Source organism: Shewanella submarina (genome assembly GCF_042646185.1).
In the GTDB taxonomy this organism is placed as follows: domain Bacteria; phylum Pseudomonadota; class Gammaproteobacteria; order Enterobacterales; family Shewanellaceae; genus Shewanella; species Shewanella corallii.
Map to the genome: position 1 here is coordinate 230687 of NZ_JBHRTD010000015.1, position 57671 is coordinate 288357.

General features: G+C 51.8%; 54 protein-coding genes (2 of these 54 running past the window's edge). 34 read left to right on the top strand and 20 right to left on the bottom strand.

The features are described 5' to 3' along the window. Both ACFOE0_RS12850 and ACFOE0_RS12855 read right to left on the bottom strand, forming a co-directional pair. A protein-coding gene (locus ACFOE0_RS12850; protein ID WP_380712106.1) for a sensor histidine kinase crosses the window boundary here: on the bottom strand, positions 1-2072 show its 5' portion. The gene continues 85 nt to the left of window position 1, outside the view; only the first 2072 of its 2157 coding nucleotides appear in the window; its start codon is at positions 2070-2072; its stop codon lies beyond the left edge, outside the window. A 3-nt stretch (positions 2073-2075) separates the two neighbouring features. Next, positions 2076-3470, bottom strand: a complete 1395-nt coding sequence (locus ACFOE0_RS12855) for a sigma-54-dependent transcriptional regulator (protein ID WP_380712108.1) — start codon at positions 3468-3470, stop codon at positions 2076-2078. Between the two features lie 233 nt (positions 3471-3703). Between ACFOE0_RS12855 and ACFOE0_RS12860 the strand changes: the two genes are divergently transcribed. The 8 genes from ACFOE0_RS12860 (at position 3704) to mutM (ending at position 10697) form a co-directional block, all read left to right on the top strand. Continuing rightward, positions 3704-4531, top strand: a complete 828-nt coding sequence (locus tag ACFOE0_RS12860; protein WP_248936837.1) for a substrate-binding domain-containing protein — start codon at positions 3704-3706, stop codon at positions 4529-4531. Continuing rightward, a complete protein-coding gene (locus tag ACFOE0_RS12865; RefSeq protein ID WP_248936836.1) occupies positions 4532-5239 on the top strand; it encodes an ABC transporter permease in 708 nt (235 codons plus the stop codon). A gap of 11 nt (positions 5240-5250) precedes the next feature. Beyond that, complete coding sequence (locus tag ACFOE0_RS12870) at positions 5251-5958, top strand: ABC transporter ATP-binding protein (RefSeq protein ID WP_248936835.1); 708 nt, start codon at positions 5251-5253, stop codon at positions 5956-5958. Beyond that, a complete protein-coding gene (mobA, locus tag ACFOE0_RS12875) occupies positions 5942-6529 on the top strand; it encodes a molybdenum cofactor guanylyltransferase MobA (protein WP_248936834.1) in 588 nt (195 codons plus the stop codon). Before ACFOE0_RS12870 ends, mobA begins: the two co-directional genes overlap by 17 nt. 7 nt (positions 6530-6536) lie before the next feature. After that, positions 6537-8327, top strand: coding sequence for a bifunctional molybdopterin-guanine dinucleotide biosynthesis adaptor protein MobB/molybdopterin molybdotransferase MoeA (locus ACFOE0_RS12880; protein WP_248936833.1), 1791 nt, complete (start codon positions 6537-6539; stop codon positions 8325-8327). 9 nt (positions 8328-8336) lie between these two features. Next, positions 8337-9320, top strand: coding sequence for a GTP 3',8-cyclase MoaA (moaA, locus tag ACFOE0_RS12885; protein ID WP_248936832.1), 984 nt, complete (start codon positions 8337-8339; stop codon positions 9318-9320). A gap of 70 nt (positions 9321-9390) precedes the next feature. Then, positions 9391-9840, top strand: coding sequence for a hypothetical protein (locus tag ACFOE0_RS12890; protein WP_248936831.1), 450 nt, complete (start codon positions 9391-9393; stop codon positions 9838-9840). 41 nt (positions 9841-9881) lie between these two features. Then, a complete protein-coding gene (gene mutM, locus ACFOE0_RS12895) occupies positions 9882-10697 on the top strand; it encodes a bifunctional DNA-formamidopyrimidine glycosylase/DNA-(apurinic or apyrimidinic site) lyase (protein WP_248936830.1) in 816 nt (271 codons plus the stop codon). Between the two features lie 66 nt (positions 10698-10763). On the opposite strand, the gene ACFOE0_RS12900 is transcribed toward mutM, so the two are convergent. Further along, positions 10764-12236, bottom strand: a complete 1473-nt coding sequence (locus ACFOE0_RS12900; RefSeq protein WP_248937029.1) for a capsule assembly Wzi family protein — start codon at positions 12234-12236, stop codon at positions 10764-10766. A gap of 58 nt (positions 12237-12294) precedes the next feature. Next, entirely contained in the window at positions 12295-12777 is a 483-nt protein-coding gene (coaD, locus tag ACFOE0_RS12905) for a pantetheine-phosphate adenylyltransferase (RefSeq protein ID WP_115136543.1), read from the bottom strand. Between the two features lie 479 nt (positions 12778-13256). Here coaD and ACFOE0_RS12910 point away from each other — a divergent pair, with 479 nt between their 5' ends. The 6 genes from ACFOE0_RS12910 to ACFOE0_RS12935 all read left to right on the top strand — a co-directional run bounded on the left by ACFOE0_RS12910 (position 13257) and on the right by ACFOE0_RS12935 (position 19182). After that, complete coding sequence (locus ACFOE0_RS12910; protein WP_248936829.1) at positions 13257-14348, top strand: glycosyltransferase family 4 protein; 1092 nt, start codon at positions 13257-13259, stop codon at positions 14346-14348. A 29-nt stretch (positions 14349-14377) separates the two neighbouring features. Next, positions 14378-14758 carry an HAD hydrolase family protein gene (locus tag ACFOE0_RS12915; protein ID WP_248936828.1) on the top strand — a complete coding sequence of 127 codons (381 nt, stop codon included), beginning with the start codon at positions 14378-14380 and terminating at the stop codon, positions 14756-14758. Continuing rightward, the gene (locus tag ACFOE0_RS12920; RefSeq protein ID WP_248936827.1) at positions 14749-16329 is read left to right on the top strand and encodes a capsular biosynthesis protein; all 1581 of its coding nucleotides are present in this window, start codon (positions 14749-14751) and stop codon (positions 16327-16329) included. Before ACFOE0_RS12915 ends, ACFOE0_RS12920 begins: the two co-directional genes overlap by 10 nt. Beyond that, positions 16329-17054, top strand: a complete 726-nt coding sequence (locus tag ACFOE0_RS12925) for a glycosyltransferase family 2 protein (protein WP_248936826.1) — start codon at positions 16329-16331, stop codon at positions 17052-17054. The genes ACFOE0_RS12920 and ACFOE0_RS12925 overlap by 1 nt, the downstream gene beginning before the upstream one ends. A 4-nt stretch (positions 17055-17058) precedes the next feature. Next, complete coding sequence (locus tag ACFOE0_RS12930; RefSeq protein ID WP_248936825.1) at positions 17059-18039, top strand: WavE lipopolysaccharide synthesis family protein; 981 nt, start codon at positions 17059-17061, stop codon at positions 18037-18039. Positions 18040-18210: 171 nt separating this feature from the next. Further along, a complete protein-coding gene (locus ACFOE0_RS12935; RefSeq protein WP_248936824.1) occupies positions 18211-19182 on the top strand; it encodes a WavE lipopolysaccharide synthesis family protein in 972 nt (323 codons plus the stop codon). 47 nt (positions 19183-19229) lie between these two features. Here the strand turns inward: ACFOE0_RS12935 and ACFOE0_RS12940 are convergent, their stop codons facing one another. From ACFOE0_RS12940 to ACFOE0_RS12950, 3 genes are all read right to left on the bottom strand, one after another. Further along, positions 19230-20321, bottom strand: coding sequence for a glycosyltransferase (locus tag ACFOE0_RS12940; protein ID WP_346347865.1), 1092 nt, complete (start codon positions 20319-20321; stop codon positions 19230-19232). After that, positions 20318-21325, bottom strand: a complete 1008-nt coding sequence (locus ACFOE0_RS12945; protein WP_248936823.1) for a hypothetical protein — start codon at positions 21323-21325, stop codon at positions 20318-20320. The genes ACFOE0_RS12940 and ACFOE0_RS12945 overlap by 4 nt, the downstream gene beginning before the upstream one ends. A gap of 85 nt (positions 21326-21410) precedes the next feature. Beyond that, positions 21411-22457 carry a glycosyltransferase family 9 protein gene (locus ACFOE0_RS12950; protein ID WP_248936822.1) on the bottom strand — a complete coding sequence of 349 codons (1047 nt, stop codon included), beginning with the start codon at positions 22455-22457 and terminating at the stop codon, positions 21411-21413. A gap of 91 nt (positions 22458-22548) precedes the next feature. Between ACFOE0_RS12950 and ACFOE0_RS12955 the strand changes: the two genes are divergently transcribed. Then, entirely contained in the window at positions 22549-23337 is a 789-nt protein-coding gene (locus ACFOE0_RS12955; RefSeq protein ID WP_248936821.1) for a 3-deoxy-D-manno-octulosonic acid kinase, read from the top strand. Positions 23338-23417: 80 nt separating this feature from the next. On the opposite strand, the gene waaA is transcribed toward ACFOE0_RS12955, so the two are convergent. Beyond that, a complete protein-coding gene (gene waaA / locus ACFOE0_RS12960) occupies positions 23418-24695 on the bottom strand; it encodes a lipid IV(A) 3-deoxy-D-manno-octulosonic acid transferase (protein ID WP_248936820.1) in 1278 nt (425 codons plus the stop codon). Positions 24696-24833: 138 nt separating this feature from the next. On the opposite strand from waaA, the gene ACFOE0_RS12965 reads away from it, so the two are divergent. The 5 genes from ACFOE0_RS12965 to glpG all read left to right on the top strand — a co-directional run bounded on the left by ACFOE0_RS12965 (position 24834) and on the right by glpG (position 29294). Then, entirely contained in the window at positions 24834-25475 is a 642-nt protein-coding gene (locus ACFOE0_RS12965; protein ID WP_248936819.1) for a TetR/AcrR family transcriptional regulator, read from the top strand. A gap of 309 nt (positions 25476-25784) precedes the next feature. Continuing rightward, the gene (locus tag ACFOE0_RS12970) at positions 25785-26984 is read left to right on the top strand and encodes a glycine C-acetyltransferase (protein ID WP_248936818.1); all 1200 of its coding nucleotides are present in this window, start codon (positions 25785-25787) and stop codon (positions 26982-26984) included. Between the two features lie 3 nt (positions 26985-26987). Further along, a complete protein-coding gene (gene tdh / locus ACFOE0_RS12975) occupies positions 26988-28016 on the top strand; it encodes an L-threonine 3-dehydrogenase (protein ID WP_248936817.1) in 1029 nt (342 codons plus the stop codon). 95 nt (positions 28017-28111) lie between these two features. After that, positions 28112-28417: a thiosulfate sulfurtransferase GlpE gene (gene glpE, locus ACFOE0_RS12980; protein ID WP_248936816.1), complete on the top strand. Its 306-nt coding sequence runs from the start codon at positions 28112-28114 to the stop codon at positions 28415-28417. Between the two features lie 43 nt (positions 28418-28460). Next, positions 28461-29294 (top strand): rhomboid family intramembrane serine protease GlpG, encoded by an 834-nt coding sequence (gene glpG, locus ACFOE0_RS12985; RefSeq protein WP_248936815.1) that lies wholly within the window; start codon positions 28461-28463, stop codon positions 29292-29294. 136 nt (positions 29295-29430) lie between these two features. Here glpG and elbB read toward each other — a convergent pair whose 3' ends face one another. Further along, positions 29431-30084: an isoprenoid biosynthesis glyoxalase ElbB gene (elbB, locus tag ACFOE0_RS12990; protein WP_248936814.1), complete on the bottom strand. Its 654-nt coding sequence runs from the start codon at positions 30082-30084 to the stop codon at positions 29431-29433. 387 nt (positions 30085-30471) lie between these two features. On the opposite strand from elbB, the gene polA reads away from it, so the two are divergent. Next, complete coding sequence (gene polA / locus ACFOE0_RS12995) at positions 30472-33228, top strand: DNA polymerase I (protein ID WP_248936813.1); 2757 nt, start codon at positions 30472-30474, stop codon at positions 33226-33228. Positions 33229-33889: 661 nt separating this feature from the next. Here the strand turns inward: polA and yihA are convergent. Continuing rightward, positions 33890-34540, bottom strand: a complete 651-nt coding sequence (yihA, locus tag ACFOE0_RS13000) for a ribosome biogenesis GTP-binding protein YihA/YsxC (RefSeq protein WP_248936812.1) — start codon at positions 34538-34540, stop codon at positions 33890-33892. 167 nt (positions 34541-34707) lie between these two features. Here yihA and ACFOE0_RS13005 point away from each other — a divergent pair, with 167 nt between their 5' ends. The 4 genes from ACFOE0_RS13005 to ACFOE0_RS13020 all read left to right on the top strand — a co-directional run bounded on the left by ACFOE0_RS13005 (position 34708) and on the right by ACFOE0_RS13020 (position 37889). Then, entirely contained in the window at positions 34708-35331 is a 624-nt protein-coding gene (locus ACFOE0_RS13005; protein WP_248936811.1) for a c-type cytochrome, read from the top strand. A gap of 785 nt (positions 35332-36116) precedes the next feature. Beyond that, positions 36117-36776, top strand: coding sequence for a methyltransferase domain-containing protein (locus tag ACFOE0_RS13010; RefSeq protein WP_248936810.1), 660 nt, complete (start codon positions 36117-36119; stop codon positions 36774-36776). A 68-nt stretch (positions 36777-36844) separates the two neighbouring features. Further along, positions 36845-37393, top strand: coding sequence for a Der GTPase-activating protein YihI (gene yihI / locus ACFOE0_RS13015; RefSeq protein ID WP_248936809.1), 549 nt, complete (start codon positions 36845-36847; stop codon positions 37391-37393). Between the two features lie 28 nt (positions 37394-37421). After that, positions 37422-37889 carry a DUF2489 domain-containing protein gene (locus tag ACFOE0_RS13020; protein WP_248936808.1) on the top strand — a complete coding sequence of 156 codons (468 nt, stop codon included), beginning with the start codon at positions 37422-37424 and terminating at the stop codon, positions 37887-37889. Positions 37890-37959: 70 nt separating this feature from the next. Here ACFOE0_RS13020 and ACFOE0_RS13025 read toward each other — a convergent pair whose 3' ends face one another. Then, complete coding sequence (locus ACFOE0_RS13025) at positions 37960-39237, bottom strand: metal-dependent hydrolase family protein (protein ID WP_248936807.1); 1278 nt, start codon at positions 39235-39237, stop codon at positions 37960-37962. Between the two features lie 174 nt (positions 39238-39411). Between ACFOE0_RS13025 and hemN the strand changes: the two genes are divergently transcribed. Continuing rightward, positions 39412-40788 carry an oxygen-independent coproporphyrinogen III oxidase gene (hemN, locus tag ACFOE0_RS13030; RefSeq protein WP_283106500.1) on the top strand — a complete coding sequence of 459 codons (1377 nt, stop codon included), beginning with the start codon at positions 39412-39414 and terminating at the stop codon, positions 40786-40788. Between the two features lie 73 nt (positions 40789-40861). On the opposite strand, the gene add is transcribed toward hemN, so the two are convergent. Further along, positions 40862-41869 carry an adenosine deaminase gene (add, locus tag ACFOE0_RS13035; protein ID WP_248936805.1) on the bottom strand — a complete coding sequence of 336 codons (1008 nt, stop codon included), beginning with the start codon at positions 41867-41869 and terminating at the stop codon, positions 40862-40864. A 302-nt stretch (positions 41870-42171) separates the two neighbouring features. On the opposite strand from add, the gene ACFOE0_RS13040 reads away from it, so the two are divergent. Together ACFOE0_RS13040 and ACFOE0_RS13045 are read left to right on the top strand one after the other, a co-directional pair. Further along, on the top strand, positions 42172-43971 hold the full coding sequence (locus ACFOE0_RS13040) for a DUF885 domain-containing protein (protein WP_248936804.1): 1800 nt from the start codon (positions 42172-42174) through the stop codon (positions 43969-43971). Between the two features lie 96 nt (positions 43972-44067). Next, positions 44068-45030 carry an alpha/beta fold hydrolase gene (locus ACFOE0_RS13045; RefSeq protein ID WP_248936803.1) on the top strand — a complete coding sequence of 321 codons (963 nt, stop codon included), beginning with the start codon at positions 44068-44070 and terminating at the stop codon, positions 45028-45030. A gap of 62 nt (positions 45031-45092) precedes the next feature. Here the strand turns inward: ACFOE0_RS13045 and ACFOE0_RS13050 are convergent, their stop codons facing one another. Further along, the gene (locus ACFOE0_RS13050) at positions 45093-45917 is read right to left on the bottom strand and encodes a LysR family transcriptional regulator (protein ID WP_248936802.1); all 825 of its coding nucleotides are present in this window, start codon (positions 45915-45917) and stop codon (positions 45093-45095) included. Between the two features lie 116 nt (positions 45918-46033). Here ACFOE0_RS13050 and ACFOE0_RS13055 point away from each other — a divergent pair, with 116 nt between their 5' ends. Beyond that, on the top strand, positions 46034-46405 hold the full coding sequence (locus ACFOE0_RS13055; protein WP_248936801.1) for a YybH family protein: 372 nt from the start codon (positions 46034-46036) through the stop codon (positions 46403-46405). A gap of 116 nt (positions 46406-46521) precedes the next feature. Here ACFOE0_RS13055 and flhA read toward each other — a convergent pair whose 3' ends face one another. The 7 genes from flhA to ACFOE0_RS13090 are packed head-to-tail and all read right to left on the bottom strand — an operon-like array spanning position 46522 to position 52748. Continuing rightward, entirely contained in the window at positions 46522-48603 is a 2082-nt protein-coding gene (gene flhA / locus ACFOE0_RS13060; RefSeq protein ID WP_248936800.1) for a flagellar biosynthesis protein FlhA, read from the bottom strand. Positions 48604-48617: 14 nt separating this feature from the next. Then, positions 48618-49748: a flagellar biosynthesis protein FlhB gene (gene flhB, locus ACFOE0_RS13065; protein ID WP_248936799.1), complete on the bottom strand. Its 1131-nt coding sequence runs from the start codon at positions 49746-49748 to the stop codon at positions 48618-48620. Then, positions 49745-50524: a flagellar biosynthetic protein FliR gene (fliR, locus tag ACFOE0_RS13070; protein ID WP_248936798.1), complete on the bottom strand. Its 780-nt coding sequence runs from the start codon at positions 50522-50524 to the stop codon at positions 49745-49747. Before fliR ends, flhB begins: the two co-directional genes overlap by 4 nt. A gap of 1 nt (position 50525) precedes the next feature. Then, positions 50526-50795, bottom strand: a complete 270-nt coding sequence (locus tag ACFOE0_RS13075; protein WP_115136574.1) for a flagellar biosynthetic protein FliQ — start codon at positions 50793-50795, stop codon at positions 50526-50528. Between the two features lie 4 nt (positions 50796-50799). Further along, positions 50800-51582 (bottom strand): flagellar type III secretion system pore protein FliP, encoded by a 783-nt coding sequence (gene fliP / locus ACFOE0_RS13080; RefSeq protein WP_248937027.1) that lies wholly within the window; start codon positions 51580-51582, stop codon positions 50800-50802. Continuing rightward, a complete protein-coding gene (fliN, locus tag ACFOE0_RS13085) occupies positions 51527-51874 on the bottom strand; it encodes a flagellar motor switch protein FliN (RefSeq protein WP_115136576.1) in 348 nt (115 codons plus the stop codon). Before fliN ends, fliP begins: the two co-directional genes overlap by 56 nt. After that, positions 51867-52748 (bottom strand): FliM/FliN family flagellar motor switch protein, encoded by an 882-nt coding sequence (locus ACFOE0_RS13090; RefSeq protein WP_248936797.1) that lies wholly within the window; start codon positions 52746-52748, stop codon positions 51867-51869. The genes fliN and ACFOE0_RS13090 overlap by 8 nt, the downstream gene beginning before the upstream one ends. Positions 52749-53257: 509 nt before the next feature. Here ACFOE0_RS13090 and ACFOE0_RS13095 point away from each other — a divergent pair. The 5 genes in view from ACFOE0_RS13095 to ACFOE0_RS13115 are tightly spaced (at most 23 nt apart) and all read left to right on the top strand, a layout consistent with a single transcriptional unit that may run on beyond the window. Then, complete coding sequence (locus tag ACFOE0_RS13095; RefSeq protein WP_248936796.1) at positions 53258-54091, top strand: OmpA family protein; 834 nt, start codon at positions 53258-53260, stop codon at positions 54089-54091. Next, positions 54088-55395 carry a sigma-54 interaction domain-containing protein gene (locus tag ACFOE0_RS13100; protein ID WP_283106499.1) on the top strand — a complete coding sequence of 436 codons (1308 nt, stop codon included), beginning with the start codon at positions 54088-54090 and terminating at the stop codon, positions 55393-55395. Before ACFOE0_RS13095 ends, ACFOE0_RS13100 begins: the two co-directional genes overlap by 4 nt. A 23-nt stretch (positions 55396-55418) precedes the next feature. Further along, positions 55419-55754, top strand: a complete 336-nt coding sequence (gene fliE, locus ACFOE0_RS13105) for a flagellar hook-basal body complex protein FliE (RefSeq protein WP_115136580.1) — start codon at positions 55419-55421, stop codon at positions 55752-55754. A 9-nt stretch (positions 55755-55763) separates the two neighbouring features. After that, positions 55764-57437, top strand: coding sequence for a flagellar basal-body MS-ring/collar protein FliF (gene fliF / locus ACFOE0_RS13110; protein ID WP_248936795.1), 1674 nt, complete (start codon positions 55764-55766; stop codon positions 57435-57437). 19 nt (positions 57438-57456) lie between these two features. Next, on the top strand, positions 57457-57671 hold the 5' end (the start) of the coding sequence (locus ACFOE0_RS13115) for a flagellar motor switch protein FliG (RefSeq protein WP_248937026.1). 772 nt of this gene lie beyond the right edge of the window; 215 of the gene's 987 nt are visible here — the first part of the coding sequence; the start codon lies at positions 57457-57459; the stop codon falls past the right edge of the window.

Below are 57671 nucleotides of genomic sequence, written 5' to 3' on the forward strand. Positions count from 1 at the left end.
TGACGGTACAAACCTATGGTAAACAGAGTACCTTTGCCGACAGTTGAGTCCACTTCAATAGTGCCACCGATACGTTTGATAATGCCGTAACTCAGAGACAGGCCAAGTCCGGTACCATCCTTGCGCGTCGTGTAGAAGGGGTCGAAAATACGGCTCAGTAACTCAGGCGGGATCCCCTGACCTTCATCTTCCACCTCAATTTGCACACCCAACAGCTCATCTTGCGGATCATCGTTACGATACCAGTTACGACTGCGGATCCAGATCTGGCCTTTTCCTTCCATTGCGTGAGCGGCGTTGATCACCAGATTGATCAGCACCTGCAGCAATTGAGGCTGATTCACCTCCACCGAACAGTTGGCTTCCAACTGGGTGTTGAGTACCACCTCCTGCTGCTTGATGGAGTGACGCACCAGTACCATCATCTCTTCGATGATAGGTGTCAGCTCATGCATCTCCAACGGCGCGTTAAACTCGCCCGGACGACTGTACTGCAGCAAACTGCGGATAATGGTGCTGATACGCCCCACCTGCTGAATAATCAGTTCGATCTCTTCAGAGACGGTTTCCGCCCCTTCTCCCAACTCATACTTGAGCAACTCCATATTGCCCAGAATGACAGCGGTTGGGTTATTGATCTCATGGGCGATACCCGCGGTGAGTTCACCCAAAGCGGTAAGCTTCTCGTTAACCACCATCTGCTGCCGGGTTTCATTCAACAGACGCACGTTTTGCTGCAACTCTCTGGTCTTTTGCTGCAGACTGCGGGTGCGCTCCTCAACCTTCATCTCCAGCTGCTCGGCGGCCGCCTGAATCTGGGTATTACGCTGTTGCAGCAGATCCAACATAAGGTCGAACTGCGCCGCCAGGTTGGACAGTTCATTTTCCCGCTCCAGCCCCAATGGGCCAATCCGCACATTACGTCCCGCCTGCACCGCGTTGACCACGTGATGAATGCGCTCAATCGGCTGCAGCAAACTGTAGGCACCGCGATAAACCAACAAGCCGGAGACAAACAGCACCAACATCAGAATGGTGCCCAGCTCAATAATATTCAGCAGATAGTTGTGGACGAACGGAGATTCAGAGAAGCCGGTATAAATCATGCCGATACGTTGATTGCGGATATCGGTCAGAGGTGCATAGGCGGAAATAAACCAGTCGTCGAACACAAATGCCCGGTTAACCCAATTTTTCCCCTCCTGCAGGACAGTAGAGCGCACCTCTTCAGATACCAGACTGCCCAGCGCCCGGCCACGCTCTTCGCCCTGGCGGGGGAAAAAGTGCAATGGCACGTTGGTACTGATACGGACATTATCGAGGAAGATGGTCACTGTGCCGATGGAACGCTCCGGCAAAGTCCCCTTTTCGTAAACCAGATCCCGTATGGTATCGACTATCTTGGTATTACGGTTAAACAGTATGCCGCCGTCCAGATACCAGAACACATCACCGTCAGCATTGGGCACTGGCAACAGGGTGCGGCTCAGCAAACCATTGGTTTCATATCTTTTGCTAGGCATTTCTGCCTTTTGGGTGGGTACCAACTCGATACGGGCCTGCTCGGCAAGTTTCGGGCTCAGGCGCGCCAGACGCTGCTCATTGAGCACCATCAGGCCTGAATAGGGATTACCCTCACTGGTGTAAGCCAGCATCAGACGCAGATCAGGGTCCGCCTGGGCATCCGCTACACTCACCAGGCGTAAGAAGTCGAGATTCAGTTCCTTGCGCTGGATTTCCAAATCTTCAGCTATGGTCGCCAGCCGGCTTTCATCATCGCGACACAGGCTGTTGAACTCCTCCTGGAAACTGAAGGACTCCTCAACACCTTCCAAAGCCTGTTGCTGTTGCTTTTGGGTCGCCTTAAGCATGCTGTTGGCAACGGCTAAATCGGCCTTTACCTTCATAAACAGCTGGGTGCCTGTGTAACTGATATTCCAGTAGATGGTGATAAATACCAGGCTGACCAAAGTCAGCAGGATAGGTAGCAAGGTCAGGATCAGAATGCGATATCTGACCTTGGCTTTCATCTGTTGATAGCTGACGCCAAAAAACTTTTGGAAGATCCCCACCCGTTACTCTCCGTCCACGCTCTCGCCGTCGAACCACTCTTTATATTTGCGGTCCAGAGTCTTGCGGGAAACACCAAGATCACGGGCTGCGGCCGACTTGTTACCACCATGGGCGTCTACCACCTTCATCACATGACTCTTTTCCACTTCCTTCAATGGCCACTCCAGAGGGTAACCGCCTTCGGCAACCACTTCCTGGCGGACAGGTTGCTTCCAGTACTCTGCAGGAGGCTTACCCAGCAGAATGCAGCGCTCAATCATATTGCGCAGCTCACGGATATTGCCGGGCCAGTCATACTGCTGCAGTTTTTGCAGATCTTCATGACTCCAAACCACCTCCCGCACGCCCAGCTCTGAAGAAAGCTGCAGAGTGAAGTAGTGGGTCAGCTCAACGATATCTTCCGCTCTGTCACGCAAAGGTGGAATAGTGATATCCAGCACGTTGAGGCGATAGTAGAGATCCTGACGGAAGTTACCCGCTTCGACCTCTTCAGCCAGATTACGGTTGGATGCCGCCACCACACGCACATCAATGGCCACCTCTTTCTCACCGCCCACAGGGCGTATGGCACGTTGCTCCAACACCCGCAACAAGGCGGTTTGCATCTTCAGCGGCATTTCGCCGATCTCATCCAGGAAGATGGTACCGCCGGAGGCAAAGCTGAACAGGCCTTCACGACTGCCCTTGGCACCGGTAAAAGCACCGGCCGTATGGCCAAAGAGTTCGCTTTCCAGCAATTCAGGCGCAATGGCACCACAGTTCACCGGTACAAAAGGTCCCTGGCGGCCACTGAGCTGATGCAGCTGACGGGCCACCAGCTCTTTACCTGTGCCCGACTCGCCCTGGATAAGCACGACGGCATTGGTTGGCGCAACCCGCTCAATCACCCGCTTCACTTCCATCATAGGTTCACTGTTACCGATAATGGTGCTGGCGTAGCCGATAGCCACATCACGGCGAAGCATCAGGTTTTCACGCTTGAGCAGACGGCGTTCAATACAACGATCAACCGCCTTCATCATCTGCTCCAGATGGAAAGGTTTCATGATGAAGTCCGAGGCGCCTGCGCGCAGTGCGGCGATGGCCACTTCAATGTCGGCATAACCTGTCATAAAGATGATATCGGAACGGCGTTCCTGATCATCCAGCGCTTCATGCCATTCAATACCACTGCGGCCAGGCAGACGAATATCCACTATCAAGAGGTCGAAATGGCAACGACTGCGCAATTGCTCAGCTTCTTCAACGCTGGATGCGGTCTCTACCAGGGCAAATTTCTTGGACAGGGCCTTGCTCAGGAAGCTGCGCATGCCGGGCTCATCGTCGACAATCAACACAGAAACAGCAGAAGGCAAAGGCTTTATCAGGTTTTCACTCGGACTCATGGTATTGGACATTCTGACTCAATTTTCAGCTAGTCTAACACTTCCCACTCAGCCAGGGTCACTATGAACCATAGAAACTGCAGGCTGAGACAATTTGTCCGGAGAACTTTCGACAACTACGGGACACAGGTCACAGTTTCGGCCTAATTTCCTGCCGAACATGGTACTTTTCAGTTTGGCACTCAATTTGCTATTGCTCGGCCCACAAGGATTATTCCCGCTTTTTTTATTCCCAAGGAGCAAACATGTTCACTCTAAAGCGTCTTTTCAGTCTGGTTGCCACCGCAGGCCTGGCCGTTTCCATGGCAACTGTTCTGCCAGCCAAAGCCGACGATCAGGTTGTTAAGCTGGCCACCACTACAAGCACCGAAAACTCAGGTCTGCTGGGTTACCTGCTGCCAAAGTTTGAGCAGGAAACCGGTTACCAGGTACAGGTTATTGCCACAGGTACAGGTAAAGCACTGAAACTGGGCCGTCAAGGCGACGTAGATGTAGTGATGACCCACGCTCCGGCTGCTGAAGCCAAGTTTGTTGAAGAAGGTTATGGCATCCAGCCACGCGGCATCATGGAAAACGACTTTGTGGTTCTGGGCCCTAAGAATGACCCAGCCAAGATTCGTGACAGCAAGACTGCTGAAGAAGCCTTCGCCAAGATTGCCAAAACCAACCAGACCTTTATCTCCCGTGGTGACAACTCAGGTACCCATATGAAAGAGCTGGCTGTTTGGAAAAACGCCGGTATCACCCCTGACTTTAAAGGCTACACCTCTGTTGGCCAGGGCATGGGCAAGACGCTGCAGATGACCAACGAACTGCAGGGCTACACTCTGTCTGACCGTGGTACTTACGTCGCTTACAAAAACAAGGTAAACCTGGGTGTGGACTTTGACGGCGGCAAGGCGCTGGCGAATCCTTATCAAATCATTCTGATCAACCCTAAGAAATACCCTGATCTGAATCACAAAGGTGCAGAAGCCCTGAGCAATTGGTTGATCTCTAATGAAGCACAGCAGATGATCAATGGCTACCGTGTTAACGGTGAGCAATTGTTTAAGGCCACTTACGGAAAATAAATGACAGAAAGCTGGTTTTCCCTGATACAGCAGGCCTTTGGTCTGCTGTTTTCGCTTGACCCCAACACCTGGTCGATTATCGGGGTGTCGTTCAATGTGTCATTGGCAGCCCTGCTGATCACTCTTATCCCCTCGCTGATATTGGGTTTTGTATTGGCTTTTGCCCGTTTCCCGGGACGCTGGACCGTCATCAACCTGGTGCAAACACTGCAATCTATTCCCACGGTTGTTATCGGTTTGCTTGCTTATCTGCTGCTGACCCGCATGGGACCTTTGGGGGATTTGCGCTGGCTGTTTACCCAAAAAGGTATGATTCTTGGTCAGATGATGATCTGTGCCCCTGTGCTGATCGCCATGAGCCAGGCCGCCTTTACCAGTGTTGACCGCCGGGCCTGGGAAACCTCACGTACCCTGGGCGCCTCCTGGATTGCGTCAGTTTGGGTTCTTTGCCGTGAGCTGAAAGCACCGCTGCTGATGGCTATCGTGATGGCTTTCAGCCGTATCGTCACTGAAGTTGGCTGCTCTATGATGGTGGGCGGCAATATCATGTTCGTTACCCGTAACATCCCCACAGCTATCGCGCTGGAGACCAGCAAGGGCGATTTCGCCCAGGCCATCGCTCTGGGTCTGGTGTTACTTATCCTGTCACTGCTGCTGAACTTTGCCCTGGGAACACTCAGAGGCAGGTCTGAGCCAAGAAGTCACTGACGGAGGCGGTCATGGTTCAACTCAAGATCAACAAGCTGTGCATGCAATTCGGTGACCGTCTGCTGTTCAAGGCTGACGCCCTGCAATTTGCCAAAGGCGATACCATATTCCTTCAGGGTGATAACGGCACAGGCAAGACCACGCTGATGAAGGTGTTGGCTGGTCTTATTCCCGCCACCAGCGGTGAGCTGGTATGGCAGGGACAAACCCACACCAAATGGTGGCAGAAATCGCCGCAGCTGGGAAAATTGGTTTACCTGCATCAACATCCCTATCTTTATGAGGGAAGTGTGAAATATAACCTCAGCTTTGCCGGGCGCCACCAAAAAATGTCCGGTAAACTACTGGCTCAGCGGGTTGAAGCCGCGGCCCAAATGGCTGGCCTGGAACACCTGCTGGATGCCAATGCGTCCAACCTGTCCGGTGGTGAGCGTCAGCGTCTGGCGATCGCCCGGGCCTGGGTTATTCAGCCCGACCTGCTGATGCTGGACGAGCCGGTATCCAATATGGACAAAGAGTCACGACGCCTGGTGCTGGAGATGGTGCACACCCTCAAGCGTCAGGGCACGGGGCTGCTGGTGAGCAGCCACCAGACCTGTGGTATCACAGCGCTATGCCGCCAAACGTGGCAGATAGAAAATCAACGCATTACTTCTGGTCCCTTCAACACTGAACAGGGATCGGTACAAGAGGAGTCCTTGCATGTCATCACAAGTTGAGGCCGTTATTCTGGCCGGTGGCCGCGCCCGCAGAATGGGAGGCGAAGACAAGGGTCTGGTTGAGCTGAAAGGCCAGCCGATGATCCGCTATGCCATCGACCGGCTGCAACCCCAAACCGCAGACCTGATGATTAATGCCAACCGCAATCAGCAAGCCTACGAAGCATTTGGCTTCCCGGTTTTCTGTGATGAACAGGAAGGATTCCATGGCCCACTGTCCGGTATGGTCAGTGCCCTGAAACGTACTAAAGGCGATTACTTGCTGACGGCTCCCTGCGACTGTCCTTTGCTGCCTACAGATCTGGCCAGCCGCATGGTCGCCGAGTTGGAATCTCAGGGCGCAGACATGGCGGTTGCCAGTGATGGCGAACGTCACCAACCAGTGGTGCTACTGCTAAAACCTGAGCTGCTTGATTCCATGCAGGCATTCCTCGACGCCGGCGACAGAAAAATTGACCTTTGGTATGCCCAGCATAAAGTTGCCGTGGTGAGTTTTGCCGATCAGCCCATGGCCTTTGTTAACGTCAACACCCCGGAACAGATTCAGCAGCTGGCCGACAGTCTGGCATGAGGTAAATATGAGTATTCCATTCACTAATCCACTACCAGTGCCAGTATTGGGCTTTTGTGCCTACTCAGGTACAGGCAAAACAACTCTGCTCACCCAGCTGATCCCTGAACTGAATCGTCGCGGTGTCAAACTGGCTGTGATTAAACATGCTCACCACAACTTTGATGTGGATATTCCGGGCAAAGACAGTTACGAGATGCGCAAGGCTGGCGCTCGCCAGATGTTGGTTGCCTCCCATGTACGCTGGGCATTGATGACAGAAGATGCCGTGGAAGGCGATCCCGAGCTGCCACACCTGCTCAGCCAGATTGAAGCCGACAAGGTGGATATGGTTCTGGTGGAAGGTTTTAAAAAGCTGGAGCTGCCCAAGATTGAGCTGCACCGCGCAGCCCACGGCAAGCCGTTTATTCATACCCATGACGATAATATCCTTGCCGTTGCCTGCTGCGATGACACTGAGCTTCCGGCTGAAATGACCCGACTGGATCTGAACAATGTTGCGCAAATCGCAGACTTTGTTCAGCAGTACGCCGCAAACTGGCAGCCTAAAGCTGTCGAGATGCCAATCGTTCCCGCCTGTGAGCTGAATGCAGACAACACCTCTTCTGTCGCTCAGGGCATTGGCCATATCCTCAGTTGTGTCTCGCCGCTGACTGACAGCGAGACTGTCTCTCTGGATGAGATGGACAACCGGGTACTGGCGAAAGACGCCATCTCTCCGGTTGATGTTCCCCAGCAAACCAACTCAGCAATGGACGGCTACGCCTTCGCGCTGGCGGCACCAAACACTGAGTACAAACTGGTAGGCGAAGTGCTTGCCGGTCATGGCTATGCCGGTACCCTGCAGCCGGGTGAAGTGGTCCGTATTATGACAGGCGCTCCCCTGCCTGCCGGTGCTGATACAGTGCAGCCAAGAGAACTGGCCACCGAAGCCGGTGACACTGTGACCTTCAGCGGCGAACTGGAACAAGGTCAGCATATCCGACTGGCCGGTGAAGATATCGCCAAAGGTGCCACGGCGCTGGCTACCGGCACCCGTCTGGGCGCGGCCGAAATTGGTCTGCTGGCCTCTTTGGGGACAGCTCAGGCAACTGTGGTTCGCAAGCCTGTGATTGCCGTGTTCTCCACTGGAGATGAGGTCTCCCAACCCGGTGAAGCACTGGCTGAGCACTGCATTTATGACTCCAACCGTTACACCATCAAATCCATGGCCCGTCGTCTGGGCTGTGAGGTGGTCGATCTGGGGATTATTGAAGATTCTGATGAAGCGCTGGAAGCCGCACTGACTGACGCCTCGACCAAAGCTGATGTGATTATCAGCTCAGGTGGAGTGTCTGTGGGCAACGCCGACTTTATCAAAACCGTACTGGCCCGTATCGGCAAGATTAACTTCTGGCGTATTAATATGCGTCCGGGACGTCCATTGGCTTTCGGTCAGATAGGTGATGCTCTGTTCTTCGGTCTGCCGGGCAACCCTGTAGCTGTAATGGTCTCCTTCCTGCAGTTTGTGCAGCCTGCACTGCGTAAGCTGGCCGGTGAAGCCCAATGGCAAAATCAATTTATCCCGGCCATTACCGATGTGAAACTGCGCAGTCGTACCGGCCGTACCGAGTTCCTGCGTGGTATCTATCATATGGGAGCCGATGGTCAGCTGCATGTGGTCACCACAGGTGCTCAGGGCTCTGGCATGCTCAGCTCTATGGTCAACGGCAATTGTTTGATCATTGTCGGTGAAGAGGCTGACTCAGTGGCACCGGGTGAGCGGGTGTTTATTCAACCTTTTGCCAATCTGCTGTAAGGATTCAGTGTGAGCCAGTTGGTCGACCGCTTCGGAAGGCGGGTTGAGTATCTGCGCCTGTCTGTTACCGACAGGTGCGATTTCCGATGTGTATATTGCATGGGAGAAGACCCCTGCTTTCTGCCAAAAGAGCAGGTGCTGAGTCTGGAAGAGCTGGCCTGGGTCGCTCAGGCCTTTACCGAGCTTGGCGTACAGAAGATTCGCCTCACCGGTGGTGAACCTTTGGTGCGCAGTGACTGTGTGCAACTGGTCAGCATGATCTCCAGCCTGCCCGGCCTGAAAGAGCTGTCGATGACCACCAATGGCTCCCGCCTGACCAGGCTGGCTAAACCACTGCGGGAAGCTGGCCTCAACCGCCTCAATATCAGCCTGGATACTCTGGATGCAGAGCGTTTTTCAGCTCTCACCCGTAACGGCAAGCTGGAGCGGGTTATTGCCGGCATTGACGCAGCGCTGGATGCTGGCTTTCAACGTATCAAGCTCAACGCCGTGGTACTCAAAGGCCAGAACGATGCTGAAGTACTGGATCTGGTGGATTTTTGTCGCTCACGCAGCCTTAACATCGCCTTTATTGAGGAGATGCCTCTGGGGGAGATGGATGAGCGCAAGCAAAGCCGTCACCTCAGCAGTGATGATGTTCGCGCCATTATCCAGACCAAATATCCCCTGACTTTGTCCGATGCCCGCACAGCCGGTCCTGCACGATACTATGATATGGCCGACAGCGACTGCCATATAGGCTTTATCTCTCCCCACAGCCACAACTTCTGCCATGAATGCAACAGAGTCCGGGTCACTGTAGAAGGTCGATTACTTCTGTGTCTCGGTAACGAGCACTCAGTGGATCTCAAGGCGATAGTGCGTGAGCACCCGGGTGATATCGACAGGCTGAAACAGGCCATTATTGACGCCATAGAGCTTAAGCCTTTGAAGCATCACTTTACCCATGATGGCACTCAGGTATTGAGGTTTATGAACGTCACCGGCGGCTGATACTTTTATCTGAGCGGGTTATCCAGTTACACTTGCTCATTCCAATGCAGAACAGGGATTTCAAACGCTTATGGCTATGAGCCGAAGAAAATGGAATAACATCATCATTATTGCCTGCCTGATGATGATAGGCACGCTCACCATATTGGATAACCGCACCAAACAGCTTCCCGAAGACGCGCTGTCTTTGTTTGACGACAATGCGCCTTTAACCCAATTGCAGATGCAAGGCGAGTGGTTGAACAAGGGGGAGTCCGGTTGGCAGTGTGCATCCCAGGTGCTCAATTGTGCCGAGTGGAGCAAAGCCTGGGCGGAGCTTAAAGTGTCAGCACTGGCACAATCACCCGAGCTGTTTTCCAGTCCAAAAGAGCTGATGATTCAGGTCGCGACCTCACCTGATGGCCTGGTGTGGCAGTTCTACCCTGAACAGGGACTGTTAAAATCCGCCTCCGGCAACTGGTATGAAATTCCCCCCAGTCTGCGTCACGATCTTGAACCTATTATTCGAGCCGGCAGCTGAGTTCAGCGCCAGGGCAAATCTGCTGCTGAGATGGAGAAGAAATGCCAGAACTACCTGAAGTTGAAGTCACCCGTCAGGGTGTCGCCCCCTACCTGGTGGACCACAAGGTCACCGATCTGATTGTCCGTAATGCCTCCCTGCGTTGGCCGGTACCGGATATTGCGGCCAATATTGTCGGCCAGACTATTCGCAGCGTGCGTCGACGCGCCAAGTATCTGCTGATAGATACAGACGCCGGTACCACAATCGTTCATCTGGGCATGTCCGGCAGTTTGCGAATTGTTCCAGCCTCCACCCCCGCAGCAAAGCACGACCATATCGATCTGGTATTGGAGAATGGCCGGGCTCTGCGTCTTAATGATCCCCGCCGGTTTGGTGCCTGGCTCTGGTGTGAGCTACCGGAAGAGGTGCATCCACTACTGCAGAAACTTGGACCTGAGCCGCTGTCATATGCCTTTGATGTCGACTATCTGAATGAGGCGTTAAAGGGTAAGCAAAAAGCGATCAAACTGGCGCTGATGGATAATCATATCGTGGTTGGTGTCGGCAATATCTACGCCAATGAGGCCCTGTTCGCTGCCGGGATCCATCCCGAAGCCAAGGCAGGTAACATCAGCAAGAAGCGGCTGTCACTTCTGGTGGACGAAGTTAAACGGGTGCTGGCCCATGCCATCAAACAGGGCGGCACCACGCTGAAGGACTTTACCAACGCCGATGGTAAACCCGGCTATTTCGCCCAAAAGCTGCATGTTTACGGCAGAGGGGGCCAAACCTGCACTGAGTGTGGCGGCATGCTGAAAGAGATCAAGCTGGGTCAGCGAGCCACTGTGTTCTGCCCGGTTTGCCAGAAGCGCTGATTGACCGGGTAAACAGACAAAACAAAGGCGCCCAAGGGCGCCTTTTCAATATGAAGTTATTTATCGTCAGAACTTATACTCATAGGTACCAAACACAGTGGCGTTGGTATCTGAGCTGTCAGTCTCTTCAAACTCTGAGTTGGACACAGTTCCACCCAGGCTGACCATGCCATACCAGAGTGGCATGCGATAGCTCATCTCCAGCATAAAGAGGTCCTCCTTCGGACGCTTGGGAGCCCACTCTGAACCAGGGTTCTTGCCATCCTTGTTCAACTGGGCGTAACGTACAAATGCCTTGAGACCATGGCTGTTCTGATACTGGCCAATCAAGCCCATCACATAGACGTGGGAGTCTGAATCATAGGTCGAGCCCAGTGATCGACCATAGTAGCGGCTGCCGCTTTGATAAGTACCGTGCTCATAGAAGCAGTTGAATACATTTTGATCCTCGCCACAGGCTCGCAAAGTGTCTGTGTATTCGAAAAACAACTTGTACTGCTGCTCCTTACCACCAAAGCGTGTATCTGCACCATACAGGTAACCGCAATCCGCCAAATCCAGAGGGCTGGGACCGCTCGAGTCTTCACAAGTCTTCTCTAGATACAGACCAACAGGAACTTCCCAGAAGGTATCGCTATAACGGATGTCAAAGCCCGCCATCTGATTGCCTAAACGGGTATTAAGGGCTGGGTCGCAGTTTTCGTCGCCGTTGGCACACTCTCCGCCACCGGAAATCGCATCCCACCAACTGGACAAGCTACAATCCTGACCTTCGCCACAAAATTGCATAGTCCAGGAAACACCAATTTCCAGCTGTTGCAGGGGCCGGACAGTTCCTCGCATACTCCAGAGCAATGCGTCAGGTACAGCACGCTCTTTCTCCATCAGGCTCACACCCGAAGTCAGCGTCCAGGGACCAATCCAGGACAACCATGGAGTTTCAAAGCCATGGGCATCATTTCGACTTACCATAACTGTCGGCATTGGTCTGGCATTGCTACTCTTAATTAACCCGGTATCGAAGCCAGGTCCCCACCATTGAGATACTGTTCCGGCAGTAAACACCCAATTACCCAGCACCATAGCCACGTAAGAGTCATCCAGTCGAACCTCTTCTTCTCCCGGACGCAAGGCTTTCTCTTCGTCAGACATATAGTTGGCTGAGCCAGAAACCTTAAAAGCGAAGCGCTCGCCCACGTAATCATATGACGCTTTGAGCTCGCCTTGCTCTCGATAGTCTGAGCCAAAGTGTTGGAATCGGGCCGGATCGCTGGCCAAACCAGCTTTGATACTCGCAGGACCACGATTATCAATGGCATTGCGATAATAGAAGTTAACCCGCGCAAAGGTTTCCATCAGTGCAGGCGACAGCATGGAGGGTTCGACTTTTTCCAAATCCTTACCTATGCCTGACCACATCAAGGGAAAGGTATTAACCGGCACGGTAATTACACCAGCATCAGCCAAGGCTTGAATATCAGCACGCAGATAAATATCGGAAGTATCAACCCATGGAGCAGACCAAGCAGGCACTGCCATAAATCCAGAGGCGACTGCGGCAGCCTTCAGTATCTTTTTCACGTTTTATTACTTCCTGTTATTTCTTCAATGAGGCCAGCAGGGCCTTAACAACTTCCGGGTGGCAGAATTGAGCGACATCGCCGCCATGCAGCGCCACCTCTTTAACCAGAGTGGACGAGATAAAGGAGTTTTCCTCAGCCGGAGTCAGAAATACACTCTCCAGTCCAGGACTCAGACGGCGGTTCATATTGGCCAGTTGAAATTCATACTCAAAATCTGAAACTGCGCGCAAACCGCGCACCAAAATTCCAGCCTGCTGCTCTTTGGCAAAGTCCACCAGCAAACCGGTAAAGCCTACCACCTCGACATTACTCAAATGGGATGTCACCTTTTCGACGAAGCTGACACGTTCAGCCAAAGAGAATCTGGGTTGTTTGGAAGGGCTGGCCGCCACACCGATCACAACTGTGTTGAACATCTTTGAAGCCCGCTCAATAAGGTCTGTATGCCCGTTAGTGATAGGGTCGAAAGTTCCCGGATAGATGGCGCGCGTATGCATAAGCATTTCCATATGTTCAGATCAGGTAATTGAATAGAGATCCTACATTTTCGATAGTGTTTTGTGAATATTGTCTCTCATGCAATGGGAGAACCACCTCAACGAGCAGCCAGTGTAAACTTTGCGCCCCCCTTTCACCCGGCGCAAATGCAACAGAAACCAAACACAAAACCACCGCACAACACCCACGACAACAACACCTGAGCAACGACGCACAAACACTCGGAACACACTAATCACACAATTGACCAGACGCTCATTAAATTTAAGTTCAAATCACCGCCAGAGCTCAAAAATACAGCGACACAATGATAGAATCCGACGCCTTTTTAGTGACGTCAGAATTATAGGTGGTATCTGTGTCAAAAATCCGCGTAGCGCTGTTGGTTGATGAATATTTTGGTGGTGCAAAAACCAAATTTGGTGGCTATGGCTTTCTGGCCAGAAACCTGGTGGCCAAATACTTGCCCGGCAAAGATGTGGAAGTAGAAGTACTGCTTAAAAAGGACTGCGGTAAGGTACGACTTTTTCCAAAGTGCCACATGATCGACGGCGTCAAGGTCTACAAGCTGGCAGCAAGAGCATTCGACCTGGTGAATACCGTGTTTTTGATGCAAAAAAAATACGACGTATTTCTTTCCATCGAATTGACCACACACTCCTATCGCATATTCAGCAAAGCTCCTGGGAAGGATAAAAAGCTGTTGCTGTGGATCCAGGACCCTAGGCCCGTTTATGAGTGGGATGAAATTGAGACAGTAAAACTGTTTCCAGAACACAGTTATTGGGATGCTGAGGTCTATGACTTTGTGCACGAATACAATAAAACTGGCAATTTGCACTTTATCAGTCAGGCAAAATTTCTGGATCAAAAAGCCAAAGATCTCTATCGCTTACCAACAAATACACCGATTCGGTATTTGCCTAACCCGATCGAGATTGATTACAGCTTTGATGTAAAAACTTATCAGAAGCAAAACAGTGTAATTTTCCTGGGTCGTATCGAATCAGTAAAGCGTGGTTGGTTATTTGCTGAGATAGCTAAAGCTATGCCTCAATATGAATTCTATATGTTAGGGCAGGCACATCGCCAGGCTGGTGAAAACAATGCGGTGATGGCTCCCTACATGGAGATACCCAATCTGCACTTTGTTGGGCATGTGGAAGGTGAGGTTAAGAATCAATTAATTAAAGATGCCAAGGTCTTGGTCAACACCTCTATTCATGAAGCTTTGCCAGTATCCTTCCTGGAAGCTATGGCATATGGCACCCTTTTGGTGAGTTGCCAAAACCCCGATGAGTTGACCAAGAAGTTTGGAGTATACACAGGAAAAGTGTTGGGCGATGGCTTCGATAAGCTATCTCCGTTTATCGACGGAATCGAGAAACTGATGACAGATGACGATTTGCGGCAGCAACTTGCTGAATCTGCTGTGAACTACATCAAGCAGACTCATAGTTTGGATAAGTTCAAAGCAGATATGACTGATGAACTGAAAAATTGCCTCAACACTGACCACACAACCTCTGCCGGCGATGAAACTGGTTCTCTGCTGGAGCAGCAAGTATAGTTAAGCTTTCTTCAGCTGCGGCAAGATAGATGAAACGCTTAATAGTTGATTTAGACGGTACGCTCACCCAGGCAGATACCAGTGATTACAGTGAAGTATCCCCGCGTTTGGATGTAATCGCCAAACTGCGGGAATACCAGCAACAGGGCTTTGAGATAGTGATTTCAACAGCCCGTAATATGCGAACATACGAAGGGAACGTCGGCAAGATTAATATCCATACACTGCCAGTGATCACAGCGTGGCTGGATAAGCATCAGGTACCCTATGATGAAATATTGGTAGGTAAACCCTGGTGCGGTCATGAAGGCTTTTACATCGATGACAGAGCAATTCGTCCCGCTGAGTTTGCCCGCCTGAACCAGGAACAAATAGAACTACTGATCGCCGAAGATAAAGCATGTATTTGATCACCTCTGCAGCCTTTGTCGACTCTGAACTTCAATCAGAGTTTGGCCCCCTGCCCCCAAGCTTTCTCCCGGTAGGAAATAAGCGCCTGTTTCATTATCAATTGGCGCTAATCCCCTCTGGAGAAAGGATTTTACTGACCCTCCCGGAAGGCTTTTGTCCGGGTCCTTATGACAGCAAAGCACTCGCAGGCAAAGGTGTGGAGATTCTGTATCTCCCAACCCACCTTAGCCTAGGAGAATCGGTGGTCTTTGCTTTAAACCTGATTGAGTTTGATCCCAAAGAACCACTTCATATTTTGCATGGTGATACTCTCTTCAAGGAGCTTCCCCCTGACACAGACCTGATTGGGTTGAGCCAGGTAGAAGACAACTACGACTGGGCTGAATATGATGCTGAAACAGGCTTATTGAATAAGTATCAGGCAGAACAGCCACCTCGAAGCGAGCTCATCGTTAATGGCTTCTTCAGTTTTTCTGCCCCCAAAACATTCATACGACACATCATTACTGGCGGGTGGGACTTTATCGAGGGGTTGAACGGTTACATCAGAGATAAAGGGCTTACCCCCTGTCAGTTCGATGAATGGTATGACTTTGGCCATAGCCAGACCTATTACCAGTCTAAAACCCGCATGACCACGCAAAGAGCCTTTAATGAAATGGCTATTGCTGGGCATGTTGTCACTAAATCAAGTCAAAAGAAGTTCAAACTGGCTGCTGAAGCTAATTGGTACCAATCAATCCCCGGGCCCCTGCGCATCTACACACCGCAACTGCTCGCTACCGAAGAAACCAGCAGTCATTTTGGTTATAGCATTGAGTACCTCCATCTGACAGCATTGAACGAGCTCTATGTATTCAGCCAACTACCAGCATTTGCCTGGAGAAAAATACTCAAAGCCTGCTGTCAGTTTTTAAAGGACGCTGCCCGCTACAAAACTGAACCAGAGGCGTCATTTCACGACCTTTTCGCAGGAAAGACCCTATCACGGCTGCAACAGTACGCTCGACAGTCTCAGGTTGATATCCAAAAACCACTGATTATTAATGGTAAAGCTCAACCCAGTTTGGTTGAGCTGGCTGAAAATAGCCTCGCTTATTTACCGTTAGATAATCAGCAGATGAATGTGCTGCATGGAGATTTTTGCTTCAGCAATATCCTGTATGACTTCAGAACCTGCAGCATTAAGGTGATCGACCCCAGAGGGATTAATGCCAGCGATCAACCCTGCATTCACGGCAACACACTCTATGATGTCGCCAAATTGGCTCACTCGGTTATTGGGCTTTATGACTCCATCATTGCTGGCTACTTCTGTGCCAAACATAAAGGGGACATGTTGCACTTTGAGATCGCCATAACTGAGCGTAGAGAAAAGATAATGGCCGACTTTGTTGAGCAAATGCACTGCCACTTCGGGATTGATGAAATCCAGCTCTGTGCCATGCAAATTCAGCTGTTTATTTCCATGTTGCCATTACACAATGACCGCCCGGATAGACAATTGGGTTTTATCGGCAATGCCTACCGTTTATATGACAAGATCCAAATGCTGTCGGGAACAAAGTAATGATAGTTATTCCTATGGCGGGCCTCAGCTCGCGCTTTTTCAAAGCCGGTTATGACAAGCCAAAATATATGCTGCCGGCTCATGGTATGCCTTTATTTGATCATGCAGTACTGAGCTTTAAAGCCTACTTCGACTCAGTCCCCTTTCTGTTTATAGTCAGGGATGTATACCAGACCCCTGAGTTCGTTAAAACGCGCTGCCAGCGATTGGGTATCAAATCTTTCTATATCGTCATACTTACCGACGAGACCAGAGGACAGGCTGAGACAGTATTTCTGGGCCTCGATAACATAACAGATGACACCCCACTGACAATTTTCAATATAGATACCTTCAGGCCTGACTTTGTACTGCCGCAGATTGCCAGCCAAAGTGACGGTTATCTGGAAGTCTTTAGAGGGGAAGGCAGTAACTGGTCATACGCTAAACCAGAGTCTGCAGAGAGCACCCGGGTTGTGGAAACCGCGGAGAAAAACCCCATATCAGATCTGTGCAGCACCGGCTTGTATCACTTTAGAAGCGCCGGAGACTTCAAGCGTATTTTTAAACTTGAGGCTGAACGCCCGGCATCTGAGTGGCAAAAGCAGGAGCTCTATATTGCCCCTCTTTACAATTATCTAATCAAAGAAGGACAACAGATTCACTATCATCTGATCGACAAAAGTGAAGTGATTTTCTGTGGTGTTCCACATGAGTATCTGGATTATTTGACCAGGAAAGTATAACTCTATGCCTCAGTTTTCAGATATCAGCGTGGTGATTCACGGGCCCGTTAATGCCCTGCCGGAAAGAGATATGGATCAAGGTATTACCTTGATGAGTATCAAGTCTGTCAGACAACATCTCCCGGGCGCCAAGATAATCCTATCGACCTGGGAAGGACAAAATGTTACCGACCTGGACGTCGACGAGGTGGTATTAAATCAGGATCCTGGTCCCAACATCATGGGCTACTATCCTGATGGATTACCCTATAAGGAAAATAACAATCGTCAGATTGTGGCGGTCAGAGAGGGGCTTAAAAAAGTCAGTACCCGGTATGCCGTCAAGTTACGCAGTGACAACTATTTGCTGCATTCAGGTTTTGTGGGCCTGCAACAGGCGTTCCCCAAACGCAGTGAAGCACTGAAACTACTTGATGAAAGAGTGGTGGTTTTACACAGGTTCACCAAGATGCAAACTGCTGGTCGACGTATTGTCAGACACCTGTGTGATCTGTTTGCTTACGGACTGACCACGGATCTGCTTAAAATGTGGGATATCCCGCTGCAGCCTGACTACCTCTATAATCCTGATATAAAGGGTGAGTCACAATACGCCTATTTCCCGGAAAGAGTGCTGTCCACGGAACAACTGTTCTGTAGCAAATGGCTGACCAAACTAAACCCTGATTCCAAGATGCTAAACTTTCACCACGATTGTGATGAGAGTCTCCTGCGTGAATGGCAATTACTGCTGGCCAATAATCTGATTATTGCAGAAGCTAACAATGCGGGAGTCGCAACCACAGCACGCCTTAAAGCAGACAAAAGCCGCGCCAATGAAATCTCATCAGCAGAGTGGAAAGCACTCTACCAAAAATATTGCGACACCAGTTATTACCTACCTAGACAAAGATTTTGGGTGGAAACCGGTATCTACCGCCAAATAAAAGCACCGTTTGAAATCATCAAACAAAGCTTGAAGAAGCCAAAACCCCTTAATAACTGACCCAAATACGATCATTCTTGCAGCGGAAGGCTCGGGACCTTACACATATCTCAGAGCCTCCGCCTTACAACTTAATCCACAATCACTCACAAAATTACGTAAATCAACTGATTTACATTGAAAAAGTAGTACCATACGCTTAATTAACTCGCGTACTACAGTTGTTTCCCAATGGTAATCGAATTTAAAGATATCAGCGTCGTTGTTCAGGGGCCGGTGCAGGCTTATCATGGGCGGGCTCAGGAAACAGGCATCACACATAAATGCCTGCAGAGTATCCGTGAACATCTGCCGGGAGCGACAATAATTCTATCAACCTGGGCAGGGCAAAACTGCGAAGGCCTGGAACCAGATCTTTTATTGTTAAATGAAGATCCCGGCCCAACCATCTCATCCTACGATGCACAGGGAAAACCCGGCTATCTCAACTTTAATCGCCAATTAGTGTCCAGTGCTGCAGGACTTCGTGAGGTCAAGACACCTTACGCGGTAAAGTTAAGGTCAGATAACTTTCTGACCAGCAGCGATTTTGTCAGGGCCCAGCAAGCCTATCCACAGCGTTGCCTTGCCGACACCCTGTTTCAGGAGCGGGTGGTGGTAAATACCAGCTACTTCAGGCGCTACAGTGATGGGCAGAAAGTGGTGATGTTACCCAGTGATTTTTTTCACTTTGGTCGAACGAAGGACTTGCTGACAATCTGGGACATCCCTCTGTTTAAAGATCTGCCCTTTGATGAAGAGCGACGAGGTCATCCCCAGCACAGAGGCGCACCAAATACCTGCCCCCATGCGGAACAAATATACTGCAACACCTGGTTACAGCAGCTATCTGCGGATATCCCCTATCTGGAACACCGGCATCATGCTACGCCGCAAATGCTGGAACATTGGGACAGGTTTATGGCGTCAAACTTTGTGGTACTTGAACCTCAGCAGATCGGGCTGGGGTTGATTGACAGGTTTATCCCAAAGTCAAAACGCCCGAATGAGATAAGCCACCTGGACTGGTTGCTGTTCTACAAGAAATATTGCGACCCCAGTTACCCGGCGTCCAAAGTAGAGCTGTTTTACTCAATTGGCTGGCGAAGGCTACTGAAACTGCCATTGAGTCACTTAAAACATCGATTTAAACAAGGTAAATAAACCAATGAAAAAGGAGCCCCAAGGCTCCTTTTTACTACAAATAACCTTTAATTTATTAAAGCGAGGTACTTTTCAGCAACGGTTTGAGCGCCCACCTGAGCCAATATCTTGGCATTGGAGCAATCAGGATAAGAATCCAGGGCATTATCCAGTTTTTCAGCCAGAGCCGAAGGATCCCGTCGCGGCACCAGATACTGCTGCAACTCATCCAGCAGGATCTCCTTGGGGCCGTGATCACAATTGGTGCTAACCACAGGCGTACCAACCGCCAGGGCTTCAATCAGCACGGTTGGCAGTCCTTCATAATCTGAGCTCAATGCCAGTAATCTCGCCTGCTTAATCCAGGGATAAGGATTAGTCTGAAATCCTGGCACGATCACTCTGTCTTCGACCCCATACTTACGAGCCACTTTTAACGCTTTCTTTTTGTTGTTGCAAAGCAGCACCAAAGGCAATGTGTGTTTCATACTGGCCAATGCCTGAAACAAGATGTCATGGCGCTTTTGCCGTGCAAATCGCCCAACATGAACCATGTAGTCTCCGTCAGGTATCCCTTGGGCTGGCTTGCTCGCTTGCGTGGCTATGCGTTCCAATTCAAATGGGTTATAGATGGTTTGCATCGACGCTGGGTGAATTCTTCCTTTAGAAGCGATTTCACCGGCAATCCCCTTTGATACGGTAATCAAATGCTGACCATTCAGGGCTTTCTTGGCACGAATCATATCCCAGTATGCAAATGGCCCCAGCTTTCGCTGCCTTGCCAATTCCTCTTCAACAGAGTTGTGCACGACAAAATACAGCGGGGATACTTGAGTTCTGGACATCAGCAGATTGGTTTTATCCAGATTAGACAGGAACAGGTCAAATTTACCAACCTCTTGCTGCACCTGGTCGATAAACTGCTTCAGCCGCGCAACGGACTGGCTAAGTTTCCAAAAGCTATCCAGGTTTTTTTCGTTCTGGGCAAAACAAAAATGTACTGGAATATTGGCAGGCACTTCGTGATGACAATGATTCTGTAAAACCAGCAAATGGGGCTCATGGCCCAGCTCTATAAGACTGGAAGCCAGGGTCAGCATCACTTTTTCAGCACCACCGCCTGCCAGACTGTCGATCGCTATCGCAATTCTTTTTGTCACTTGTCATCTCCCAGCAATCGCATTATTTCGGCCATGCCTATTTGCAACCCATTCATTCCCGGGCTGGTATCCATCTTCTTTTTCAACTGCTGTAAGCAAGCCTCGGTCAGCAGCTGTTGGTATGCCATAAGCATCGGCGTTTCTTTTGTCTCAGAGGCTAAAATCAAGCCTTCCTGTTCACAGGCAGCAATACGGGCAGGCTGATCCTTTGATACAGGCGCAGTCAAAGTAGGAACTTTCAATGCAATAGCCTGGAGCAGAGTATCCCCCCCGCTGAGCACTGCGGCCTTGGAAGCAGCAAGCAGATTGATAAATTCTGCGTTGGACAATGCAGCTACCGATATAACGCCTTCAAACTCTGGCATGGGGCCGGGATAATTGGGGCCGAAGACCATAAGACTTTTCAGGCCTGAGTCCTGATAACCGGATTTGGCGGTCTCAGCAAAGATATCAGCAGCCAGCGAATCACCAACCTTGTGGCCACCAGAGCCTGCATTGAAGATCACAAACTCGCCGGCAGTCAGGCCATATTGTTTAAGCAGCTCAGATTGGAGTTCAATATCAGGATTAGTAAAAACCGGGCCGGTAAAGATAGGCTCCTGTTTGCCAATGAGCTTAAGCTTAAACTTATCCAAAGCAGAAACAGGACCGATAACAAACTCTGGCTGCACTACCCAGTGGCTGTCTGTCACCATGGCGCGGCCAAGCTTCATACCACGACTGCGCTTACGCTTGTGCTGACTGATAAAAATCACTTTGGCACCAAGTTTATGGGCCTGCTGTAATTGAGACTTTCGTCCTGAAGCATCAAACACTACCAGCTCAGGCTTAAATGTCTGCATCAGTTGGTTCACCGCCTTAACTTCCTTGGTAGGGCTTTGATCCAGCAAAGTGGCGGGATAAGGACATGAAGATGCATAAGGCGCCTGACGGCTTAGTACAAATTGAATGTCTGCATCCGGCCACTGCTGACGGATAGCATCCGCCAATATAACTGAGCGCATGTATTCGCCAATTCCTTCCGCTGAAGAGACGGGAACGAACAACACTCTGGGAGACCTGGACATATAACTTCTCTCGAATTCAGATTCAGATATCAAGCTTGGCAACCACAGCATCTAAGTTTTGCTGAACCGACTCAACACTTATCCGGCTCATCAAATCACTGCCTTTAGCACGTTTACCCCAGGGAATTTCACCTGCAGGGTGCTGCTCGTGGATAACCTCATCGTACACACTGGCGACATAATCGCGGTACAGATAGGGACCGGTGCGGCCCGGGTTGGAGTGGGCATATAAACCAATCACTGGCGTCCCCTGGGTCACCGCCATATGGGCCGGGCCGGTATCAGGGGCGATTACCAATGATGCCTGCTTCAGCAGAGCCAGCATTTGAGTCAGGCTGGTTTGCCCCACCAGATTGGTCAACTCAGTCTTACTGTGGCCGATGATGTCGGCTGACAACTGCTTCTCCAGCGCACTGGGACCGCCACACAGATAGACCTTAAAGCCTTTTTCTGCTGCATAATCTGCAATGGCAGCGTATCTGTCAGGCATCCAGTTGCGCTCCGCTTTACTGGCTGCAGGACAGATAATCAGGGCCTTACCGCCGTCCGGAATATGGGATTTGGCAAACTCGGTGTCAGCCTCCGGCACGGGGATATTCCATTTGAGCTCGGTGTCCTGCACGCCAATTTTACGGGCAAAGGCCATAAAGCCATCCAGTACATGGGGAGAGTCCTGAGCCTCTACCCTTTCATTGGTCACCAGAAACTGCCCCTCTTTCGCGCGAGCACGGTCAAAACCAATACGGATTCTGGCCGGGATCATCAGAGAAGCAATAGTTGCCCTCAGTGCCACCTGCATATGCAAAAGCACATCAAACTTCTGGCCTTTAAGGGCACTGCGCAACTCAAAGTAACTGCGCCAGCCTTTGGATTTATCGAAAATAACAAACTCGATGCCGGGCAGGTGCTTGAGCAGTTGATACTCCACCTTGCCTATCACCCAGGTAATCGCCAGATTGGGATATTGGCGCTGAATCGCCTGTACCATTGCGACCGCGTGGCACACGTCGCCGATGGCGGACAGGCGCAATACACAAAGTGACTTCATTTCAGACAAATTCAGGCTCATAGGCTGGCTGGACGCTCTCAAAGCTAAATAAATGCAAGGCGTGGATCTTAATGTAGAATAGCGCCAGGTTCCACGATCTTGCCGATATTCTATGCCGTCTGAATTGAAAACATTACCTCTTACTGCGGGCTCTCATGCCGACTCATCTCAAGTCAATGGCTGGCTGGTGCTGGCAAGCGATCTCGACGGCGTTACAAGCGATTGGTTTGATTCAGAATTCTGGCAGCAACAAGATGCCATTGAGGGTACATCCAAGGGGCGCTACACCACCTGGTTCATTCATTATCAGCCACAGCAGGCTGATGAACACTGGGTGCTGAGACACTACTGGCGCGGCGGCCTGATGGCCAAGTTGTCCAAAGATACCTACTTTTATACCGGCCTCGAGCGTACTCGCCCGGCAGCAGAACTGAAATTGCTGGATATTCTCTACAAAGAAGGCTTCCCGGTACCCAGGCCCATAGCGGCGCAGATCCGTAAACAAGGTCTGGGGTACAGTGGCGATATCCTGATTGAACGTATTCAGGGGGCCAAAGATCTGGTGGCAGTTCTGTCAGAACAGGAAATGGGTGAGCAGCAGTGGCAGGCTCTGGGTGAGTGTATTGCCCAGTTTCACAACCGCGGGGTTTTCCACGCCGATTTGAATGCCAAAAATATCCTCTTGTCTCCTGAAGGCTTCCACCTGATCGACTTTGACAGAGGCGCAATTCGCCCCGTGGCCCACCACTGGCAAGCTTCCAATCTCGACCGTCTGCACAGATCCTTCAAAAAAGAGCAGGGCAAATTCCCACAGCTGACATTTACTGAGGAGAACTGGATGTCACTGCTGAAAGGCTATAACGGTACCAACCGGGCCAACTCAAGAGTCAGTCGCCACTGAGCGTATTCAGCTACGGTCTCGCCTTAACTCACGTTCGCCATAGGTTAGATGTTTACAAACACTGAGTCTGGCGCACAGACTCAGTGTAGATAATTATCCACCAACGCAAACTGGCGTTGCAGTGCGCCACGATTACGCTCCAATACTTCGATACCGCCCTTACCTGCTGACTCTCGAATCTCCACACTTGAGGCCAGCTCTTGCACTTTGGCAGCCAGTACATCGGCATCCTGCACCAAGCTCAGGTTGCCTGCCTGCTGAAGCATTTCAGTGATTTCCAGAAAGTCTCTGTAGTTGGGCCCCATCATCACAGGCAAGCCAAGTGCGGCGGCTTCCAGCGGGTTATGGCCACCATGGACGATCAGACTGCCACCCACAAAGGCAAAATCAGCAGCGCCATACCATTTGAGCATCTCTCCCATGGTATCCCCCAGCAGCACCTGAGTATCCGCCCCAACGGGTGTACCTTCACTGCGACGCACAAATTTCAGACCACTTGCCACCAGCGCCTCGGCGGCATTATCAAACTGCTCCGGATGACGGGGCACCATAATCAACAGGGCGTGGGGGTACTCAGTAACCAGCGCTTTATGGGCTGCAAGCACAGCATCAAACTCTCCGGGGTGGATACTGCCGGCAACCCATAGTGGCACATCGGCTTTGTGCCACTCAGTGCGCATCGCCATTGATGTGGGGCGCAACTGGGTATCCAGCTGCAGATCAAACTTCAGGCTGCCACATACCTGTACTTTGTCACCTGGCACCCCAAGCTCAACATAACGCTCAGCTTCTGTCTGTGTTTGCACCGCAAGCATATCCAGCTTACTTAACATGGGACCGGATATTCCCGGCCACTTCTGATACTGGGCAAACGACTTGGCAGACAGGCGGCCATTGGCCAGTATCACTTTTGCACCATTGCCAGCGGCACAGTGAATGAGATTGGGCCACAACTCAGTCTCCATAATGATGCAGACTTTGGGACTTATTTGCCGGACAAAGCGCTTGATACAGACAGGCAGATCAAATGGCAGGTAACAGTGCTGCACCCTTCCCGCCTCCAGCTCGTTGGCAAAGGCCTTCACCACTTCAGCGGAGCCGGTCGGGCTGGAAGTGGTAATTGTCATGGTCAATTCAGGGTGTTGGCTCAGCAATCGGCGGATCAGCGGCACGGCGGCCAGCGTCTCGCCCATGGATACCGAATGCAACAACACATCTGTCGGGCATAGCGAAATCATGCCAAAACGCTCACCCCAACGCTTTTTATAGTCAGGGCTTTTTCGACCACGCAGGGCCAAATACAGCAATAACAGCGGGCTGAGCAGAGTAACAAGAATTGAATAACCAATACGGTTCATGGAGTTGCCGGGTAATTGGGTTTTGCCTGTTGAATTGCCGCAATGCTAACATAAATCCTTCGCTCCGGCGTTGGTCAGACATACAGCGCACCTTATATGGCTATACTCCGGCACAATAGATAAGAGAACCCACAGGTTATGAAAACCCGCGACAAGATTGTTTTAGCCAGCCTCGAGCTGTTTAACGAACACGGTGAACGCAGCATTACCACCAATCATATAGCTGCCCACCTGGGGATCAGTCCGGGAAATCTCTACTATCACTTCCGTAATAAGGAAGACATCATCCGCTCTATCTTCACTCAGTACGAAGAACACCTGGAATCGGGCTTCCAGCCCTATCGAGATGGCCCTGTCACGGTTGAGCTGCTGGTAGGTTACTTCGACGCCATGTTCTACACCATGTGGCAGTTCAGGTTTATGTACGCCAATCTGGCGGATATTCTGAGCCGGGATGAACTGCTTAAGGCCAGATATTTAAAAGCACAGGAGCAGGTGCTGACTCGCTGTGCCCATGTTCTGGAGCAGCTTTGCGCCGATGGATTTCTGACGATAGAGAAGGACAAGGTGCGTGATTTGGCGGATACCATCAAGATGATTGTGGCGTCATGGATTGGCTATCAGCTGACTCAGTCAAGTATCGCTTCCATCACCAAGGGCAATCTGTATGAAGGCCTGTTACGGGTACTGCTGATTTTCCGTGGCTATGCAACGCCAAGTTCACTGGAGACCTTTAACCGCCTGGAATCTCATTACCTGTCGCTGGCACGCGCGGCCTGACCCGGAATTTACTCAGCAGGAACCTGATCTTATCCGGGTTCCTGGCTACCTCCCAGATTTTAACCACAGAATAATCCAGCCAGATTAAAGCAAGGCAGATCTCCGCCTTCCGCCCCGTCACTTTTAATTAGCTTTTCTTATCTATTTTGCAGCTGTGCACAAGCCCAGTTAATGACGCTAACGTTAAGGGAAAAAAACTGTCAGAGCGGCTAAATTTAAGGTTAAAATGCGGACAACTCCAGGTCTCTGTCACGACTGAATCAGCGTCCCAGACACCGAAATAATTAATCCAACAAAGGAGACCGAAAGGTGGCTTCTGACCAATTCTACCAACAGATAAATCAACAGCTTGCCGAGGTAAAAGCGGAAGGCCTGTACAAGAGTGAGCGGGTGATTGCTTCTGCCCAGCAGACCGCCATTGAGGTAAACCAGACTGAAGTTATCAACTTCTGCGCCAATAACTACCTGGGCCTGGCCAATCATCCCGACCTGATTGCCGCCGCCAAAACCGGTCTCGACAGCCATGGCTTTGGTATGGCCTCAGTACGCTTTATCTGCGGTACGCAGGATATCCACAAGCAACTGGAAGCCAGTCTGAGCGAGTTCCTCGGCATGGAAGACACCATTCTTTACTCTTCCTGTTTCGATGCCAACGCGGGTCTGTTTGAAACCCTGCTCGGCCCGGAAGATGCCATTGTCTCCGACGCCCTGAACCACGCCTCCATTATCGATGGTGTACGCCTGTGTAAGGCCAAGCGTTTCCGCTACGCCAACAATGATATGGCCGATCTGGAAGCTCAGCTGATCGCTGCCCGCGATGCCGGTGCCCGCCACATTTTGATTGCCACAGACGGCGTGTTCTCTATGGACGGTGTTATCGCCAACCTTAAGGGTGTGTGTGACCTAGCTGACAAGTACGGCGCTCTGGTGATGGTGGATGACTCCCACGCCGTTGGCTTTGTTGGCCATGAAGGTCGTGGTACCCACGAACACTGCGAAGTGATGGATCGCGTGGATATCATCACAGGTACCCTGGGTAAGGCACTGGGTGGTGCATCCGGCGGCTTTACCTCGGGCAAGAAAGAGGTGATCGACTGGTTGCGCCAGCGCTCACGTCCTTATCTGTTCTCCAACTCTCTGGCACCAGCCATTGTCAGCGCCTCTATCAAGGTGCTGGCGATGTTGAAAGAGGGTCAGGCACTGCGTGATCAGGTAAAAGAAAACAGCCGTTACTTCCGCGAAAGAATGTCTGCTGCCGGCTTTACCCTGGCAGGTGCTGACCACGCCATTGTTCCTGTGATGATAGGCGACGCCAAACTGGCCGGTGATTTTGCCAACCGCCTGTTGGAAGAAAACATCTATGTTATCGGCTTCTCCTTCCCGGTGGTGCCAAAAGGTCAGGCCCGCATCCGTACCCAGATGTCTGCTGCCCACACTCGTGAACAGCTGGATCGCGCCATCGACGCCTTTATTCGTATCGGTCGCGATATGCAGATTATTGGGGAATAAATCATGAAAGCACTGAGCAAACTGAACCCTGAAGAAGGTATCTGGATGGTGGATGCGCCTCTGCCAGAGGTGGGTCACAACGATTTGCTGATTAAAATCAGCAAAACTGCAATCTGTGGTACCGATGTGCATATCTACAACTGGGATGAATGGTCACAGAAAACCATTCCTGTGCCTATGATTGTTGGCCACGAATATGTGGGCGAAGTTGTAGGTATGGGCCAGGAAGTCCGTGGTTTCAATGTGGGCGATCGGGTATCCGGTGAGGGCCATATTACCTGTGGTCACTGCCGCAACTGCCGTGCCGGCCGAACTCATCTATGCCGCAACACCTCAGGTGTTGGGGTAAATCGTCAGGGCGCCTTTGCCGAATATCTGGTTATCCCTGCGTTCAACGCCTTCAAAATCCCTGATGATATCAGTGACGATCTGGCCTCTATCTTCGATCCATTCGGTAATGCTGTGCACACTGCCCTGTCATTCGACCTGGTAGGTGAAGATGTGTTGATCACAGGTGCAGGCCCTATCGGCATTATGGCCGCTGCGGTATGCCGCCATGTAGGCGCCCGTCATGTGGTGATCACAGATGTGAACGAGTATCGCCTGGAGCTGGCTACCAAGATGGGTGCCACCCGCGCAGTTAACGTTGCCAAAGAAGACCTGAAGCAGGTGATGGGCGAGCTGGGTATGACAGAGGGCTTTGATGTTGGCCTGGAGATGTCTGGCGTACCTTCAGCCTTCCACTCCATGCTGGAAACCATGAACCACGGTGGCAAGATTGCCATGCTGGGCATTCCGGGCGGGGATATGGCTATCGACTGGAGTCAGGTGATCTTTAAGGGTCTGATTATCAAAGGTATCTATGGCCGTGAAATGTTTGAGACCTGGTACAAAATGGCCAGTCTGATCCAATCCGGTCTGGATATTTCCCCTATCATCACCCACCACTACAAGGTGGATGAGTTCCAGCAGGGCTTCGACGCCATGCGTTCCGGCCTGTCCGGTAAAGTGATTCTGGATTGGCAGAACTAATATTCCTTTAATCACTGTTAACAGTTCGGGGCTGTACTCCTGCAGCCCCATATTGCACACTTGCTGCAGTTTCGTTTTATTCACAAGGCCGAAGTATGACCACTTATCAGCATCTGAGCGTTGCGCAGCTCAAGTCCAAACTCGCCGACAATGAAAGTCTGCAGATCGTCGATATCCGCGATCCAGCCAGTTTCAGTGCTGGCCATATTCCGGGCGCTTTTAACCTGAGCAATGACAATCTGGCCGACTATATCCGTGATGCGGATCTGGACCAGCCACTGGTTGTGGTTTGTTACCACGGCATCAGCAGTCAGGGCGCATCAGCTTATATGATTGAGCAGGGCTTTGATGAGGTGTACAGCCTGGATGGTGGTTTCCAGGGCTGGCAGGAAAGCCTGTAACCAAATCAGCTCCAGCCAGTCCTTAACCAGAGAGAAGGAAAATATGCAGGAATTTGGCCGCTTGCCCAATATACGCGCCGCTCAGGCACTGGTGGATTACCTCAAGGGGCAGGGCGTTGACTGCCATGTCGAACAGCTGGAGCAGGGAGTGGTGCTGTATGCAGTCAATCCCGCTCAACATGCTCAGGCTGAATTTGAGTATCAACACTTTATTGCCCATCCGGGAGACTCCAAATATCTGGCAGCGTCCTGGGATCATGGCAGTACAGCCAATCGCATGGATTACGGCAAGCCGTCTTCTCAGTTGCTGATGCAGTTCTTTACCGGTGGCGGCCCGCTCACCATGCTGGTGTTTTTTGCCTGCGTGCTTATCTTTCTGGGCTGGAATATTGGTTACGCCGAGTCACTGTTTTCTGCACTGGGCTTCTTCAATGTCACGCCCACTGCCACACTGGGTGAGTTCTGGCGGGTGTTTACCCCTTCGCTGATCCACTTCAGCGCCATGCATATCATTTTTAACCTGCTGTGGTGGTGGTATCTGGGCGGTAAGATTGAAAACCGACTCGGTATCGGCACACTGGCGATTCTGCTGCTGGTTGGTGGCACTTTACCCAATGTATTGCAGTACTACATCAGTGGACCCGGATTCGGCGGCCTGTCAGGAGTAGTTTATGCGCTGGCGGGATACACCTGGATAATGGGGCAACGCAAGCCTGAGGCAGGTATAGGTCTGCCCAACTCCTATATGGGCTTTATGATGATCTGGCTGGTACTGGGCTTTACCGATATGTTCGGTCTGTCCATTGCCAATGGTGCACATATTGGTGGTTTGGTCGTCGGCCTGCTGCAGGGCATATTTGACAGTCGCAGGCGCTAGGGTCTGTTGACCATTGAAGATGGTTTTTATCGTTGTTTTGTACAAAGCAACGCACGGTGGTGTGGTCGCTCTACATCAATGACCCCCTAATCATTTTAAAAAGCCCCGCAGTGCGGGGCTTTGTGCTGAACGGGTGTTACGCCAGCTCGAGTACCTTGTGTACCAGCTTCTCAATACCTGAAGCGGCTTCCACAATATTGCCGGCCAACATGTAGGCCGGGGTACTCACCAGTTTACGCCCTTCATCCACGACGATTTCATGCACTGCCGCATCCTGATGGTCCCCCCCCATGGTATTGAAGGCTGCAGCAGTCCCTTCATCGGTTCCTATGGTGCCTTTGGCACCAGCACCATAGAAGTGCGGGATCATCACTGGAGAAATGCAGATAAAGCCCACCGGCTTATTGGCATCAACGAACTGGCTGACAAAGACTTTTACCTGAGGGTTGATTTCACAGTCGGCCCCCTTCACAGCAAAGTTGCAGAGATTTTTGGCAGCACCGAAACCACCAGGAATGATCAGCGCATCAAACTCGCTGATATCCAGATCTGAGGTTGCCTTGATTTCCCCTCTGGCAATTCGGGCAGCCTCAACCAACACATTTCGGCTGGCGCCCTCTTCCACTTCACCGGTCAGGTGATTCACAACATGCAGTTGGGGAATATCAGGAGCAAAACACTGGTAGTCCGCGCCGGCTCTGGCCAGAGTCAACAAAGCAAGCACTGATTCGTGGATTTCAGCGCCATCGAACACGCCACAGCCACTGAGTAAGATTGCGATTTTTTTCATTAAAACATCCCTCTTATGTCATATAGTTTTAACAAATCGGCCATAAATTGGTTGATCTGGTCATTATTCGTGCTAATTTAAATCAGCGTGATCGCAGGGTGTACAAAAATGCACCACAAGCCACAGCGAATTACCAGCAGGAATTAAAAAATCCACAAATCAGGATGATTTGCCAAAAGTTTTACCGATCTCACACATTTTTTTAATTCCCCATAAAAACAATAATTTACGCTGAATTCATTTTGCCGTTCAAAAATGTTCTCTACGTGTTGACTTTTTTCACTCACAGACTTATCCACAGGCCGTGAGTCAATTTGCCGTGGCTGATTTTCCTGCTCTGTGGCATGCTACCCGCATCTCAGATTAAAGACTACTGAACCCAAATTTATGCCAAATATCCCCAGCAACCCACTCGTCCTTGTGGATGGTTCCTCTTACCTTTACCGCGCCTACTATGCTCCTCCACATCTGACCAACTCCAAAGGGGAGGCAACGGGTGCAGTATATGGTGTGGTAAACATGCTGCGCAGCCTGCTGAAGCAGTTCAAGCCCAGCCATATTGCCGTGGTATTCGATGCCAAAGGTAAGACCTTCCGCAACGATATGTATGCGGATTACAAAGCTCACCGTCCACCAATGCCGGATGACCTGCGTGGTCAGATTGAACCTTTGCACCGCATTATTAAAGCCATGGGGCTGCCACTCATCTCCATTCCCGGCGTCGAGGCCGATGATGTCATTGGCACGCTGGCACTGCAGGCCAGTAAAGATGGCCGCGCCTGCCTGATATCCACAGGTGATAAAGACATGGCGCAGTTGGTGGATGAGAACGTCACACTAATCAATACCATGACAGACACCATCATGGGTCCGGCAGAAGTCACCACCAAGTTTGGCGTAGGTCCTGAACTGATTATCGACCTGCTGGCGATGATGGGCGATAAAGCGGATAACATCCCTGGCTTGCCGGGTGTTGGCGAGAAAACCGCACTGGCGATGCTGACTGGTGCCGGTGGTGTGGATAAATTGCTGGCAGATCCAGATGCCGTCGTTGCGCTGGGTTTCCGTGGTTCCAAAACCATGCCTGCCAAAATTCGCGACAATGCTGAAATGCTGCAGCTCTCCTATGATCTGGCCACCATCAAAACCGATGTAGAGCTGGATCTGAGCTGGGGCGAGCTGGAGCATAAAGACGCTGACAAAGATGAGCTGGTTAAATGCTTTGGCGAGATGGAATTCAAGCGTTGGCTGGCAGAGTTACTGGACAGTGGCGAATCCGTAGCGTCAACTCAGGTTAACACTGAAGAAGATATTGCTGCGCCAGCGGTAGTCGATATCGAATATGAAATCATTCTGACTCAGGCGCAATTGGATACCTGGTGCGACAAGCTGGCCAACGCCGAGCTGATCGCTGTGGATACCGAAACCACCAGTCTGGATTATATGGAAGCCAAACTGGTGGGTATCTCCTTTGCCGTTGAAGCAGGCAAAGCCGCTTATCTGCCTTTGGCCCATGATTATGTCGACGCCCCAGAGCAACTTGAGATGGCGGCCGCGCTGGCACAACTAAAGCCTCTGCTGGAAGACGCTGCACTTAAAAAGGTCGGTCAGAATCTCAAGTACGACATGGCTATCTTTGCCAACGTGGGTATTGAGTTGAAAGGCATCGCTTTCGACACCATGCTGGAGTCCTATGTCTTCAACTCCGTGGCTTCCCGCCACGATATGGATGGCATGGCCCTTAAATACCTGGGTCACAAGACAGTCAGTTTTGAAGAGATTGCCGGTAAGGGTGCCAAACAGCTGACCTTTAACCAGATCCCGCTGGAGCAAGCTGCTCACTATGCAGCTGAAGATGCAGATATTACCCTGCGTCTGCACCAGCACCTGTGGCCACGTCTGGAGCGCGAGCAGGGGCTGCCCTCGGTATTCAATGAGCTGGAAATGCCGCTGGTCGATGTATTGTCACGGGTTGAACGAACCGGCGTACTGATCGATACCATGCTGCTGGCCCAGCAGAGCGATGAGTTGGCCCGCAAGATCGATGAGCTTGAAGCCAAAGCTCATGAAATTGCCGGCGAGCCATTCAACCTGAGCTCCACCAAGCAGCTACAGGAGCTCTTCTTTACCAAACTGGGTTACCCCATCATTAAGAAGACACCAAAGGGTGCACCTTCTACCGCCGAAGAAGTCCTGGTAGAACTGGCATTGGATTACCCACTGCCCAAGATTATTCTGGAGCACAGATCTCTGACCAAGCTGAAGAGCACCTACACAGACAAATTGCCTCTGATGGTTAACGCCAGAACCGGTCGGGTGCACACCAGCTACCATCAGGCCAATGCCGCTACCGGTCGTTTGTCTTCCAGTGACCCGAACCTGCAGAACATCCCGATCCGCACAGAAGAAGGTCGTCGTATTCGTCAGGCCTTTATTGCACCACAAGGTAAAAAAGTACTGGCTGCCGACTACTCACAGATCGAACTGCGAATTATGGCTCACCTGTCTCAGGATGCCGGTCTGCTGAAAGCGTTTGCCGAAGGCAAGGATATTCACCGCGCGACCGCCGCTGAAGTATTCGATGTGGCCTTTGAAACTGTCACTCCTGAACAACGTCGCCGTGCCAAGGCAGTTAACTTTGGTTTGATCTACGGTATGTCAGCCTTTGGTCTGGCACGTCAGCTGGATATTCCGCGGGCTGAAGCCCAGTCCTATATTGATACCTACTTCAAGCGCTATCCGGGTGTACTCAAGTATATGGAGGACACCCGCGCTGCAGCAGCCGATCAGGGGTATGTATCCACTCTGTTTGGTCGCCGCCTGTATCTGCCTGAGATCAAGGCTCGTAATGCCATGCGTCGACAAGCTGCTGAGCGCGCCGCGATTAACGCACCAATGCAGGGTACGGCTGCTGACATTATCAAAAAGGCGATGATCAGCATTCAGGAGTGGCTGGACAAGGACACTTCAGGTGAAATCCGTATGATCATGCAGGTACACGATGAATTGGTGTTCGAAGTGGATGCCGACAGGGCCGACGAACTGAAAAATAAAGTTTGTGATCTGATGGCGGCTGCCGCCAGTCTTGACGTCGAATTGCTGGCTGAAGCCGGTATTGGCGACAACTGGGAGCAGGCACACTAACCTGAATCACCAACTGTCGGTGTCGTTTAAGCCGAATAAAGCGCCAGCCACTCAGTGAGCTGGCGTTTTTTATTTCAGAATACACACCGAAAACCGTCACCCAGACCACACATCTGTAATAAAACGACAACTCAGAGCGGTAAACACCCGTATCAATCGAGATCCACATCACAAAGCTTGTTGTTTATTTAGAAAACTGTTTTTCAATTTCCGACAAGTGGGGTATTATTCTTGGCGTAGGGTACAGAGGTTAAGATGTTCTATCTTTCAGACCTTTATTTCACTTTTTAGTGATTGCCAAATTCTGGCGCCCCGGCGAGTCTTTCGCCGGGGCTTTTTTTATGCCCGAAAGAAAATTTAGAGTAATTACTTTAAATGTTCATTTTTTCGCTGTATGCTGTTTACATTGAGAGCCATTACAGAGTCTTCGGCCCCAATCTGAAGCCTTGATGGAACTTGAGTCTTGTTGAATATTTTTTAGCTTCTCCCCAAAAGAGCTAAGTCTGTATTTTTGGCCGGTGACTCTGTCCCCGGCTATTTTTTTGCCCGCATTCCAGCCTCTTGAGTTCAAACCCTCATTCAAATCTCAGTGCAACAACTCAAATCACGGGCACAAAAAAGGCGCTCCGGGAGCGCCTTAATCAATATCAAAAGATAGCTGTTACTCAGCATCTTCCTCTATAAATTCCAGCCAATCCGGGTGACACCATGCATTGAGGATGCTCAGCACTTTAGGCTTGCCCGTCCCCTTCAATGAAGAGAAAGGTTCAACCTGCACCCAATCACCAAATTCAGCCAGCGCCTTACGTACTTCATTCACTGTCTTCATCTTGGCACTTTGCGCCAGTTTGTCGCTCTTGGTCAGCAGCGCCAATACAGGGATTTCACTGGCTACAGCCCACTCAATCATCTGCATATCCAGGTCTTTCAATGGATGACGGATATCCATCAGCACCACCACACCACTCAGGCAGCGGCGTTCCTGCAGGTATTCACCCAGCGCATTTTGCCACTTTATTTTCATGGCCATGGGCACCTGAGCAAAACCGTAACCCGGTAAATCCACCAAACGACGATGCTCATCAAGAGCAAATACGTTGATCAGCTGAGTACGCCCTGGCGTTTTACTGGTTCTTGCCAGGTTTTTCTGTTCTGTCAATGCGTTAAGCGCGCTCGACTTACCCGCATTGGAACGCCCGGCAAAAGCAATTTCCACCCCGGTGTCACCAGGCAAATGCTTGTCCAAATGGGCGATATCCGGGGCACTGATCAAAAATTTGGCCCGGCGAAAGTCGATTTGAGGATTTGTCACGTATTACTCCAAAAAAGGATCAACTTTTGTCATAAATATCGATGAGTTGCTTACATTTTCACGTTTTCATGTAAAATATAAGCCTGATCACAGTTATCGTATCTTATCATGCTTGCGGGTCTTACTTGTAAGCTCAGGACTATAAACAAACAAGAAGTTGGAACGCCATGAAAAAGTTAGCCCTCGCTTTGTCAGCAGTCGCCGCCATCTCTTTGCCAGTTAGTGCACAAGGTGATGCTGAAGCTGGAAAAACCAAGTCTGCTTTATGTGCTGCCTGCCACGGTGTCGACGGCAACAGCATGATCGATATGTATCCTAAGATTGCCGGTCAGCACGCTGCCTACACAGAAAAGCAGCTGCATGACTTTAAAGATGCCATGGCATCCGGCGGTGCAAAAGGTCGCATGGATCCTATCATGGGTGGCATGGTTGCCGCACTGACTGATCAGGATATGGCCGATCTGGCGGCTTATTATGCGACTCAAACCCAGTCTGAAGCTCCTGCTGCTGACGTTCCTGAGCTGGGTGAGAAGCTGTATAAAGGTGGTGACATGTCTCGCGGTATTACCGCTTGTATTGCCTGTCACGGTCCAAGCGGTCTGGGAATGGAGCTTGCTGGCTTCCCAATGGTCTCAGGTCAACATGTCAATTACATCAAAATTCAGCTGAATAAATTCCGTGATGGCACCCGTAATAACGACCTGAACGGCATGATGAGTGATGTATCCAAGAAGCTAAGCGATGCCGACATCGAAGCTCTGGCAGTTTATATTTCCACGATGAATCAATAACCTGCCACTAACAGAAAGGCGCCATCCGGCGCCTTTTTTGTGCATAAAGTTTACGTAAACGTCACCCTTTTGACATTTCACCTTGACACAGGTCACACATTCAGATTTAATTAGACCCGCATCGGACAGAACCCAACTGATTGTGCAATAAATTAAATAACAACTTTCAGAGTCCGCATGTGCTATACATTCAAGATATAAGAATAACGAAGTCAAATAATAACTATAACGCTTAGACCACTCGCCAAATAATAATAACGAGTCGAAATCTCACTTTGAGATTCAGGTCAGGGACTATCGGGATGGCCATGATGGCCGCAAGCTTGAAAAAGCACTCCCAAGCGTCGAGGGAACCACTCCAACCGGAGACTGATAGCAGGATGCCATCAGAGCAATGGAAGCATAGCTTTGGATGCAACGGCTGGACGCTGGATTCACTGGATGTGAACAACAAGGATGGTTGTACTTCGTCATAGATGACGGTTGATGTGGTGGTGTAAAGACCATCTACGGAAATGACTTGAAGGATTCAGGTCAGGACGAAAGTCTGGAGACAAAAACGAAAAATAAATTGCATGGAAAGCAAACAACAACAAATGGAATCGACCGGGAAAGTCACATAGCCAGTACGGATACTGGGATATCAGAATAAGTGCTTAGAGCACAATATTCAGGCGGCAGTGAAAACTGCCGCTTTTTTTATTTCCGCACCAGTCAGCCAGTCACTGCCCCACAAACCACTTTGGGTATATAATCTGGCCAAAGCTGTAACCTTATGATCTCTAATGCCTAGATGCCCACTGTGCCAAGATAGTCGTCCTTCGCTTTTCTATACAGACAAAAAGCGCGGCTTCTTTCGCTGTCCCAATTGCCAGTTGGTGTTCGCCGATGTGCATTCTCAGCTGCCTCCCCAGGCGCAAAGGCAGAAGTACGGTAAGATGAATCCTGCCAGGCAAAAACAACTGTCTCAGTTTATTCAGCAGCTAATTGCCCAATTGGCCGAGTTTAATGGCCAGCCCCTCAGTGGCCTTAATTATGGCGGCCTGCTGCCGGAAGAAGTACTGGTCCCACTGCGCAGTCAAGGCCACAGTCTGAGTCAGTACGATCCATTCCTCGCTCCGGATCATAGCGTGTTGCGACAAACTTATGACTTTGTTTGCAGCTACAGAGTATTTGAACATTTCAGCTACCCACTCAGGGAATGGGGGCTGCTGTGCAAAACCCTTAAAATCGGCGGCTTTCTGGCCATTAATACCCGATTGCTGACAGATCCTGATCAGTTCGCCAAATGGCATTATAAGAACAACCAGGCCCATGTTAGCTTTTACTCTCGCCACACCTTTGAATATCTGGCCGCCCACTATGGCTTTAAGCTATTATTTGCCGCAAATGACCTCATTCTGATGCAAAAAGCAGCAGAATCTGATATAACACGCACCCCCTGATTTATCCCCCCTGCCGCGACTGCTATACCGGCTGATGGGATAAGGACACGAATTTAGTAGAGAATCCTATGTCTCGCAGCAAAAAGACACGCAATATCAATGAGAACGGTGCAAAAATGGCACCTCGCACAAAGAAGTCAGATCGTAAGATTGCCTCAAAGAAGCGCGATAACGGCAACAAAACCGGCAGTCGTTCAAACGAAGGTGCACTGAAGCAAGCTTCCAGTGGCAATGGTAAGACCCAGGCCAAAGATCCACGCCATGGCAGCAAGCGTCCTATCGTCCTGACTCTGCCAGAGCAAATTAAGCCAGTGGTGACTGAAAAGGCGGCCAAGCCAAAGCAGCCTAAGATCACTGACGAGCAACGCCTGCTGATGCTGGAAGAAGATCCACGCCTGAACGAACTGCTGGATATGCTTGAAGAGGGTCGTAACCTGGCCCCGGCAGATCAGAAGTGGCTGGACAAGCAGCTGGCTGAAATCGAGAAGCTGATGGAGAAGCTGGGTCTGGCTGAAGAGGAAGACTTCGCGCCGAGCAAGCCTAAGTCAGATGACGACCTGCTGGATCAGTTTGAGTCCGGTATGGATCTGTTGAAGCAGTATCAGAACAAAGACTGAAGTTCCAAATAAGCTGTAAGGAGACGCTGTGTACACACCATGGATAATTCTGGGCCTTGTAATTATTTTGGCACTGGCAGCCTATGCCTTTGTGCTGCTGCGTAAAGTCAGTCAGCAGCAACTGCAGGCGGCCAGAATCAAAGCCAAGAAGCAGGCAGAGGCCGACGCCAAACGGGAAGAGATACTCGGCGATATTCGTTATATCGCCCAGGCTATGCTGGAAGACAGGTGTGAACTGTCAGAGGGCGTAGTGAGAATAGCCCGCCTGTTTGACCGTCTGTCACTGACCGAAAGGGTATCACCGGATTATCCCAGGTTGTTCAGCCATTTTGAGGTGATCAAAGACCATCCCATTATGGATGCCCGCAAAGCCCTGCCAAAACAGGAGCGGATGAAGTTGGACTTACAGCGGATGAAATCTGAGTCAGAGCATGAAGATGCTATCCTGGCTGAAGCCAAACTGCTTACAGAATTCAGCCTTAAGCCAGCACACTAAGCTCTTTCAAGAACTGACAAAAAAGCGCTGCGACTCAGTCGACAGCGCTTTTTTAATTCCTGACTATCGGCTAATCAAGTGCCACCTGCTGACCAGACTTAATCACCATAGCAGGTGTTAACAGCACGCTGATATCCTCCAGCGGATTACCCTTTACACCGACAAAGTCGGCATAGCGACCAGTCTCAACAGCACCTACCGACTCATCGCCTAACACCCGAGCCGCCACAGAGGTGGCACTTTTGATCGCGTCCATCTCATCCATACCTGCCTGAGTCATCAACACAAACTCACCGGCATTCTCTCCATGGGGAAATACTCCGGCATCTGTACCAAAGGCAATCAGCACACCGGCATCATAGGCCCTGGCAAAGGTTTCCTTGATTTGAGGACCAATCTTCTGGGCTTTAGGACGAACTATTTCAGGAAAGAAACCATCGATTTTCGCTTTCTGCTCCACATACTCCCCGGCAGATAGAGTCGGCACCAGCGCCACACCGTTTTTCTTCATCAGCCGGAACAGTGACTTATCCATATAAGTACCATGCTCTATGGTGCTGACTCCCGCTTCAATCGCCCGGCGCATCCCCTCTTTACCGTGGGCATGAACCGCCACCTTAAAGCCATAGTCATTGGCAGCCTCCACCACGGCTTCCAACTCACCTTCGGTAAATTGAGGGTTCTGACCACTCTTGGCCACAGATAACACGCCGCCGGTAGCCGTCAGCTTAATCAGGTCAGCCCCCTCCTTATAGCGCTGCCTTACCGCTTTATAGGCATCTTCCGGTCCATTAATCACTCCCTGAGCCGGTCCTGGGTCTCCCATCAGAGCATGTTTATGACCATTGGTTGGGTCAGCATGACCACCGGTCGTCGCCAGTGATTTGGATGCAGTGTAGATACGTGGGCCAGGCACCAAACCGGCACTGATGGCGTTACGCAGGGATACAGTCACATTGCCTCTGTCCCCCAAGTCCCGCACCGTAGTAAAACCTGCTTTCAGCGTAGTGTTGGCGTTGGCCGCGGCCCGTAAAGCCAGGTCCGCCGGGTTCTTGTTGAAAGGGTCCATATAAGCACCCTTGCCCCCATTGGAGCTCAAGTGGGTGTGCATATCGATAAAGCCTGGCATCAGAGTGCCGTCGCGCCAGTCGACAACCTGGTCATCATTGCCTGGCTGACGGTACCCCTCTTCCACTGCCACAATGCGGTCTCCATCCACGACCACTGTGACTTTTTCTCTGGGTTTAGACTCAATACCGTCAATCAAACGCCCGGCATGGATCAATGTCTCGCCGTGAGTCGGCGCACAAATTGCCAATAAAACCACAGACAACCAAAAACTTTTCATAGATAGTCCTTATCCAATCATCAAATGGACCACTGTGCGAAGTGGTTAAAATCCCGTCACCCCTTGTCTGATACAGGTTTTAGCGGTGTTGTTTTTTTCTACCTGGATCAATGTTATTTGATCGTAAAAGTTGCATACTTCGCACAATACTAAAATACCCTCGGAGGACACGCCTTGAATCAGCCCACTAAAATCAGCTGGGATCAGTCGATGATCGAAAAATATAACTACAGCGGTCCCCGTTACACCTCTTACCCAACGGCGCTGGAGTTTAACGATCAGTTCACTGAAGCGGATTTGCTGAAGGCGATCGAGCACAGCAAGAGCGACAAGTTGTCACTCTACATACATATTCCTTACTGTGCCAAGCTCTGCTACTACTGCGGTTGTAACAAAATCGTAACCCGCCACCAGCACAAGGCGGATCAGTACATCCAGTACTTGGCTCAGGAAATTGCCAATCGCGCGCCTCTGTTCGAGAAGTACACTGTGACCCAGATGCACTGGGGCGGTGGTACTCCAACCTTCCTGAGTGAAGAGCAGATCATGCGTCTGAGCAAGTTGCTGAAACAGCACTTCAACTTCGCCGATGAAGGTGAATTCTCCATTGAAGTGGATCCTCGTGAAATCGAACTGACCATGCTGGATACCCTGAAAGAAGCCGGTTTCAACCGTATTTCTATCGGGGTGCAGGACTTCAATAAAGAGGTTCAGGTTGCGGTGAACCGTGAACAGGATGAAGACTTTATCTTCGCTCTGATGGCCAAGGCCAAAGCCATGGGCTTCCAGTCCACTAACGTAGATCTGATCTATGGTCTGCCACACCAGACGCCGGAAACCTTTGCCCAGACGATTGCCCGTATTCTGGACCTGTCTCCGGACCGCCTGTCTGTGTTCAACTATGCGCACCTGCCATCCCGTTTTGCCGCTCAGCGCAAGATTAAAGATGAAGATCTGCCGTCACCACAGCAGAAACTGGACATGCTGCAGCAGACCATCGAAACCCTGACCGGTGATGGTTACCAGTTTATCGGTATGGACCACTTCGCCAAGCCGGACGATGAGCTATCCAGACTGCAGAACGAAGGTCGTCTGCACCGTAACTTCCAGGGTTACACCACCCAGGAAGAGTGTGACCTGCTGGGTCTGGGTGTGTCTTCAATCTCTATGATTGGTGACTGCTACGCTCAGAACCAGAAAGACATTCGTCCTTACTATGAGTCTCTGGACGAAAACGGCCATGCGCTGTGGAAAGGTTGCGGATTGAACCGTGACGACGAAATCCGCCGTGCTGTGATCAAGCAACTGATCTGCCACTTCGACCTGGATATGGCGCAGATGGATGAGAAGCTGGATATCAAGTTCGAAGAGTACTTCGCCGAAGATATGAAGCTGATGCAGACCTTTATCGACGACAAGCTGGTTGATATCACAGACCGTAAGATCACCGTCAGCCCCACTGGCCGCCTGTTGATCCGTAACATCTGCATGTGCTTCGACGTTTACTTCCGTGAGAAGGCCCGTCAGCAGCAGTTTTCCCGTGTGATTTAACCCTCTCTCTGACATCTGTCAAACAGCAAAAAGCCGCTCATTGAGCGGCTTTTTCATATCTCTGACTTTGGAATTAAGGCAGATAATCCTGCTTGGCAAAGTACAGGGCCTTGCGTTCACTGTCAGACAGGAATGCCATCTCCACGCCATAGCGCTGAACCTGCTCCAGCTCTGCATCGCTCAGGCCCAGCTCAGTTTTGGCAATCCCATACTCGTGATTGATATCGATGTTGCTGACACCCGGGTCATCGGTATTCAAACTCACAGGCACACCGGCTTGCAGGAAGGTCTTCAGCGGCTGCTGCCCATAACTGGCGACCGTTGAAGTGTGTACATTACTGGTTGGGCAGGACTCAATACCGATATTGTGTTTGGCCAGATACTCCATTAATTCAGGGTCTTTAATGGCGTTAACGCCATGGCCAATTCGGGTCGCACCCAATTCGCGAATGGCATGCCAGACACTTTCCGGCCCCTTGGCCTCACCGGCATGCACCGTAATCCCCAGGTCAGCATCCCGTACCCGCTTAAAGTGACTTTCAAACAGGTCACCGGGGAAACCCATTTCATCGCCGGCCAGATCCACGGCAACGATTTTGGGACGCAGGGACATAATGGCATCAAGTTCGGCTTTACAGGCCTCGACGCCGAATGAGCGGGACATAATACCGATAAGATTGGTCTTCACCTGGGTCTCTTTCACCCCTTCGGCAACACCATCAATCACGGCTTCAACCACACCTTCCATCGGCAACTTGTGGGTCATCGCCATATAGTAAGGACTGAATCTCAGCTCAGTGTAATCCAGGCCAGATGCGTGGGCGTCCAGTACGTTTTCATAGGCAACTCGCTTGACCGCATCCAGGTCAGCCAACACGGCCACCATCCAGTCCAGCTTCTTGAGGAAATCCACCAGGCTGGCCTCTTTCCCCTGAATTTGCACATAGGGTGCCAGCAGTTCAGGAGACTCTGCAGGCAGAGCGATTCCATGTTGCTGACCCAGTTCCCAAATGGTGTTCACCCTGACATTACCGTCCAGATGCCTGTGCAGGTCCACCAATGGAATAGATTTATTAATCATACAACCCCCCATGTTTAACCTCAGTCCGGAGAAAGAGTAAGAGAAAGACTCTGTCAGAATCAATCCATTGCGCTGTTTCTTAGCCAAAGCTGAGTTTGATTATTGTTTTATTTTGTATACAAGCAGTCTATCACAGCAAACAATAGCCCGATATCTCAGGCCAGAAGATAGCCGAACGGCTAAATGGCAACTTTTGCTGACTTGGGCAAAAATCAGGCATAATTCAGCAACAATAATAACCAAAGTCCCTTCACTTAACGCCTTGTTCAGTAATAGAGGACAACCAAAGCAAAGGAATGAAGATGTATAAACTTGCCCTCAGCGCCGCCATTGCCCTGGCACTCACAGGTTGCCAGATCAATGTTAGCCACTCCCCTTCCGCATCAGCCCCAAAAGCCGAAGCCAGCGAAACCAAAAATCTCAGCCAGCAGCAACTGGCGGATATTATCGCCGCTGACTGGCAGCTGAAGCTCAAGCGCAGCCCCTCACTGGCTATGTCCAAAGGTGATAAAAGCGCCGCGGGCAAGCTAACCGATATGTCCCCTCAGGCGCTGGCACAACACCACCAGGCGCAACTCGATCTGCTGAGCAAGCTCAGCGACCTGGACAAGAGTCAGCTGAGTAAAGAGGAGCAGATCAACGCCCTGATACTCGAGTATCAACTGGCCAACAGCACGGATATGTACGGCTACAAAGACCACTATGTGCCCATCTCATCCGAAAGCGGTTTTCATGCCTATATCACCAGCATCAGCAAGGGACGATTCAATTCCGTTGAGGACTACGACAACTACCTGGCCCGCCTGAAAGCCCTGCCCAACTATTTTGCCCAGCAAACCTATTGGCTTAAGCAGGGTCTGGCTGAAAGGATAACCCCTCCAAAAGCCACTCTGAAAGGGTTTGAAGACAGCATCAGTGCCTATCAGGTCGATGTCGAAGAGAGTGGCTACTACAAGCCCTTTACCAGTTTCCCCAAACATATCAGTGAAGCCGATCAGCAAAGACTACAGGCCGAAGGTCGCAAAGTGGTTGAGGAGCAGGTTCTGCCTCTGTATGACAACTTCTACACCTTTATGACTCAGGAGTATCTGCCCAATACCAGAGACACCATAGCGGCCGCTGATCTGCCCAATGGCACCGAGTTCTACGAGAACCGGGTACGCCACTACACCACCCTGGATATGACTGCCGACGAGGTACATCAGCTGGGTATCAAAGAGGTCGCCCGCATTCGCGCTGAGATGCAGACTATTATTGATGAGCTGGAGTTTGAGGGCAGCTTTGCCGATTTCCTGCACTTCCTGCGCACCGACCCTCAGTTCTACCCCAAAACGGCGGAAGAACTGCTGAAAGAGGCAGCCTATATCTCCAAAAAAGCCGATGCCATGCTGCCAAAGTACTTTGCTACCCTGCCGCGCACGCCATACGGCATTAAGGAAGTACCAGCCGAGATTGCCCCCAAATACACCACAGGCCGCTACTCAGGTGCCAGTAATGAACGTGAAGCCGGATACTACTGGGTTAACACTTACGCCCTGAACAAACGCCCCCTGTATGAGATGGAAGCCCTGACCCTGCACGAAGCCGTCCCGGGACACCATCTGCAGATCGCCCTGAATCAGGAGCAGGAAGCCCTGCCGGATTTCCGCCGCTACAGCTATATCTCCGCCTTTGGCGAAGGATGGGGTCTGTATGCCGAATACCTGGGGCTGGAAGCCGGTTTCTATCAGGACCCATACAGTAACTTCGGACGCCTGACCTATGAGATGTGGCGTGCCTGCCGTCTGGTAGTGGATACAGGCCTGCATGTGAAAGGCTGGAGCCGCCAGCAGGCGCTGGACTATATGGCCTCCAATACCGCACTGTCGCTGCACAATGTCACCACAGAGGTAGACAGATACATCTCCTGGCCCGGTCAGGCGGTGTCTTACAAGGTGGGTGAGCTGACTATCAAGCGCCTGCGTAAGCAAGCCGAAGAGGCTCTGGGTGAAAAGTTTGATATTCGCACCTTCCATGATGCCATTCTGGAGAACGGTTCTGTGCCGCTGAACGTACTGGAACAGCAGGTGCAGGATTATATTCAGGCTCAGCTCAACAGCTAAATGCCTGCCTGATGCCCGCCTCCAAAGGCGGGCATGACTTCCCGCTTCCCGGCAATGCCGCTACACTGTCGCCAGTTTAATTTTCAGGAACCCTCAATGAGCATATCCCCTTCTTTTTCGGAAGAAAGCCATACCTCAAGTAAGGCTGGTCAACAGCAGCTTGCCGAATTCTGGCAGCAGGTGACCACAGGCTTCTTTAAAGGGAAAAAGGGCTGCAATATCGCCTGGTGCAGTATTCGTCACAATGACAGTGACAAAGCTGTGGTGATCAGCAACGGCCGGGTGGAGTCATTCCTTAAATATCAGGAACTGATCTTCGACCTGTATCAGCAGGGCTACAGTGTGTATGCACTGGACCACAGAGGGCAGGGACTGTCGGGCCGTATGACGGCTAATCCCCACAAGGGGCATGTCAGCCAGTTCGACGACTATATCGAAGACCTGCACAGCTTTATTAACGCTCAGGTGAAACCAGCCAAACACCAATCCCTGTATCTGCTTGGCCACTCCATGGGGGGCTGTATTGGCACCCTGTACCTGCAAAAGCATCCGGAAACCTTCAAGGCTGCGGCGTTTTCCGCCCCCATGTATGGCATTAAACTGCCGGCTCCCAAGGGCCTTATCCGTTGGCTGGCCAACGCCCTGGATAAACTGTCGGGCGATGAGCCCTGGTATGTCCTTGGCGGCACAGATTACAAATGCCAGCCGTTCGAAGGCAATGAACTGACCCAGAGCGAAGGCCGTTACGGCGTATACCGCACCCTGTATCAGTCCCAACCTGAGATTCAGTTGGGTTCACCCACTAATCATTGGTTGGTACAGGCGCTGGATGCCTGTGACAGAGCCATAGAAGCAGCCCGCAATTCCAGAGTACCCATCCTGGTGCTGCAGGCGGAAGATGACACCATAGTGGATAATGCAGCTCAGGATGCCGCAGTGGGCGGTCTGTGCGAGAAGCTGCTGATCCCCGGTGCCCGGCATGAAATCTTTATCGAGACAGATGCCCGCCGCGAAGTGGCGCTGACCCGGGTCTGTGACTTCTTCGCCCGTTACCAATAGGCTGAAATAAAAAGGCTCAGACAGATGCTAAAAGCCCCTGCTCTTTGTCAGGGGCTTTTACTTTATGACGGCATAAATGCAGCTGCAATCGCCTGCTGTGCCATGGTCACAGTCAAAGGCACCGCGGCCTCAAAAGGGTGCAGGGTATACACATTCACAGGATCCAGCTGAGTGATAACTTCTATCCCCTCACCCAGCATAAACTCAGGCAATACTCCTATGCCCAGGCCTGCGCGAATCAGCCCCTGAGTCTGGGAAACCGTATTGGTGCTGTGACATGGGGTAAATTGATATTCCCTGCCCTCAAGGGTGTGACTGATCTGTCTGCCCTGCCAGTGATTGGCGATATAGGCAGTGTCAGCCAATGCTCTGCCATCGCCTTTGGCCCGGCACAACACCTCATTAAAGCTGCCTATTCGCTTTTGCCGGTAACGGCTGTCTACAGACTCGCCCACCCGCACCGCCAGATCGATATCTTCCATCATTAAATCCAGCTGTTGGTCCTGACACAGAAGCTGCAGCTGCACCCCTGGGAACCCGGCAAAGCAACTGACCAGAGCAGGCAGTACCATAGAATCCATTAAGGCATGGGGAGCCGTTACTTTGAGAGGTCCGCCCGGGACTTGCTGGCGCTCCAGCACTTCATCCCAGGCCAACTCCGCCCGCGAACAGATCTCCCGACAGTGCTGATAAAAGCCCTGCCCGGCTTCAGTTAAAGACTGCCGCCTGGTAGTGCGCTTAAGCAGTGTGGTGCCAAGCTCCGCCTCCAGCGCTTTCAGGTGTTGGCTCAGCACTGACTTGGATAACTCCAGGCGGTCAGCCGCCGCGGTAATCGAGCCTGTCTCCACTATGTGCATAAACAACATCATCTGCCGCAGCTTATTCATATCGACACCTATTGTTTGATTAAACCAAACAGTACTTTCCAAAAGGCCTGTTTTTCAACCTGAATCATAGCCCTAAACTTACGGTCATTACAGAGATTCAATCAGGGGAACACACCATGACATCATCAGTACTCACCACCTGTCAGGCGGGTATCAAAGCCTGGCAAGACGCCTTCAACCGTCAGGATGCAGCAGGCTGCGCGGCCTGTTATGAAGAGGGCTGCACCATGCTCGCCAAACCTTTCGGTGAATTCACAGGAAAGGAGCAGATACAGGCATTCTGGCAACAGATTATCGATCAGGGCTTTAAGGATGTGGAATACACTCAGATGGAGTGGAGTGCAGAAGGTGAAGATGGCTATCTGCTGACGTCAAGCTGGACCATGAACAAGGCCTACGGAGTAGTGCATAAGGAACACTGGCAATTGCAGTCTGACGGCACTGCCAGACTGGTGTATGACGAATTTGAAGTGCTGGGTGAGCGTTAAACGCCAAGCGACCCGGACATAAGCAAAAAACATAACCAAAAGTAATGATCAAAAGTCATGGCCAAAAGCAAAGAGACAGGCAGTGCCTGTCTCTTTTGGTATTCCGCTATGCCGAATTACCCCAGCTGACCCGCCACCTGCAGGTCCCGGCTTTCAGGGATCTCATTGTAGGAAAGCACATTCAGACCTCTGGCAAAGGCCAGCGCATAACGTCCCAGCAAAGGACGCAACTGAGGCGGAACCAAAAGCATTGGGTGATGCCCTTCAGCCCGGGCCTGCGCCAGCATCACAGGCATCTTCTGCTGCAATTGAGCCAGCAGCGCCGGCTCAACCGGGAAACTGTCCAGCGACACCTTACCCGCCTGCTGCGCCTGATTCAGTGCAGTTATCAGGGTACGCTCCAGCTCAGGAGCCAGAGTCATCACTCTTAACGGGCTGGAGTCACCGGCAATCTGATGCACTATGTTCTGCCTCAGGGCGCAACGTACGTCAGCCGCCAGCAATACCGGATCCTTGGTGTTCTCGCTGCAATCCAACAAAGTGGTGGCAATGGTGCGTATATCCTTGAGAGAAACCTGCTCCCGCAACAACAATCGAAACACCCGCAACTGCTGGATTGGCGTAAGCGCCAGTCCAAGCGCTTCCGCCAACTTGGGAGATAAACGCCCAAGACGTTCAGACAGTGCCACCACATCATCATGCTGCAACATATCGGACAGCTGCTCCCGCATCAGCTTGGATACGTGAGTGGCAATCACTGTGGCGTTATCCACAACTGAGTAGCCCAGATTCAGGGCCCGGGATTTATGGTCAGGGTCAATCCAGACCGCCTCCATTTGATAAGCGGGATCCCGGGTGATAATGCCATCCAACTCACCGAATACCTGACCACTCTTGATAGCCAGCAGTTTGTCCGGCTCCAGTTCACCGCTACCCGCCGGATTCCCCATCAGATTGATCTGATACTTATTGGGGGGCAGCGACAGGTTATCCCTGACTCTCACCTCTGCCAGCAGGAAGCCCGCCTGCTCAGACAAAGTACGACGAATGCCTGTCAGTCGCTTGGGCAGCTCGGCTCCCTTGGTCCGCTCCACCAGAGGCACCAAACGATACCCCAGGCTGACCTCCACCAGATCTGTGTAAGGCAGCGCATCCCAGCTTGGGGCGGCTGGCTCGGCCACGGCGGCTTCTGTTTTCAGCTCCAGTTCCGGCTCGGGTTTGGTCTGCTCTGCCCCCATCTGTTTCCAGGCAACAAAGCCCAACACCATGGCAAAACTCAGGAAAACCAACGCAGGCATGCCGGGCACCAGCCCCAGTACCGCCATCACCAGCGCCGCTGTGGCTATGGTCTTGGGGTTGGCCAACAGCTGCTGGCCAAACTGGGCGGGCATCTCCTCCGAGTCGGACACCCGGGTCACGATAATTGCGGCAGCCGTCGCCAGCAGCAAAGATGGGATCTGAGCCACCAGACCATCACCGATAGAGAGCAGGATATAGGTCTTGAACGCCTGAGAGGCATCCAGATCGTGCATAAAGATACCGATGCAGATACCACCAATAATGTTGATCGCCAGAATCAACAAACCGGCAATGGCATCGCCCCGGACAAACTTGGATGCACCATCCATAGAGCCGTAAAAATCCGCTTCCCGGGTCACTTCCTGACGGCGTTTGCGGGCCTGCTCCTGGTTCAACACTCCGGCATTCAGGTCGGCATCAATGGCCATCTGCTTACCCGGCAGGGCGTCCAGAGTAAAGCGGGCTGATACCTCAGAGATACGTTCGCCACCCTTGGTGATCACCACAAAGTTGATAATCATCAGGATCAGGAAGATCACAGCACCCACGACGTAATTGCCGCCAATCACCACTTCACCAAAGGCCTGAATCACCTTACCCGCAGCGTCTCCCCCCTGATGGCCTTCAATCAACACCACCCGGGTCGATGCCACGTTCAGGGTCAAACGCATCAGGGTTGCCAACAACAGCAAGGTCGGGAAGACAGAGAAGTCCAGCGGCCTTCGTATCGACACGCTCACCAGCAGCACCATAATGGCCAACACTATGTTGAAGGTGAACAGAATATCCAACAGCCAGGGCGGCAAAGGCAGAATAATCATGGCCAGAATAGCCAGCAACATCACTGGAATGGCCATAAAAGCCCGGTTATCGGCAAATGTACTTCTGAACCAATTCATCGGTCAGGCTTCCTCTAGTCTTTCCGCAAATGGGAAGGGATATCGAAATTCGGCAGGGGTGACGGCATCGCCGACTTACCCTGTCTGGCGGCGCGGATCTGCAACACATAGTGCAGAACATGGGCCACAGCCATAAACAGACCTGCAGGGATCTGCTGTTCAATCTGGGTTGAGTGGTACACGGCCCGGGCCAGAGGCGGAGCCGACACAATCTCGACCTGGTGTCGACGGGCCAGCTCCCGCATATACAGAGCCACTTCATCTACACCTTTACCAATCACGAAAGGCGCTTCGGCACGCTTGGGGTCATACTTAAGCGCCACCGCATAATGGGTAGGGTTTACCAGAATCACATCTGCCTGAGGCACAGACACCTCGGCACGGGAACGGGCCATCTGTTGCTGCAGGGCACGGATTTTGGCTTTAATCTCCGGCTTACCCTCCATCTGCTTGTGCTCATCCTTCACCTCCTGCTTGGTCATCTTCAGCTCTTTCTTGTGCTGCCAGTACTGGTAAGGCACATCAATCAGAGTGATAAACAGCAGCCCGGCACCAAGATACATAAGTGCCAGACTGATCAACTCAACCCCACGGGAAACTGCTTCGTCCACCGGCAGCTGACTGATATTGAGCAGATAGGTAAGGTTATGGGACAGGAACAACCACATGATGGTGAGCAGCAAACTCACCTTAAGCACAGATTTAAGCAGCTCCACCAAAGAGCGGGTAGAGAAGAGTTTCCCCAGCCCCTTGATCGGGTCGATACGACTGCCTTTAAAGCCCACCAGGGTCAGGTTCAACACAGGTCCCCCGGGCAGTGCGCCTGACACCAGGGCCAACAGCAGTACCATTAAAAACAGCGGACCGAGTATCTGCAACATGGCCAGCAGGCTCTGGCCCGCATGCCGCATCATCATCCCCGGGGTATCCAGCTCCTCCCGGGTCAGCATCATATTGTGGGCCGCCATCTCTCTTATGCCAGCTGCAAACCAGTCGGCGCTGGTAAACAGCAGTAGAGAACAACCGATAATCAGGGCGCTGGATGCCAGATCTTTGGAGCGGGGCACCTGCCCCTGCTCTCTGGCTTTACGCAGTTTCTGGGGCGTGGCCTGTTCTGTTTTATCGGCGCCGCTTTGCTGGCTCATGGCGTCCCCCCGATAAACTCATACATGGATTGCAGTGCCTGCAAACAGATATCCGAGTAGCGGGTCGGCAAACCGGAAAAAGAGAGCAATACACACAGCAGGCCCATGATCATTGCCATAGGAAAACCCAGAGAGAAGATATTCAGGGACGGGGCGGAACGGTTCAGCACCCCGAAAGTCAGGTTAACCACCAACATCGCCAGTACCGCCGGCAGCGCCAGCATAAACGCCGCACCGAACATCCAGGCAAAGCGCTCCACCAAGCCCATCAAAGGCAAGGCAAAAATCCCCTGCCCCACGGGCCAGAGGTGAAAACTGTCCACCACCACGCCGATAGCCACCAGGTGACCATCCAGTGCCAGAAACAGCAAGGTGCCGTACATCAAAAACATCTGCCCCAGAATCGGCTCACTGCTGCCGCTGCCGGGGTCATTCACCAAGGCCATCGCAAGCCCCATCTGCATCGACATCATGGCGCCCAGCAGGGTCATCACATGGATCATCAGGGTCAGAAACAGCGCCAGCATAAAGCCAATCAGTATCTGCTCGGTCACCAGCCACACGGCAGCCAGGGATACAGGATCCACCTGCGGCGGGGGCGGCAGTGTTGGCCCAAGCAGTGCCGCCATCATAAAAGCCAGCAAAATTCTAACTGTCGCCGGGATATGCACATGTCCGAGAAAGGGCATCATGACAAAGGCCCCCATCAAGCGACAGAAGGGCCACCAGAAGGTACCAATAAACTGGGTTATCTCGGCGCTCGTCAGGCTCAGCATATCAACCGATCACATGGGGGATACTGTGGAACAGGCGATCAAACAGATCCAGCAGCTGCTGCAGTATCCACTGTCCGGCAAAGATCACCATCAGGAGGGTCAGCACCAGCTTGGGCAAAAAGCTGAGGGTCTGTTCATTCACCTGAGTCGCCGCCTGAAACACAGCGATTATCAGACCAATAATCAGGCCGGGCACAATCAGCACTAATACCAGCATCACCACCAAATAGATGGCGTCGGAGAAGAAGGTGGTAATTTCCATCAATTCCATGGCGCTATCCAAAACTGGCGGTCAGAGTGCCGACCGTCATCGACCAGCCATCGGCCAGCACAAATACCATCAGCTTAAAAGGCAGGGAGATAATCAAGGGGGACAGCATCATCATACCCATGGACATGAGCACACTGGCCACCACCAGATCGATCACCAAAAATGGCAGGTAAAGCAGGAAGCCAATCTGGAATGCGGTTTTCAGTTCTGACAACACAAAGGCAGGCAGCAGCACAAAGAAAGGGATCTCGTCAGGCTTCAAATTGACCGGCTCATCGGCAACCTTCAGCATCTGTTCCAGATCTGTCTCCCGGGTCTGAGCCAGCATAAAGCCCCGCAAAGGAACCTCTGCCCGGGTCACCAGTTCAGGTAACTCAATCTGGCCCGCGTCATAGGGCAAATAGGCGTTCTGATAAATCTCTTCCCCGACCGGGCGCATGATAAACATAGACAGCACCAGAGCGATGCCAATCAGCACCTTGTTGGGAGGACTCTGCTGCAGGCCAAGGGCCTGACGCAGGATCACCAGTACAATAATGATGCGGGTAAAGCAGGTCATCATCATCAACATGGCAGGCAGAAATCCCAGCACTGTCATCAGTGCCAGAATCTCCAGTTTGATGTTGACCTTCTGAGACTCGTCGCCCTGCCCCAAAGTCAGCAGTGTTAAACCATCTGCTGCCTGAGCAGGAAAGGCCGCCAACAAGATCAGCAGCACAGCCCAGAGCGGATTAATCTTGCATTGCGGCAATGCCACCGGCCTCAACCTCCAGCAAGCGCACACCATAGCGGCCGTTAACTTCGACCACTTCACCGCGTCCCAACAGAGCGCCGTTCACCCGGATATCCAGTGGTTCGCCAACCATACGATCCAGGGTCACCACATCACCCTGACCCAGACGGGTCAGTTCACCCAGAGACATCTCCGCGCTGGCCAGCTCCAGGCTGACCTGCACCGGCAGTTGATTGAAGAACGACATGCCGCGGCTGGGCTTGCTTCTGGCCACCGGAGCCTCTTCGGCAAACAGTTCGTCATCCAGCAGGAAATCGTCGTCATTTAACAGGGCTTGCTCAGACACGGGCTACATCCTCTTCTTGGTAAGCATCTTGATTCAAACGGGCGACCAGCTGCCCCTCGTGGGCATGAACACTGGCATAAAACAGGGGACGTTGGCCCAGAGAAACTGGACAACGACGGTGCAGAGTCAGAGGCAATACATCCCCCACACTCAGCTGTGATAAAGAATCAACCGGCAGGTGCTGACGGCCAACCTCCAGCTTCATCTGCACCGGGATCTGCATCAACCTCTGCTCCAGTCGGGCAGCGAGATCATCCGCTACCTGGTGAGACGTGGCCGGACCGGTCAGCAGATTCAGCAGATGGTCTGTCATCGCAAACAGCATGGGCGCAACCGGGTAATCGTCGGCGAACGTCAGTTGCCAACAGGCGGCGGTTTCCAGCGGCAGTCCGGCGGACATCAGTTCCAGCTGAAGGTTGTCAAAATCGAGTGGCGGGAGGGGCATGGTCGCCAGGGCAGCTTTCAGTAGTTTCAGCCCCAGCCTGAATTCGGATTGAGTGGGTGAGCGCAGTGGCGAGAAAAGATGACCGGACTGGCCGCCATAATTGCTGCTGGCCAGCTGTTCCAGCGTGCAGCGGTCAATTCGCCACACCGCCAGCACCCGGCGTTGCTGACTCAAAGAGAACCACACATGCTCATGGCAGGCATGGACACTGCGGGCTTCTGGATCCAGCGACACCCGCTGAATACCGGCTCCGCCCTGGCGCATAAAAGGCTTGAGAACCTGATTGATGTTGCTGCAAAGACGCTGCTGACCCTGTTCAAGCTCAAGTAGCAGTCGACTGCGTGCCAGCTTCTCCTGTACCAAATCCACGGATCTCACCGTTATTTGACTGTCGGAAGGCAGCACCTTCGCTTTGGCAGTAGTTTTCATCCTGTTGCCCCGAAATTCAGTTTTTTGAATTAAGTTATTAATTCACTTTTTTGACAGACGACAATTTATTGTCATTAAAAAATGCGCCATAAAAGTCGTGCACATTAATAAACCAAAGTTCAATTAGAAGCGACCAAAATTAATCGAAACTTTAATCGACTGATTAATATTTTTATATTTAGCGCAGTTTTTAATCACCAAAGCCAGTAAATATATATGCAGGATTTTTATTTGACGCACGCTAAAAAAATGACAGTTTATTGACACCAAAACCCAGTAATGACGCGGCATTGATAGATGTTGACACCATATCACCGGTTAAGCTAATTTGTGCCGACTTTATTTACTTCGGCGGTTTCCGCCAGATGCTAAATATTTTTTAACCCGACTTCAAGATAATAAAAAACCTAATAAAAACATTTAAAAATATCCTGTTATACACGATTAACTTAAGGATGATTATTATCATGCCGGCCGTTTGTTATTTATTCAGCGCAATTATATCAAGCATGTTACTTATTAATTTTGCACATGCTGAGCCGACTCGTTATCAAACGCCTCTTGAACAGGTGAAATGGCAATTTAATGGTGATGCATTTGGTTGCGAACTGTCTCAGGAGATCACCGGCTTCGGCCGTCTGGCACTGCGCATGGAACCAGGTGTCAGACCGGCACTTCAGCTGGATGCTGATTGGTTAAGTAACGCAAGCACCACCACCGCCAGCGTGGTTGATTCAAGCTGGAATACAAACACCCGCCCGCAAATTTACACAGAAATGTTCTGGCACCAACACAGAGCCCAGGCCAAAGGTTCGGTGCTGGAGCAGTTTATCGAAGCCCTGGAGCAGGGTTACAGCTGGCAACTGGATATCAGACAGTCCGACAAGCTCAGCTATCGCCTCACAATTCCCCCGGTCAATGTCAGCGAATCCCTGCAGGCATTTCGACAGTGCCGCCGCGCACTTTTACCGCAACCATTTGAATACGTAAGACAAAGAGAAATTCGCTTTGGGACGTCCTCCTCTCTGCTGAGTGCCGATGCCGAGCAGGATCTGAGAGCTATCGCCAGGTATGTCAAAGCCGATGGCAGCATCACAGGCGTCCTGGTCGATGGTCACGCCGACGCCAGCGGCAACCGCCTGTCCAATCTGGTACTGAGCCAGGAGCGGGCCGAGAATGTTGCCTCCCGCCTGATTGAACTGGGTATCGATGCAAACAAACTGCAGGTATTCCATCACGGTAACCGTAAGCCCATCGCCTCAGACAGTTCTGAAAACGGCCGGGTACTCAACCGCAGAGTCACAATCAGACTGGTTAAAGCGATTGGGGGAGAGAAACAATGAGAGTCAAAATCTCCGGCTGCAGCACACTGATTTCAGACAATTGTCGTCACGCTCTTGAAGCTCAGGGATTTGTGCTGGACGATTCAGCCCAGGGCAATTGGCTGACCTTTGTTGATCTGTCCCGGGCCGAGCTGGAACAGGTTCCGGGTCAGCTTAAGCAGATCCGCAGCCGCAACCTGGTTGCCTTGCTAAACCCTGAACAGTCGGAGCTGGCCAGCGCCGCCATGGGCTGTGGAGCCCAGGATTACCTGCTGTTGCCGCTGGATGAAGTACAACTGCTGAATCTGGTACAGCGCCTGCGTCGACTGGAACAAACTGACCAAAGCCTGGTCGCTGCCTCCCCGGTGAGTAAACAGCTGCTGATGCTAGCTCACAGAGCCGCCATTGCCGATGCCAGTGTATTGCTGACCGGTGAGAGCGGCACAGGTAAAGAACCTCTGGCCCGTTATATTCATCGCCATTCCAACCGCAACGACAAACCCTTTATCGCCGTTAACTGCGCCGCCATTCCAGAGCAGATCCTGGAGTCCGTGCTGTTTGGTCATGTCAAAGGTGCCTTTACCGGTGCCAGCCATGATCAGCCCGGTAAATTTGAGCTGGCCAACGGCGGCACCCTGCTGCTGGATGAGATTGGCGAACTGCCACTGATGCTGCAGGCCAAACTGTTGCGGGTACTGCAGGAGCGGGAAATCGAACGGGTTGGCAGCCATAAAACCATCTGTCTGGATATTCGTATCATCGCCGCCACCAACAGAGACCTGCGTCAGGCGGTGCAACAAGGACAGTTCCGCGAAGACCTCTTCTACCGACTCGATGTGTTACCCCTGAACATTCGCCCGCTGAGGGAGCGGAAGGAAGATATTCTTCCGCTGGCGGAACATTTTATTCAGCGCTACCAACACCTGACTCAAGGACAGGAGTGCTACTTCAGCGATGCCGCCAGACAACTGCTGCTCAGCCACCAATGGCCCGGCAATGTGCGGGAGCTGGAAAACACCATCCAGCGTGCCCTGGTGCTGCGCCATGGTCAGGCACTGCAGGCGGCAGAGCTGGGTATCCAGTGTGATGCCATACATCAGCCTGTAGCGACGGATGCCGCTCCGGGTGAAGGCCTGAAAGCCTCAAAGAAACACGCAGAATTCCAATACGTTATCGATACGCTCAAGCGCTTCGCCGGTCACAGGGCTCGCAGCGCCGACGCGCTGGGCATGACCACCCGTGCGCTGAGATACAAGCTGGCCCAGATGCGCGATGCCGGCATAGATATAGACCAACTGCTTGAACAGGCGCGTCAGGCCGCCTGATCCCAATCGCAAAGGAAGCCAATATGTCTCTCCCCCTGAATACCACAGCGACGGATATGCTGCAGACCATGCAGGTCCACCAGGAACTGGCCAAAGGCGCCATTAAACCGTCCAACATATTTGCCGAGCAGGCTGTCACGGTTTCCTTCTCAGATCTGATGAAGCAGAAGGTGTCGGCGGTAAACCAGGACCAACTGGTTTCCGGAGCCATGACACGGGCCGTGGACACAGGCGAAAGCGATGATTTGGTGGGCGCCATGGTGGCCTCACAGAAAGCCAGCCTCTCCTTTGCCGCCCTGATGCAGATAAGAAACCGCCTGGTTCAGGCATTTGATGATGTGATGAAGATGCCGATTTAAGGAAGCCCCATGTCAACTAGCTTAACCCACTCCCAACCCGCTTTCCCCGCCGATACCGGCGCAGGCTTGAAGACGGTTAAACAGAAGCTTCAGCGCTTTACCAAGGGCGACCAACAGGTTATCGCACTGGCTATTCTGGCGTCAGTAGTGGCCTGCGTTATCGTGCTGCTGCTGTGGACCAGCTCTCAGGGTTACCGCCCCCTCTATGGTCATCAGGAGAAGATCGATTCAGCCCAGATTATCGAAGTGCTGGATACCGAGGGTTTGAACTATCAGCTGGATGCCAGCACAGGCCAGATCCTGGTGCGGGAAGATCAACTGGGAGAAATCCGTATGTTGCTGGCTGCCCGCGGCGTAAAAGCTCAGGTGCCATCGGGTATGGAAGCTCTGGGTGATGCAGCCCTGGGTACCAGCCAGTTTATGGAGCAGGCCAAGTATCGTCACAGCCTGGAAGGGGAACTGTCGCGCACCATTATGGCACTGGAGCCAGTGCGTCATGCCCGGGTTCATCTGGCCATTCCAAAACGCACCCTGTTTATCCGCGCCGAGCCTGAAAAACCAACTGCCTCTGTGCTGCTGGAGCTCTATGCAGGTGCCAAACTGCAGGAAGCCCAAATCACCGCCATCGCCAACCTGGTGGCTGGCAGCGTAACCGGCATGACCCCGGACCTGGTACAGATAGTGGATCAGGCGGGTAACTTCCTCAGCGCCGATGTCACCTCCAATCAGGACATCACCCAGGCCAGAGACAAGCAGCTGAACTACACCCAGGAGCTGGAGCAAAGCCTGGTAACCCGTGCCGAAAGCATGCTGGACCCGATACTGGGCGCCGGAAACTACCAGGTCCAGGTTGCCGCCATGGTGAACTTCAATCAGGTTGAGGAGACCCGGGAATCTCTGGATCCCCAATCCATAGTCACCCAGGAAAATGTCAAAACCAATGAAACCAATAACTCACTGGGTCTGGGTATTCCAGGCGCACTGAGCAATCAGCCAGCCACTGCAACAGGTGAAGATAACAACAACAGCCGCAACCTGAGTCAGCAGGAAAACCGCCAGTACGCCGTGGGCCGCTCGGTTCGTCATACACGTTTCCAGCAGATGCAGCTTGAGAAACTGTCGGTATCGGTTTTGGTCAACAACAGCGTTGCCGGTGAACAGGGCTGGCAACCTCAGCAGCTGGAGCAGATCACCACCATGGTGAAGGATGCCATCGGCTTTGACACCACCCGTGGTGACTCATTCAGTATCAGCAACTTCGCCTTCCTGCCCGCCAAAGAGGTGGTGTTTGAACCTCTGCCATGGTGGCAAACCAAGGATTATCAGGCGTACCTGAGATACCTGATCGGTGGCCTGCTGGGTCTGGGTCTGATCCTGTTTGTTCTGCGTCCCCTGGTCACCCATCTGGTTCGCACCACCAGCGCCGGGGCAGCACCTCAGCCTCAGGGCGCTTTGACCGAAAAGGTGGAAGCCGTAGCTGCCGACGCCGAAGAGCAGCATGACTACAGCAGCCTGCCGGCTCCCGAGCAACACTCAATGCAAACCGCTCTGGCACAGTCACTGCCACCGCCGGGCTCCCCGCTGACAGTGAAGATGCAGCACCTGGGCCTGCTGGCCAACGAAGAACCGGCTCGCGTGGCCGAAGTGATCAGCCATTGGATAAGAGATAAAGACAGTGAATGACGAACTGCTGAACATCAAGATGGACAATATGGAGCAGGCAGCCATGCTGCTGCTCAGTATGGGCGAAGAGGGAGCCGCCAAAGTGATGGCCCACCTGGACCGCCATGATGTGGAGCATCTGAGCTATAAAATGGCCCGTTTGTCATCCACCACCCAACAGGAAGCCGAAGCTGTGCTCAACCGCTTCTTCGGTCGCTACGAGGAGCAGGCCGGTATTGCCAGAGCCTCCCGCAC

What these genes read in the sequence shown, in the direction of transcription:
- ACFOE0_RS12855 (WP_380712108.1), bottom strand. Translation starts at nt 3,470, where the DNA reads ATGTCCAATACCATGAGTCCGAGTGAAAACCTGATAAAGCCTTTGCCT.
- ACFOE0_RS12860 (WP_248936837.1), top strand. Translation starts at nt 3,704, where the DNA reads ATGTTCACTCTAAAGCGTCTTTTCAGTCTGGTTGCCACCGCAGGCCTG.
- ACFOE0_RS12865 (WP_248936836.1), top strand. Translation starts at nt 4,532, where the DNA reads ATGACAGAAAGCTGGTTTTCCCTGATACAGCAGGCCTTTGGTCTGCTG.
- ACFOE0_RS12870 (WP_248936835.1), top strand. Translation starts at nt 5,251, where the DNA reads ATGGTTCAACTCAAGATCAACAAGCTGTGCATGCAATTCGGTGACCGT.
- mobA (WP_248936834.1), top strand. Translation starts at nt 5,942, where the DNA reads ATGTCATCACAAGTTGAGGCCGTTATTCTGGCCGGTGGCCGCGCCCGC.
- ACFOE0_RS12880 (WP_248936833.1), top strand. Translation starts at nt 6,537, where the DNA reads ATGAGTATTCCATTCACTAATCCACTACCAGTGCCAGTATTGGGCTTT.
- ACFOE0_RS12890 (WP_248936831.1), top strand. Translation starts at nt 9,391, where the DNA reads ATGGCTATGAGCCGAAGAAAATGGAATAACATCATCATTATTGCCTGC.
- mutM (WP_248936830.1), top strand. Translation starts at nt 9,882, where the DNA reads ATGCCAGAACTACCTGAAGTTGAAGTCACCCGTCAGGGTGTCGCCCCC.
- ACFOE0_RS12900 (WP_248937029.1), bottom strand. Translation starts at nt 12,236, where the DNA reads ATGGCAGTGCCTGCTTGGTCTGCTCCATGGGTTGATACTTCCGATATT.
- coaD (WP_115136543.1), bottom strand. Translation starts at nt 12,777, where the DNA reads ATGCATACGCGCGCCATCTATCCGGGAACTTTCGACCCTATCACTAAC.
- ACFOE0_RS12915 (WP_248936828.1), top strand. Translation starts at nt 14,378, where the DNA reads ATGAAACGCTTAATAGTTGATTTAGACGGTACGCTCACCCAGGCAGAT.
- ACFOE0_RS12920 (WP_248936827.1), top strand. Translation starts at nt 14,749, where the DNA reads ATGTATTTGATCACCTCTGCAGCCTTTGTCGACTCTGAACTTCAATCA.
- ACFOE0_RS12925 (WP_248936826.1), top strand. Translation starts at nt 16,329, where the DNA reads ATGATAGTTATTCCTATGGCGGGCCTCAGCTCGCGCTTTTTCAAAGCC.
- ACFOE0_RS12930 (WP_248936825.1), top strand. Translation starts at nt 17,059, where the DNA reads ATGCCTCAGTTTTCAGATATCAGCGTGGTGATTCACGGGCCCGTTAAT.
- ACFOE0_RS12935 (WP_248936824.1), top strand. Translation starts at nt 18,211, where the DNA reads ATGGTAATCGAATTTAAAGATATCAGCGTCGTTGTTCAGGGGCCGGTG.
- ACFOE0_RS12945 (WP_248936823.1), bottom strand. Translation starts at nt 21,325, where the DNA reads ATGCGCTCAGTTATATTGGCGGATGCTATCCGTCAGCAGTGGCCGGAT.
- ACFOE0_RS12950 (WP_248936822.1), bottom strand. Translation starts at nt 22,457, where the DNA reads ATGAGCCTGAATTTGTCTGAAATGAAGTCACTTTGTGTATTGCGCCTG.
- ACFOE0_RS12955 (WP_248936821.1), top strand. Translation starts at nt 22,549, where the DNA reads ATGCCGTCTGAATTGAAAACATTACCTCTTACTGCGGGCTCTCATGCC.
- waaA (WP_248936820.1), bottom strand. Translation starts at nt 24,695, where the DNA reads ATGAACCGTATTGGTTATTCAATTCTTGTTACTCTGCTCAGCCCGCTG.
- ACFOE0_RS12965 (WP_248936819.1), top strand. Translation starts at nt 24,834, where the DNA reads ATGAAAACCCGCGACAAGATTGTTTTAGCCAGCCTCGAGCTGTTTAAC.
- tdh (WP_248936817.1), top strand. Translation starts at nt 26,988, where the DNA reads ATGAAAGCACTGAGCAAACTGAACCCTGAAGAAGGTATCTGGATGGTG.
- glpE (WP_248936816.1), top strand. Translation starts at nt 28,112, where the DNA reads ATGACCACTTATCAGCATCTGAGCGTTGCGCAGCTCAAGTCCAAACTC.
- glpG (WP_248936815.1), top strand. Translation starts at nt 28,461, where the DNA reads ATGCAGGAATTTGGCCGCTTGCCCAATATACGCGCCGCTCAGGCACTG.
- elbB (WP_248936814.1), bottom strand. Translation starts at nt 30,084, where the DNA reads ATGAAAAAAATCGCAATCTTACTCAGTGGCTGTGGCGTGTTCGATGGC.
- polA (WP_248936813.1), top strand. Translation starts at nt 30,472, where the DNA reads ATGCCAAATATCCCCAGCAACCCACTCGTCCTTGTGGATGGTTCCTCT.
- ACFOE0_RS13005 (WP_248936811.1), top strand. Translation starts at nt 34,708, where the DNA reads ATGAAAAAGTTAGCCCTCGCTTTGTCAGCAGTCGCCGCCATCTCTTTG.
- ACFOE0_RS13010 (WP_248936810.1), top strand. Translation starts at nt 36,117, where the DNA reads ATGCCTAGATGCCCACTGTGCCAAGATAGTCGTCCTTCGCTTTTCTAT.
- yihI (WP_248936809.1), top strand. Translation starts at nt 36,845, where the DNA reads ATGTCTCGCAGCAAAAAGACACGCAATATCAATGAGAACGGTGCAAAA.
- ACFOE0_RS13025 (WP_248936807.1), bottom strand. Translation starts at nt 39,237, where the DNA reads ATGAAAAGTTTTTGGTTGTCTGTGGTTTTATTGGCAATTTGTGCGCCG.
- add (WP_248936805.1), bottom strand. Translation starts at nt 41,869, where the DNA reads ATGATTAATAAATCTATTCCATTGGTGGACCTGCACAGGCATCTGGAC.
- ACFOE0_RS13040 (WP_248936804.1), top strand. Translation starts at nt 42,172, where the DNA reads ATGTATAAACTTGCCCTCAGCGCCGCCATTGCCCTGGCACTCACAGGT.
- ACFOE0_RS13045 (WP_248936803.1), top strand. Translation starts at nt 44,068, where the DNA reads ATGAGCATATCCCCTTCTTTTTCGGAAGAAAGCCATACCTCAAGTAAG.
- ACFOE0_RS13050 (WP_248936802.1), bottom strand. Translation starts at nt 45,917, where the DNA reads ATGAATAAGCTGCGGCAGATGATGTTGTTTATGCACATAGTGGAGACA.
- ACFOE0_RS13055 (WP_248936801.1), top strand. Translation starts at nt 46,034, where the DNA reads ATGACATCATCAGTACTCACCACCTGTCAGGCGGGTATCAAAGCCTGG.
- flhA (WP_248936800.1), bottom strand. Translation starts at nt 48,603, where the DNA reads ATGAATTGGTTCAGAAGTACATTTGCCGATAACCGGGCTTTTATGGCC.
- flhB (WP_248936799.1), bottom strand. Translation starts at nt 49,748, where the DNA reads ATGAGCCAGCAAAGCGGCGCCGATAAAACAGAACAGGCCACGCCCCAG.
- fliR (WP_248936798.1), bottom strand. Translation starts at nt 50,524, where the DNA reads ATGCTGAGCCTGACGAGCGCCGAGATAACCCAGTTTATTGGTACCTTC.
- ACFOE0_RS13075 (WP_115136574.1), bottom strand. Translation starts at nt 50,795, where the DNA reads ATGGAATTGATGGAAATTACCACCTTCTTCTCCGACGCCATCTATTTG.
- fliP (WP_248937027.1), bottom strand. Translation starts at nt 51,582, where the DNA reads ATGGTGTGCGCTTGCTGGAGGTTGAGGCCGGTGGCATTGCCGCAATGC.
- ACFOE0_RS13090 (WP_248936797.1), bottom strand. Translation starts at nt 52,748, where the DNA reads ATGAAAACTACTGCCAAAGCGAAGGTGCTGCCTTCCGACAGTCAAATA.
- ACFOE0_RS13095 (WP_248936796.1), top strand. Translation starts at nt 53,258, where the DNA reads ATGTTACTTATTAATTTTGCACATGCTGAGCCGACTCGTTATCAAACG.
- ACFOE0_RS13100 (WP_283106499.1), top strand. Translation starts at nt 54,088, where the DNA reads ATGAGAGTCAAAATCTCCGGCTGCAGCACACTGATTTCAGACAATTGT.
- fliE (WP_115136580.1), top strand. Translation starts at nt 55,419, where the DNA reads ATGTCTCTCCCCCTGAATACCACAGCGACGGATATGCTGCAGACCATG.
- fliF (WP_248936795.1), top strand. Translation starts at nt 55,764, where the DNA reads ATGTCAACTAGCTTAACCCACTCCCAACCCGCTTTCCCCGCCGATACC.